60 protein-coding genes and 1 pseudogene (1 of these 61 running past the window's edge) are annotated in these 55,037 nt (G+C 69.4%); 29 read left to right on the plus strand and 32 right to left on the minus strand.

Going from position 1 to position 55,037, the window contains the following annotated elements:
- The 6 genes from AB0C16_RS30770 to AB0C16_RS30795 all read left to right on the plus strand — a co-directional run.
- A partial coding sequence (locus AB0C16_RS30770) for a hypothetical protein (protein ID WP_357687929.1) occupies positions 1 to 679 on the plus strand: 679 nt, incomplete at its 5' end.
- A gap of 243 nt (positions 680 to 922) precedes the next feature.
- Positions 923 to 1,291 carry a hypothetical protein gene (locus tag AB0C16_RS30775; RefSeq protein WP_357687932.1) on the plus strand — a complete coding sequence of 123 codons (369 nt, stop codon included), beginning with the start codon at positions 923 to 925 and terminating at the stop codon, positions 1,289 to 1,291.
- The gene (locus AB0C16_RS30780; protein WP_357687934.1) at positions 1,288 to 2,052 is read left to right on the plus strand and encodes a TnsA-like heteromeric transposase endonuclease subunit; all 765 of its coding nucleotides are present in this window, start codon (positions 1,288 to 1,290) and stop codon (positions 2,050 to 2,052) included. The genes AB0C16_RS30775 and AB0C16_RS30780 overlap by 4 nt, the downstream gene beginning before the upstream one ends.
- A complete protein-coding gene (locus tag AB0C16_RS30785; protein ID WP_357687936.1) occupies positions 2,049 to 4,139 on the plus strand; it encodes a Mu transposase C-terminal domain-containing protein in 2,091 nt (696 codons plus the stop codon). Before AB0C16_RS30780 ends, AB0C16_RS30785 begins: the two co-directional genes overlap by 4 nt.
- Complete coding sequence (locus tag AB0C16_RS30790; RefSeq protein ID WP_357687938.1) at positions 4,133 to 5,164, plus strand: TniB family NTP-binding protein; 1,032 nt, start codon at positions 4,133 to 4,135, stop codon at positions 5,162 to 5,164. The genes AB0C16_RS30785 and AB0C16_RS30790 overlap by 7 nt, the downstream gene beginning before the upstream one ends.
- A gap of 9 nt (positions 5,165 to 5,173) precedes the next feature.
- Positions 5,174 to 6,349: a TniQ family protein gene (locus AB0C16_RS30795; protein WP_357687940.1), complete on the plus strand. Its 1,176-nt coding sequence runs from the start codon at positions 5,174 to 5,176 to the stop codon at positions 6,347 to 6,349.
- Between the two features lie 64 nt (positions 6,350 to 6,413).
- On the opposite strand, the gene AB0C16_RS30800 is transcribed toward AB0C16_RS30795, so the two are convergent.
- The 9 genes from AB0C16_RS30800 to AB0C16_RS30840 form a co-directional block, all read right to left on the minus strand.
- Entirely contained in the window at positions 6,414 to 6,719 is a 306-nt protein-coding gene (locus AB0C16_RS30800; protein ID WP_357687942.1) for a recombinase family protein, read from the minus strand.
- A 90-nt stretch (positions 6,720 to 6,809) separates the two neighbouring features.
- Positions 6,810 to 7,679, minus strand: a complete 870-nt coding sequence (locus AB0C16_RS30805; RefSeq protein ID WP_357687945.1) for an ABC transporter ATP-binding protein — start codon at positions 7,677 to 7,679, stop codon at positions 6,810 to 6,812.
- Between the two features lies 1 nt (position 7,680).
- A complete protein-coding gene (locus AB0C16_RS30810; RefSeq protein WP_357687947.1) occupies positions 7,681 to 8,463 on the minus strand; it encodes a hypothetical protein in 783 nt (260 codons plus the stop codon).
- Positions 8,460 to 9,149, minus strand: a complete 690-nt coding sequence (locus AB0C16_RS30815; RefSeq protein ID WP_357687950.1) for a hypothetical protein — start codon at positions 9,147 to 9,149, stop codon at positions 8,460 to 8,462. The genes AB0C16_RS30810 and AB0C16_RS30815 overlap by 4 nt, the downstream gene beginning before the upstream one ends.
- A 2-nt stretch (positions 9,150 to 9,151) precedes the next feature.
- Complete coding sequence (locus AB0C16_RS30820) at positions 9,152 to 9,895, minus strand: hypothetical protein (RefSeq protein ID WP_357687953.1); 744 nt, start codon at positions 9,893 to 9,895, stop codon at positions 9,152 to 9,154.
- Positions 9,885 to 10,412 carry a sigma-70 family RNA polymerase sigma factor gene (locus AB0C16_RS30825; RefSeq protein WP_357687956.1) on the minus strand — a complete coding sequence of 176 codons (528 nt, stop codon included), beginning with the start codon at positions 10,410 to 10,412 and terminating at the stop codon, positions 9,885 to 9,887. The genes AB0C16_RS30820 and AB0C16_RS30825 overlap by 11 nt, the downstream gene beginning before the upstream one ends.
- A 140-nt stretch (positions 10,413 to 10,552) precedes the next feature.
- Complete coding sequence (locus tag AB0C16_RS30830) at positions 10,553 to 10,861, minus strand: site-specific integrase (RefSeq protein WP_357688092.1); 309 nt, start codon at positions 10,859 to 10,861, stop codon at positions 10,553 to 10,555.
- A 19-nt stretch (positions 10,862 to 10,880) separates the two neighbouring features.
- Positions 10,881 to 11,090 (minus strand): helix-turn-helix domain-containing protein, encoded by a 210-nt coding sequence (locus tag AB0C16_RS30835; RefSeq protein WP_357687958.1) that lies wholly within the window; start codon positions 11,088 to 11,090, stop codon positions 10,881 to 10,883.
- Positions 11,087 to 11,596 carry a recombinase family protein gene (locus tag AB0C16_RS30840; RefSeq protein ID WP_357687960.1) on the minus strand — a complete coding sequence of 170 codons (510 nt, stop codon included), beginning with the start codon at positions 11,594 to 11,596 and terminating at the stop codon, positions 11,087 to 11,089. The genes AB0C16_RS30835 and AB0C16_RS30840 overlap by 4 nt, the downstream gene beginning before the upstream one ends.
- Positions 11,597 to 11,797: 201 nt before the next feature.
- On the opposite strand from AB0C16_RS30840, the gene AB0C16_RS30845 reads away from it, so the two are divergent.
- Positions 11,798 to 12,373, plus strand: a complete 576-nt coding sequence (locus AB0C16_RS30845; RefSeq protein WP_132519675.1) for a GNAT family N-acetyltransferase — start codon at positions 11,798 to 11,800, stop codon at positions 12,371 to 12,373.
- A gap of 276 nt (positions 12,374 to 12,649) precedes the next feature.
- On the opposite strand, the gene AB0C16_RS30850 is transcribed toward AB0C16_RS30845, so the two are convergent.
- Positions 12,650 to 13,210, minus strand: a complete 561-nt coding sequence (locus tag AB0C16_RS30850) for a recombinase family protein (RefSeq protein WP_357687963.1) — start codon at positions 13,208 to 13,210, stop codon at positions 12,650 to 12,652.
- Between the two features lie 85 nt (positions 13,211 to 13,295).
- On the minus strand, positions 13,296 to 13,718 hold the full coding sequence (locus AB0C16_RS30855; RefSeq protein WP_357687966.1) for a hypothetical protein: 423 nt from the start codon (positions 13,716 to 13,718) through the stop codon (positions 13,296 to 13,298).
- A 50-nt stretch (positions 13,719 to 13,768) separates the two neighbouring features.
- On the opposite strand from AB0C16_RS30855, the gene AB0C16_RS30860 reads away from it, so the two are divergent.
- Positions 13,769 to 14,296, plus strand: coding sequence for a hypothetical protein (locus AB0C16_RS30860; RefSeq protein ID WP_357687968.1), 528 nt, complete (start codon positions 13,769 to 13,771; stop codon positions 14,294 to 14,296).
- Between the two features lie 91 nt (positions 14,297 to 14,387).
- Here the strand turns inward: AB0C16_RS30860 and AB0C16_RS30865 are convergent, their stop codons facing one another.
- Positions 14,388 to 15,416, minus strand: a complete 1,029-nt coding sequence (locus AB0C16_RS30865) for a site-specific integrase (RefSeq protein ID WP_357687970.1) — start codon at positions 15,414 to 15,416, stop codon at positions 14,388 to 14,390.
- A 525-nt stretch (positions 15,417 to 15,941) separates the two neighbouring features.
- Between AB0C16_RS30865 and AB0C16_RS30870 the strand changes: the two genes are divergently transcribed.
- Positions 15,942 to 17,018, plus strand: coding sequence for an RNA polymerase subunit sigma-70 (locus tag AB0C16_RS30870; protein ID WP_357687973.1), 1,077 nt, complete (start codon positions 15,942 to 15,944; stop codon positions 17,016 to 17,018).
- 258 nt (positions 17,019 to 17,276) lie between these two features.
- Here AB0C16_RS30870 and AB0C16_RS30875 read toward each other — a convergent pair whose 3' ends face one another.
- Together AB0C16_RS30875 and AB0C16_RS30880 are read right to left on the minus strand one after the other, a co-directional pair.
- Entirely contained in the window at positions 17,277 to 17,840 is a 564-nt protein-coding gene (locus tag AB0C16_RS30875; RefSeq protein WP_357687975.1) for a dihydrofolate reductase family protein, read from the minus strand.
- A 974-nt stretch (positions 17,841 to 18,814) separates the two neighbouring features.
- Entirely contained in the window at positions 18,815 to 19,813 is a 999-nt protein-coding gene (locus tag AB0C16_RS30880) for an NADP-dependent oxidoreductase (RefSeq protein ID WP_357687977.1), read from the minus strand.
- 87 nt (positions 19,814 to 19,900) lie between these two features.
- On the opposite strand from AB0C16_RS30880, the gene AB0C16_RS30885 reads away from it, so the two are divergent.
- The 3 genes from AB0C16_RS30885 to AB0C16_RS30895 all read left to right on the plus strand — a co-directional run bounded on the left by AB0C16_RS30885 (position 19,901) and on the right by AB0C16_RS30895 (position 22,636).
- Entirely contained in the window at positions 19,901 to 20,323 is a 423-nt protein-coding gene (locus AB0C16_RS30885; protein WP_357687980.1) for a MarR family transcriptional regulator, read from the plus strand.
- Between the two features lie 520 nt (positions 20,324 to 20,843).
- A complete protein-coding gene (locus tag AB0C16_RS30890) occupies positions 20,844 to 21,428 on the plus strand; it encodes a recombinase family protein (protein ID WP_357688094.1) in 585 nt (194 codons plus the stop codon).
- A gap of 128 nt (positions 21,429 to 21,556) precedes the next feature.
- On the plus strand, positions 21,557 to 22,636 hold the full coding sequence (locus AB0C16_RS30895) for a DDE-type integrase/transposase/recombinase (RefSeq protein WP_357688096.1): 1,080 nt from the start codon (positions 21,557 to 21,559) through the stop codon (positions 22,634 to 22,636).
- A gap of 149 nt (positions 22,637 to 22,785) precedes the next feature.
- On the opposite strand, the gene AB0C16_RS30900 is transcribed toward AB0C16_RS30895, so the two are convergent.
- Both AB0C16_RS30900 and AB0C16_RS30905 read right to left on the minus strand, forming a co-directional pair.
- Positions 22,786 to 23,046 (minus strand): hypothetical protein, encoded by a 261-nt coding sequence (locus AB0C16_RS30900; RefSeq protein ID WP_357687981.1) that lies wholly within the window; start codon positions 23,044 to 23,046, stop codon positions 22,786 to 22,788.
- Between the two features lie 39 nt (positions 23,047 to 23,085).
- A complete protein-coding gene (locus AB0C16_RS30905) occupies positions 23,086 to 23,784 on the minus strand; it encodes an alpha/beta hydrolase (RefSeq protein WP_357687982.1) in 699 nt (232 codons plus the stop codon).
- Between the two features lie 19 nt (positions 23,785 to 23,803).
- Here AB0C16_RS30905 and AB0C16_RS30910 point away from each other — a divergent pair, with 19 nt between their 5' ends.
- On the plus strand, positions 23,804 to 24,118 hold the full coding sequence (locus AB0C16_RS30910; RefSeq protein WP_357687983.1) for a hypothetical protein: 315 nt from the start codon (positions 23,804 to 23,806) through the stop codon (positions 24,116 to 24,118).
- 33 nt (positions 24,119 to 24,151) lie between these two features.
- The gene (locus AB0C16_RS30915; RefSeq protein ID WP_357687985.1) at positions 24,152 to 25,072 is read left to right on the plus strand and encodes a site-specific integrase; all 921 of its coding nucleotides are present in this window, start codon (positions 24,152 to 24,154) and stop codon (positions 25,070 to 25,072) included.
- A 111-nt stretch (positions 25,073 to 25,183) separates the two neighbouring features.
- On the opposite strand, the gene AB0C16_RS30920 is transcribed toward AB0C16_RS30915, so the two are convergent.
- From AB0C16_RS30920 to AB0C16_RS30930, 3 genes are read right to left on the minus strand one after another with little or no spacing between them, the layout of a single operon-like run.
- On the minus strand, positions 25,184 to 26,455 hold the full coding sequence (locus AB0C16_RS30920; protein ID WP_357687986.1) for an MFS transporter: 1,272 nt from the start codon (positions 26,453 to 26,455) through the stop codon (positions 25,184 to 25,186).
- Positions 26,452 to 26,799 (minus strand): rhodanese-like domain-containing protein, encoded by a 348-nt coding sequence (locus AB0C16_RS30925; RefSeq protein ID WP_357687988.1) that lies wholly within the window; start codon positions 26,797 to 26,799, stop codon positions 26,452 to 26,454. Before AB0C16_RS30925 ends, AB0C16_RS30920 begins: the two co-directional genes overlap by 4 nt.
- Positions 26,796 to 27,347 carry a hypothetical protein gene (locus tag AB0C16_RS30930; RefSeq protein ID WP_357687989.1) on the minus strand — a complete coding sequence of 184 codons (552 nt, stop codon included), beginning with the start codon at positions 27,345 to 27,347 and terminating at the stop codon, positions 26,796 to 26,798. The genes AB0C16_RS30925 and AB0C16_RS30930 overlap by 4 nt, the downstream gene beginning before the upstream one ends.
- Positions 27,348 to 27,434: 87 nt before the next feature.
- Between AB0C16_RS30930 and AB0C16_RS30935 the strand changes: the two genes are divergently transcribed.
- From AB0C16_RS30935 to AB0C16_RS30955, 5 genes are all read left to right on the plus strand, one after another.
- On the plus strand, positions 27,435 to 28,112 hold the full coding sequence (locus AB0C16_RS30935; RefSeq protein ID WP_357687990.1) for a metalloregulator ArsR/SmtB family transcription factor: 678 nt from the start codon (positions 27,435 to 27,437) through the stop codon (positions 28,110 to 28,112).
- Entirely contained in the window at positions 28,109 to 29,353 is a 1,245-nt protein-coding gene (locus AB0C16_RS30940) for an aminotransferase class V-fold PLP-dependent enzyme (protein ID WP_357687991.1), read from the plus strand. Before AB0C16_RS30935 ends, AB0C16_RS30940 begins: the two co-directional genes overlap by 4 nt.
- 132 nt (positions 29,354 to 29,485) lie before the next feature.
- Positions 29,486 to 30,751, plus strand: coding sequence for an MFS transporter (locus tag AB0C16_RS30945; protein WP_357687993.1), 1,266 nt, complete (start codon positions 29,486 to 29,488; stop codon positions 30,749 to 30,751).
- Complete coding sequence (locus AB0C16_RS30950; RefSeq protein WP_357687995.1) at positions 30,748 to 30,948, plus strand: hypothetical protein; 201 nt, start codon at positions 30,748 to 30,750, stop codon at positions 30,946 to 30,948. The genes AB0C16_RS30945 and AB0C16_RS30950 overlap by 4 nt, the downstream gene beginning before the upstream one ends.
- A gap of 250 nt (positions 30,949 to 31,198) precedes the next feature.
- Positions 31,199 to 31,768: a dihydrofolate reductase family protein gene (locus AB0C16_RS30955; RefSeq protein WP_357687997.1), complete on the plus strand. Its 570-nt coding sequence runs from the start codon at positions 31,199 to 31,201 to the stop codon at positions 31,766 to 31,768.
- Positions 31,769 to 31,871: 103 nt separating this feature from the next.
- Here AB0C16_RS30955 and AB0C16_RS30960 read toward each other — a convergent pair whose 3' ends face one another.
- Entirely contained in the window at positions 31,872 to 32,309 is a 438-nt protein-coding gene (locus tag AB0C16_RS30960; RefSeq protein ID WP_357687999.1) for a MerR family transcriptional regulator, read from the minus strand.
- Between the two features lie 86 nt (positions 32,310 to 32,395).
- Between AB0C16_RS30960 and AB0C16_RS30965 the strand changes: the two genes are divergently transcribed.
- Both AB0C16_RS30965 and AB0C16_RS30970 read left to right on the plus strand, forming a co-directional pair.
- Entirely contained in the window at positions 32,396 to 33,016 is a 621-nt protein-coding gene (locus AB0C16_RS30965) for a class I SAM-dependent methyltransferase (protein WP_357688001.1), read from the plus strand.
- A 262-nt stretch (positions 33,017 to 33,278) separates the two neighbouring features.
- Positions 33,279 to 33,434 (plus strand): hypothetical protein, encoded by a 156-nt coding sequence (locus AB0C16_RS30970; protein WP_357688003.1) that lies wholly within the window; start codon positions 33,279 to 33,281, stop codon positions 33,432 to 33,434.
- Positions 33,435 to 33,608: 174 nt separating this feature from the next.
- Here the strand turns inward: AB0C16_RS30970 and AB0C16_RS30975 are convergent, their stop codons facing one another.
- Positions 33,609 to 35,078 (minus strand): alpha/beta fold hydrolase, encoded by a 1,470-nt coding sequence (locus AB0C16_RS30975; protein WP_357688006.1) that lies wholly within the window; start codon positions 35,076 to 35,078, stop codon positions 33,609 to 33,611.
- Between the two features lie 148 nt (positions 35,079 to 35,226).
- On the opposite strand from AB0C16_RS30975, the gene AB0C16_RS30980 reads away from it, so the two are divergent.
- Together AB0C16_RS30980 and AB0C16_RS30985 are read left to right on the plus strand one after the other, a co-directional pair.
- On the plus strand, positions 35,227 to 36,483 hold the full coding sequence (locus AB0C16_RS30980; protein WP_357688009.1) for a sensor domain-containing protein: 1,257 nt from the start codon (positions 35,227 to 35,229) through the stop codon (positions 36,481 to 36,483).
- A 12-nt stretch (positions 36,484 to 36,495) separates the two neighbouring features.
- Positions 36,496 to 37,140 carry a response regulator transcription factor gene (locus AB0C16_RS30985; protein ID WP_357688012.1) on the plus strand — a complete coding sequence of 215 codons (645 nt, stop codon included), beginning with the start codon at positions 36,496 to 36,498 and terminating at the stop codon, positions 37,138 to 37,140.
- 412 nt (positions 37,141 to 37,552) lie between these two features.
- Here the strand turns inward: AB0C16_RS30985 and AB0C16_RS30990 are convergent, their stop codons facing one another.
- Positions 37,553 to 37,978: a ClpX C4-type zinc finger protein gene (locus tag AB0C16_RS30990; RefSeq protein ID WP_357688098.1), complete on the minus strand. Its 426-nt coding sequence runs from the start codon at positions 37,976 to 37,978 to the stop codon at positions 37,553 to 37,555.
- A gap of 106 nt (positions 37,979 to 38,084) precedes the next feature.
- Here AB0C16_RS30990 and AB0C16_RS30995 point away from each other — a divergent pair, with 106 nt between their 5' ends.
- Positions 38,085 to 39,383 (plus strand): alpha/beta hydrolase domain-containing protein, encoded by a 1,299-nt coding sequence (locus AB0C16_RS30995; RefSeq protein ID WP_357688014.1) that lies wholly within the window; start codon positions 38,085 to 38,087, stop codon positions 39,381 to 39,383.
- A gap of 222 nt (positions 39,384 to 39,605) precedes the next feature.
- Here AB0C16_RS30995 and AB0C16_RS31000 read toward each other — a convergent pair.
- Positions 39,606 to 39,761 (minus strand): annotated as a pseudogene (locus AB0C16_RS31000) (alcohol dehydrogenase catalytic domain-containing protein); the annotation flags it as partial.
- Between the two features lie 139 nt (positions 39,762 to 39,900).
- Between AB0C16_RS31000 and AB0C16_RS31005 the strand changes: the two are divergent.
- Positions 39,901 to 40,803, plus strand: a complete 903-nt coding sequence (locus AB0C16_RS31005; RefSeq protein WP_357688016.1) for a helix-turn-helix transcriptional regulator — start codon at positions 39,901 to 39,903, stop codon at positions 40,801 to 40,803.
- A gap of 71 nt (positions 40,804 to 40,874) precedes the next feature.
- Here AB0C16_RS31005 and AB0C16_RS31010 read toward each other — a convergent pair whose 3' ends face one another.
- A complete protein-coding gene (locus AB0C16_RS31010; RefSeq protein WP_357688018.1) occupies positions 40,875 to 42,530 on the minus strand; it encodes a serine hydrolase in 1,656 nt (551 codons plus the stop codon).
- A gap of 219 nt (positions 42,531 to 42,749) precedes the next feature.
- On the opposite strand from AB0C16_RS31010, the gene AB0C16_RS31015 reads away from it, so the two are divergent.
- Positions 42,750 to 43,700, plus strand: coding sequence for a helix-turn-helix domain-containing protein (locus tag AB0C16_RS31015; protein WP_357688020.1), 951 nt, complete (start codon positions 42,750 to 42,752; stop codon positions 43,698 to 43,700).
- Between the two features lie 617 nt (positions 43,701 to 44,317).
- The gene (gene rph, locus AB0C16_RS31020; protein ID WP_357688022.1) at positions 44,318 to 46,915 is read left to right on the plus strand and encodes a rifamycin-inactivating phosphotransferase; all 2,598 of its coding nucleotides are present in this window, start codon (positions 44,318 to 44,320) and stop codon (positions 46,913 to 46,915) included.
- A gap of 401 nt (positions 46,916 to 47,316) precedes the next feature.
- Here the strand turns inward: rph and AB0C16_RS31025 are convergent, their stop codons facing one another.
- The 8 genes from AB0C16_RS31025 to trpB form a co-directional block, all read right to left on the minus strand.
- The gene (locus tag AB0C16_RS31025) at positions 47,317 to 48,054 is read right to left on the minus strand and encodes a VOC family protein (RefSeq protein WP_357688024.1); all 738 of its coding nucleotides are present in this window, start codon (positions 48,052 to 48,054) and stop codon (positions 47,317 to 47,319) included.
- A gap of 154 nt (positions 48,055 to 48,208) precedes the next feature.
- Positions 48,209 to 48,589 carry a hypothetical protein gene (locus AB0C16_RS31030; protein WP_357688026.1) on the minus strand — a complete coding sequence of 127 codons (381 nt, stop codon included), beginning with the start codon at positions 48,587 to 48,589 and terminating at the stop codon, positions 48,209 to 48,211.
- 27 nt (positions 48,590 to 48,616) lie between these two features.
- Positions 48,617 to 49,744 carry an FAD-dependent oxidoreductase gene (locus tag AB0C16_RS31035; RefSeq protein ID WP_357688028.1) on the minus strand — a complete coding sequence of 376 codons (1,128 nt, stop codon included), beginning with the start codon at positions 49,742 to 49,744 and terminating at the stop codon, positions 48,617 to 48,619.
- A 327-nt stretch (positions 49,745 to 50,071) separates the two neighbouring features.
- Entirely contained in the window at positions 50,072 to 50,635 is a 564-nt protein-coding gene (locus AB0C16_RS31040) for an amidohydrolase family protein (protein WP_357688030.1), read from the minus strand.
- A gap of 99 nt (positions 50,636 to 50,734) precedes the next feature.
- Positions 50,735 to 51,049 (minus strand): hypothetical protein, encoded by a 315-nt coding sequence (locus tag AB0C16_RS31045; protein WP_357688032.1) that lies wholly within the window; start codon positions 51,047 to 51,049, stop codon positions 50,735 to 50,737.
- Between the two features lie 107 nt (positions 51,050 to 51,156).
- Positions 51,157 to 51,912, minus strand: a complete 756-nt coding sequence (locus AB0C16_RS31050) for a GntR family transcriptional regulator (RefSeq protein ID WP_357688034.1) — start codon at positions 51,910 to 51,912, stop codon at positions 51,157 to 51,159.
- 9 nt (positions 51,913 to 51,921) lie between these two features.
- Positions 51,922 to 52,719, minus strand: a complete 798-nt coding sequence (gene trpA, locus AB0C16_RS31055; RefSeq protein WP_357688036.1) for a tryptophan synthase subunit alpha — start codon at positions 52,717 to 52,719, stop codon at positions 51,922 to 51,924.
- Positions 52,716 to 53,921: a tryptophan synthase subunit beta gene (gene trpB / locus AB0C16_RS31060; protein WP_357688038.1), complete on the minus strand. Its 1,206-nt coding sequence runs from the start codon at positions 53,919 to 53,921 to the stop codon at positions 52,716 to 52,718. The genes trpA and trpB overlap by 4 nt, the downstream gene beginning before the upstream one ends.
- 319 nt (positions 53,922 to 54,240) lie before the next feature.
- Between trpB and AB0C16_RS31065 the strand changes: the two genes are divergently transcribed.
- Complete coding sequence (locus AB0C16_RS31065) at positions 54,241 to 54,627, plus strand: protealysin inhibitor emfourin (RefSeq protein ID WP_357688040.1); 387 nt, start codon at positions 54,241 to 54,243, stop codon at positions 54,625 to 54,627.
- Between the two features lie 40 nt (positions 54,628 to 54,667).
- Positions 54,668 to 55,037 carry the 5' portion of a hypothetical protein gene (locus AB0C16_RS31070; protein WP_357688042.1) on the plus strand. The gene runs 50 nt beyond the window's last position, so 370 of the gene's 420 nt are visible here — the first part of the coding sequence; the start codon lies at positions 54,668 to 54,670; its stop codon lies beyond the right edge, outside the window.

Here is a 55,037-nt window from a genome sequence, read left to right on the forward strand (position 1 = left end):
CAGCGATCCGCGAGGTCACCGTCGCGAGTTCGGCATCCCAGGACACGACGAGATCGTAGGTGAGGCACAAGGTCACTTGCAGACCATCACCGATACACCCGCAGTCACGCTGGCGAACGACTTAAAGATCTACCGATGTAGTACTGGGACCCCCTTGAAGCCAACACCCGACCGCCCTGGAGAAGTTGTCATGACCATGCCTGAGCAGAGCACGACCTGGCACGACGCCCGCTACGACATGCCCGTCAGTCAGCAACTGGAGCGCTACAACGAGCTAGCCGCCAAGAACGCATCGGCTCGCGCCCGGATTGAGCTGGTGGCCCAAGGGGTCTATGACCCCACCCGGCATGGAGCCGATGACCGGCCCCCGCTCACCGTGGCGGAACACATCGAATTGCTGGCACTAGCGGAGAGCATCGCGCGCACTGTGCGCCACCCCTCCAACGTCCACCATGCGCTGCTGGCTGGGGTCACCTGGGCCGACATCGCCCGCATCACCGACTCCGACGAGCTCACCGTCCGGCGGGACTACCAGCAGTGGGCTGACGATCAGTACGACCTCAACCAGCGCTTCCCTGACCGCGGCATGACCGCCGACGAGCACGCCACCGCGACCGCCAGAGCTGCGGAGGGGGTTAGGGCACCTTCTCGCGACCGAGACATCCATAGATCTGCCTAATGATCAATGAGACACGACTTCATCGATTTATCTCATCCATTCTGAGGCACCGCAGCTCAAGAAGGTCTCATGCCTCAAGTTCAACGAGACAGGACACGTTGGGTGTTGTCCGTGGCCATGTAAAAGTCCCCACATGTCCTGTGACAGTTAATCTTCCTCTTTGCCAGTGAATCTTGCTCAAACTCGGGCTGCTGCCACTACGGTTTGCTCGATACATGATCACTCGAGCAGGGATGTGAGTTCGTGGCCGGTGGCGAGAGGCCAGTGGTGTGCCTGGACTCGATCGACGAGGTCCGGGCTGTGCACAAGATGCTGTTCAACCGGAAGTTCGACGGTCCTGAGGATGTGTACTTCGGGAGTCCGTTCATCGCGTCGGTCCAGCACAAGCTGGCGGACGCGCTGGCAGCAGCGGAACCGGCCCATGCCAGGGACTGGCAGGAATGGCGTGATGCGGCCGGGCACCCGGAGAAGGTGGAGAAGGTGCGGCGGCATCTGGCCCGGCTGGGCGATTGGTGGGCGAATGCATCCCCTGCCGAGCGGAATGCCTACGTCCGCGACCTTCTCGCACCACTTCTCGTTGGCGAGGAGCTGCTGGGCGAGTTGACCAGGTGACCGCTGCAAGCGCGTTGGCGGGCCAACCGGCCACCGGGCGGTTGGCGCTCGGCTTCCTCGATGCCAAGAGCCAGGAGCGGGTTGTTCCGTTGGAGCAGTGCTGGGACGTGGCGTTCGAGGAGACAGCGCCGGTGCGAGCGTTCCGCTGGTCGCGAGGGCTTGGGCATTTTCCGGGCTGGTGGTGGGCTGCGACGACCGGGCGCCACGTGGGTTATGAGTCTTGGCTGGAACGCGACCATGTCCAGGCGCTCGACTTCGACCGCGAGATCGTTGGCATCGCGTCACAGCCGTTCTGGCTGCACTGGGAGAGCGAACGGAGCCGACTGCGGCACACACCGGACTACTTCGCGCGGCGGGCGGACGGGACCGGCGTGGTCGTCGACGTGCGCGCCGACGACCGGATCGAGCCGAAGGACGCTGAGGCGTTCGCGGTGACCGCGCAGGCGTGTGCCCTGCTGGGTTGGGAGTTTCGGCGGGTGGGCGAGATCGACCCAACCTTACGCGGGAATGTCCGCTGGCTGGCGCGTTACCGGCATCCGCGATGCGCTGGCCGGGCCGATATCGCGCATCGGCTGCGGGAGGTGTTCGCGGCTTCGGCGCCGCTGATGGCGGGGGCCGAGGAGGTCGGAGATCGGCTGGCGGTGCTGCCTGCGTTGTTTCATCTGATGTGGCGACAGGAGCTGCTGGCCGATCTGGCGCGGGCGCGTCTAGGCCTGGCCACGTCGGTGCGAACCGCTGACGCGAAGGGCGGTTCCCGGTGAGCGCGAGGCGTCCGCCGCAGCGGCCTGCCGGGGTGTCGATCGGTGATCGAGTACGGCTGGCAGGGACGCTGCACACGGTGATCGCGGTGTCAGGCACGGTGGTACGCCTGGCCGACACCGGCGGCCTGGTCACCGACATCGGCCTGACCGAGTTGCCGGAGAATTTCGAGGTGGTCGGCGCGTCGTCACGGCCGCCGGTTCCGCCCTCGACGCCGCTGGACGGTCTGCCAGAGACGGCGGCGGCAGAGGCGTTGTGGTGGGAACGGCACATCGTTGAGGTGCTGCGCGGACTTCCGCCGCAGGCTCCGCCGGGGACCAGGCCGAAACCGGAGTACGACCCGGCGTCGGTGTCGCTGACCCGCCGTGAGCAGGCCAAGGCCGCGGAGCTGACCGCGGCCGGCAAGCCGGTGACGGCGAGCGCAATTGCCAAACGACGCCGCCGTTATGAGGCGCGCGGCGTGGTCGGGATGGTCGACCACCGGGTCGGCAAGCCCGTCACTCCACACGGGCGGGCAGATCCGCTGGTGGTGGAGGCGATGCGGCAGGCGATCGCCGAGGCGGAGCAGGAGTCCTCACGGACGGCCACCTACCTGTTCTGGCGGACCGGCCAGATCCTGGAAGCCGCTCACGGCCCGGGCGTGGTGGAGCTGCCGTCGCAGCGCAGCCTCTACCGGCTGCTGGAGAAGCTGTCGGCGGGCAAGCATACGACCGGCTCGGCTCGAACCCGCCGTTCACTGGCCGGCCGCCCGGACGGGCCGTTCGGCGAGGCGGACGCGTGGGCGCCGGGCGAGGTCATGCAGATCGACTCCACCCCGCTGGACGTGCTGGTGCGCTTGGACGACGGCGTGGTCGGCCGGGTCGATCTGACCGGCATGATCGATGTCGCGACCAGGACCGTGACCGCGGCGGTTCTGCGGCCCACGACCAAGTCGGTGGACGCCAGCGTGCTGCTGGCCCGCACCGTCACTCCCGAGCCGATGCGGCCGGGCTGGGCTCAGGCGCTGACGATGTCGCGTTCGGCGCTGCCGTTCCAGCGGCTGCTGAACATCGACGCGCGCCTGGAACACGCTGCCGCCCGCCCGATCATCATTCCCGAGACCATCGTGGTCGACCAGGGCAAGGTGTTCATCTCCCGCAACTTCCGGGCCTCCTGCAACTTCCTGGGCATCAACTTCCAGCCCGTCCACGACGGATCAGGCTGGGAGAAGGGCCACATCGAACGGATGCTGGGCTCGGTGGGTTCGCTGTTCGCCCAGTTCGCCGCCGGTTACACCGGCTTCAACGCCGAACGCCGCGGCCGCCACGTCGAGCAGCGGCCGCTCTGGTCCCTGCTGGAGCTGCAGGAGCTCTTAGACGAGTGGATCGTGGCGGCCTGGCAGAACCGCCCTCACGACGGGCTTCGGGATCCGGCTCACCCGGGACGGATGTTCACCCCGAACGAGAAGTACGCCGCTTTGGTCGAGACGGCCGGCTATGTCCCGGTCGCGTTGTCGGCCAACGACTACGTCGAGCTGCTTCCCGGGACCTGGCGGGCGATCAACGCCTACGGCGTGAAGATCAAGCACCGGACCTACGACGACAAGGCCCTCAACCCGTTGCGGCACCAGCGCTCAGGGGTCAAGGACCGCAAGGATCTGTGGGAGATCCACTACGACCCCTACGACGTGTCCCGCATCTGGGTCCGTGACCGCTGGCGGGGCGGCTGGATCACCCTGTTCTGGAAACACCTGCACCGCGTCGCCGCCCCGTTCGGCGAACTGGCCTGGGACCACACTCGCCGTGCTCTGCCCGGGGCGAGCGAGGAAGAACTCGCTGATGCCGTCGCTGATCTGTTGAAACGGGCCCACCGCGGGCCCGCCGACGACAGCAGCAGGGACGGCCCGGCCAAACTCAGCCGCAGAGACCGCCGCGTCGCCGCCCGCACCAAGGCCGGCTCGCCTGCCGCCCGCATCGCTCCTGAGCCTCCATCGGCCGGCGGCAGCATCGACGGCGGACCGGACCAGGCCGACGGCCCCGAGGAGAGCATCGCCACGGTGATACCGATGCCGATCTTCGATCCGTTCACCGAAGCGGACAAGCGATGGTGAACCGCCTCGTTCGCCCTGGACAAGGCGAAGATCCCGCTGGTGAGTACGGGCACCTGCAGCTGACCACACTGGCAGGCTGGCGCGGCCTCGTCACCGAGATTCCGGCAGTGCCGGACCTGCTGCCCGATGCGATCTGGTCGGGTCTGGAAGCCGACAAACGCGCCTGCTACGACGACGACCGCATCGATCACCACTCCCGGCTGCTGGTGGTCCAGACCCCCACGATCCGCCAGGTCATCACCTCCGGCCGCCGCCTGATCCAGTTGAACAAGAACGCCCATTACGGCCGGTGCGGCCTGATGGTGTCCGGTCCCGCCCGGACCGGGAAGACCACCGCCCTCACCCAGCTCGGCAAGACCATCGAGGTGATCCACCGGCGCCGCCACCCACGCTCGACCAGCGACATCCCGGTCGCCTACATCACCGTCCCGCCTGCGGCCACCCCGAAAATGATCGCGATGGAGTTCGCTCGGTTCTTCGACCTGCCGATCTCACGCCGGGGCAACATCACCGACATCGCCGATGCGGTCTGCGGCGTGACTCTGGACGCCCACGTCACCCTGGTCGCGGTCGACGAACTCCACAACCTCAACACCGCCACCCGCGCCGGCGCCGAAGCCTCCGACACCCTGAAATATTTCTCCGAACGCATCCCCGCCACCTTCGTCTATGCCGGGATCAGCCTGGAACGCACCGGGCTGCTGTCCGGCACCCGCGGGGAGCAGATCGCCGGTCGGTTCGGCATGGTCCGCACCGGCCCGTTCGGCCAGGACGGGCAGTGGACCGCGCTGATCGCCGCTCTGGAGGACAGCCTCCGGCTGCACCGGCACCGGCCGGGCACCCTCACCAAACTCGACCGCTACCTGCACCAGCGCACCCACGGAATGATCGGAAGCCTGCTCTGGCTGATCCGCAGCGCCGCCATCAACGCCGTCCTGGACGGAACCGAGAAGATCACCAAGAAGGCCCTGGACGCCGTCGACGCTGACATCACCTCCCAATCCCCGCTCCCGCCGACTACGTGATCAATGCCCATGCTGCCCCAGGATCGAGCCGAGAAGATCCTCACCCTGGGCCAGGCAGGGTGGTCGGTGCGCGCCATCGCCGACCAGCTCGGCCACAGCCCGCAGACCATCCGCGACTACCTGAACGGACGCACGACACCCGGCCTCCGCGCCCCGCGGCCGAGCCTGCTCACCGACCCGCTCGCCGACTACTGCCGCCAGCGGCTCGCCGAGGACCCGCACCTGCGGCCCAGCACCTTGTTCAACGAGGTGACCGAGCTCGGCTTCCAGGGAAGTCGCGCGACCTTCTACCGTGAGCTGTCCCGTCGCCTGCCGTCACTGTCCAGCCACGGGCCATCTCGCCCGCAAGAGGACCTCCCGCAAGACCTGCCGGGGATGTCCCATCCGTCCGTCCACACGCACCAGCACGCGCCGGTGCTGCCACGACCGGTGGCTCCGATCACCGGGGAGGCACTCACCTCCTATCTGACCCGGCTTGCCCACGCCAACCACCTCACCCTCACCGAGGTACTCGCAGTCCTGCCCTCGTGGTTCTCCACGAAGATCAACAATCGGGATGACCGCGCCCAGCACCACATGCTCATCCCTGCAACCGCCAAGGCCCTGCACGCGCTCGCCCACCTCGCCACGACTACTTCCGCCAGCCTCGCCCGCGCACTGCCCGCCTTCGGCGCCGTTGACACACATAGCCCTGTCCGGGCTACCACCGCCTGCCACCGATGCACCGCCCGCCGCGGCGTTCACCAACCCGTCCCCGTCCACCTGCCCGCCCACCAGAAGATCTGCACCCGTCACGGCATCTGGCTCAGCGACGCCGATCAGCCCCACCTCGACCTGGCCGCCTGCCCAGAGATCATCACAGCTCAGCGCCGGGCCAACCGGCTGCTACGCCACTGCACACCCCAGCAGCTGATGTCGGCCCATCTGGTCGTGGCCAAGATGATCCCGCCCTGGCCGTCCTCACCAGCAGGCGTCCCGTTTCACTGGAGGCATCGGCTCCTCATCCTGCAGACCGCCAACCACCGACTCGGCATCGCCACCGATCACGACGCCTACATCGATGCAGCGAAATACCCCGACGCCATCGCGCTCGCCGCAACGATGCTCACCCCGAGCCACCCGCACGGGATCGAGCAAGATTCATTGGCGAAACCCTCCCGGTCTCCCCGCCAGCGGCAGCTCTGACGCGAGGCTGGCTTGCCACTCAAGATTCCTCAGCCCAGCTCAGGCCTCATCTTCAAGGACAACTTCATGGCACAGGACATTCGTCATTCTGGTCCAGAGCCCGCAGTCCAGCGTCGGCGGCTTGGATGCGCTCAGCGACGTCCTTGAGCATCTTCACTGAGCGGCCTAGCCGATCCAGCTTGGTGACGACCAAGACGTCGCCGGCGCGCAGCGCGTCGAGGGCCTTGTCGAACTCGGGGCGGCTGGCGAGCGTGCCGCTGATCTTGTCGAGGTAGATGCGTTCGTATCCTGCGGCTTGGAGCCGGTCGCGCTGGCTGGCCGGGCGCCTCCTGACGCCCTCTGGCAGCGAAACGAGCGCGCGTCCCCGCACGGGGCTCGCGGCGTGTCCTGCCGAAACCCGCAGTCCTCCTGGGGCGGTGGGTCCCGCCTCAGGAGGACTGCGTCCGGCCCAGCGGCTCGCTCAAGGAACTCGGCCGTCCATGAGCACCAGGTAGCCGTCCTCCAGCGTGGGCTCGGCCGGCCGGGCCCACGGGCCCGGCGGCGCAGCCGACACCACCCGGTACCGCATCCCGGCCCCGTCCGGCAGCGCCGACACCACCCGTCCCGTCGCCGGCGCCGCGCCGGGTGTCGTCACCGTCCACACCCGGTGGTGCGCCTGCGACACCAGCTCGCCCACCGTTCCCTGGAACGCCAGCCGCCCGTGGGCCAGCACGGCCAGTGACCGGCACGTCTGCGCCACGTCATCCACGATGTGCGTGCTCAGCAGCACCGTACGGTCCCCGGCCAGCTGCGACAGCAGGGTACGGAACCGGATGCGCTCCTCCGGGTCCAGCCCCGTCGTCGGCTCGTCCACGATCAGGAGCCGCGGATCGGCGAGCAGCGCCTGCGCGATCCCGACCCGCCGCAGCATGCCGCCGGAGAAGCCTTTCAGCTTGCGATCGGCCACGTCCGACAGCGCCACCACCTCCAGCAACTCCCCGATCCTGCGCCGCCGCGCCGATCGGGAGTGCAGCCCTTTGAGCAGCGCGATGTAGTCCAGGAACCGGCGGGCGCTCAGATCCGGATACACCCCCAGGTCCTGCGGTAGGTAGCCGAGAGTTCGCTGCACCGCCAGCCGGCCTTCCGCCGCGGCCAGGTCGTGGCCGCCGATCATGACGCGGCCGGAGGTTGGCCGCAGCAGCCCGGCCAGGATCCGCATGAAGGTGGTCTTGCCCGCACCGTTGGCGCCGAGCAGCCCGTACATGCCGGTCGGCACCACCAGGCTCAGGCCGTCCAGGGCGCGGGCACCACCCTTGTAGGTCTTGGTCAGGCCGGAGACGTCGATACGCATGTCAGGACTCGCTTCGGGAGGCGTGGAGACGGACCAGGGACAGCACGACCACGGCGAGCGCGATCATCACGCCGATCCACAGCCACGCGGTGGCGGGGGTGTGGTCGGGGCGCAGGAAATCGAGTACGGCCGAATCGCGCCCGTACTCGGGCGAGATCGGGGTCAGCAAGCCGTACCTGACGTACTCGCCGGTCGCTGAGAAGACCGTGTGGGACAAGGTCGGCATCAGGTTCGCCGGAATGAGGTTCCCCCAGAACCAGTACGCCACGAACAGCACGCGGAATACCATTGGCGGCAGCAGCAGCGGCCCCGCGAACGCCAGCGCGCCGACGAACACCAGTCCCGGCAGGATCGAGGCCAGGAAGGTCACCGCCGCCCAGCCGAGTGCTGACGGCTGCCCCTCGACGAGCACGTACAGCAGCGCCCGCCCGAAGTACGTGATTGCCAAGGGCACGGCCGTGGCCGCGCACACGCCCGCGTATTTCCCGATGAGCCGGGCGGTGCGGCCCGACGGGGTGGTGTCCAGGATCCCGTCCACGCGCAGCACCCGGTCGCGCGACGGCCGGTCGGCCAGCATGCAGCCGTACACGATGGGCAGCAAGGTGACGATGATCTGCGCCGCGACGCCCATCGCCTCCTTGGGCACCGACACCTCGTACACATCCAGGTCCAGCGACCAGTAATCCAGCACGGCGACCATCACGGCCAGGACCAGGCCGTAGACGATCCACAGCGACGGGCGGCGGACCTGCATCGCGAACTCGTAACGCAGGCTGGCGATCATTCGGGCTCTCCTCGCAGCACGCGCTCGGTGTTTCCGAGCAGCAGCCAGCCCCCGATGGCCAGGAGGACGGCGGTGGCCAGCAGGAACAGGCGGTTGATCGGCCAGCCGTCGCTCCCCCATGACGTGGTCGCGAATAGGTGCAGGAGCCGGTAGGCCGGGTTGTCCGCCAACGCGCCGCCGAAGAGTTGCTCCCCGGTCCACACGAACGCCACCAGCGACGTGGCCGCCGCGGTGCTGCGCAGCGCCGCCGCCGCGAAGAACCCAAGCGCCGCCAGCCACAGCGCGGGCGCCAGCCACACCAATTGCCCGGCCGCACCGCCGTACGCGAACGTCCACCAGCCGCTCGCCATTAGCGCGGCGGACACCGCCACCGCGCACGCGGCCGTGCAGCCTAGCGTCACGGCCAGGCGGCGCAGCAGCGCGGGGCGATAGCCGTGCGGGATGGCCAGACGCAGCTCGGCCACCGGATCGCGGCTGGGCAGCGTGGCCGCGACCACTCCTGCCAGCAGCGGCACGCCCATCTCCAGCGCGCCCATCAGCATCCAGCGGGTGTTCTCCTCGCGCGAGCCGAGCCGGGCGCCGAAAGTGGCGAGGAGCAGCATGAGAACGGCCAGCACGGGAGGCCCCAGCAGGGCGGGCAACCCCGCCCGCCGGGCCTCGTGCCGCCAGAGATCGACAGGTTTCACGATCAGTGAGTAGCGGCGGCCCGCCGCAGGGGTTCAACCCGGCCCGCGAGCGCTACGGCCGTCCCCGCCAGCGCCACAGCTAGCGCGATCGTCCACGGCCCGCTCTGCCAGAGCACCCGATAGCCTTCGGGAACCGGCACGTCGGTCATCTCCGCTAGCGCTGGCACGCACCACGCCGCCAGCGCCACCCCGATCGCCCCGCCCGGACGCCAGCACACCGACAGCAGCAAGGCCACCGCCGCCAGCAGCGCCATCGGCCCCAGCCAGGCCGTGACCAGCCTGGTCACGCCCCCGGGAGACCCTCCGGCCACCGCCAGCACCCCGGAGACCAGCAGCGCCAGCGCCAGGTCGTACCCGAACACCAGCGTCACCCGCGCGAGCAGCACCACCCGCGGCGACGTCGGCGTGACGGCCACCACCTCGAACGCCCGATCCCGTTCCGGCCCGTAGAGCCCCGCCACGCCCGTCCCGGCCACCAGCGGCACGCTCAGCCCGAGCACCACCTCCGGCACCGCCACCCGGATCGCGGCGAACCCCGCGCACACGGCCATGACGAGGAATGACGCCGCCCACACCCCGGGGTGCAACAGCCGCGCCTCCATCACCAGTAGCTGCCACGCCCGCCGCGGCGCCGACACGGCGTGCGCCCGCACGTCACCGAGCCCGCCCTCCAGCGCCGATGCGGCCAGCACCGCTGGAATTATCCGCTCCGCTGGCGGCGCGCCCCGCTCTGCCTCACTGTCCATTCAGGCTCTCCCTGAGTTTCGTCCGGGCCAGGTGCAGTCGGCTCTTCACCGTGCCGACAGGGATCCGTAGCACCTCGGCGATGTCCTGATGCGCCAGATCCACCACGAAATGGAGCACGGCCACCTCCCGCTGCGTCGGCGGCAACCCAGCCAGCACCGCGTCCAGCCAGTCGCCGCCGACCGCCAGTTCCTCCGGCCCCGGCAGCGCGTCGGCCTGCTCGTACAGCTCCGCGGCCGCCGGGGGCGCCGCCAGCCGCAACCGGTTGTGCGCCTGCCTGCGCGCTACCCCGAACAGCCACGTGCTCGCGCTCGACCGGCGCTGGAACGTCCCCGCCGACCGCCACACGGCCAGCATCGTGTCCTGCAGGATCTCCTCGGCCGTCCCTCTGTCCCCGGCCAGCCGGAACAGGAAGGCGAACAGCGGCTCGGCGTATCGCTCGTACAGCTCGGCCAGCGCGGCCGTGTCGCCGTCGGCCACCCTGGCCAGGACGCACGCGTCCGCATCGGTCCTCTTCATCGGCAGGTGAGTAGCATCGCCAGCCCTTTCAGGTTCACTCCGGGCGGCACCCACCGGCGCACTCCAGCAAGAAGTATGCCGAGGCGGCGACCCTGTGTTGGTCGGGGCATCGGACACTCTGCCTTCGAGGTAGTCGCCGGTCAGTGGCGACGGCGGCCGGGGTCGTGCTCAGCCAGCGCAGCGGCGACGGCTTCGGTACTGGGCTGGATATAGACGCCGAGAGTGCGCAGGTTCCGGTGGCCGGACAGGGCCATGAGCATGGACGCTGACCAGCCGTCCTCGCCCAGGTGGGTAAGGCGGGAGTGGCGCAGCTGGTGGAGGGTGAAGCCGGCACCGGTCGGGTCGATGCTTTTGGTGGCCTGCTTGAACAGGTACTCGGCGCGTTCGGGCTGAGGAACCCAGGAACAGTAGTTATCGCTGAGATTGATCTTGTGTTGGGCAGGGTGAATGTTGGGCTTGAGTCGCGGGTCAAGTGGCGGGGTGGCGGGTGGAGGGTGCTTGGAGTTCGGCTCGGACGGTGGGGACGTCGATGGTCTGGTGGTCGCCGCCGGTCTTGAGTTCGGGTAGGTACTTGTAGATCGTGGAGCGGCTGACGCCCAGCAGTCGCGCGATTGAGGCGATGGTGGCGTCGGGCTGGGTGAGCAGGGCGCGGGCGTGCCGGACCTGTTCGGGTGTCATCGCTGGGGGGCGGCCGAGGCGTTGGCAGCGGCCAGGCCCTCGTTGGTGCCCTCGATGATGAGTTCGCGGATGAACTCGGCCAGGGCGGCGAACACGTGGAAGACGAGGCGTCCGCCGGGCGTGGTGGTGTCGAGGGTTTCCTTCAGGGACCGGAACCCGATGCCGCGCTTGCGGAGGCCGGCGACGATCGCGATCAGGTCTTGGAGGGAGCGGCCGAGCCGGTCGAGGCTCGGGACGACGAGGGTGTCGCCGGTCCGCATGTAGTTCAGGGCCTTCCACAGCTCCTCGTGTTCGACGTCCTTGCCGGACTTCTTGTCAGCGAAGATCCGGCTACAGCCCGCTGCTTCGAGCGCGAGGATCTGCCGGTCCAGAAGCTGATCTTTGGTCGACACCCGCTCGTACCCGACGAGGGCCCCGGTCAGGTCTGCCGGTTCGGCGGACAGGAGGTCTTCGGCGACCTGGCGAAGGTCGGGTGCGCCGAGCGGATCTTCCGGGAGGTTGCTCACCCCCGAGAAGTGTAAGTAAAAGGGCTGGGTTGGAGTTGTTGGACACTCCGACTTCTCAACACGTTTTTCCGACAGGTTTTCGGGGTCGGCAGATGCGTGCAGTGTCGGTTCCTGTAGGGCGATCGCCGCGTCGTTGTCGGAGACGTCGTCCGCAGGAATCCGTTTGTGTATCACCACAGCCCGCTGTCAGTATGAGGGCCCATGCGTCACCCTCTTGACACGCTGGACTGGCCGATTTCCACCGAGCGGCTGCTGTTGCGCCGGGCTGCCCCCGACGACCTGGACGCGACCTGGGCCTTCCGGCAGCTGCCGGAGACTCACGAATGGGTCGCGGCCGCCACAGAGACCTACGACGACTACCGTGAGCGTTTCCTCCGCGAGGAGCGGCTCGTAGACCTGCTCATCGTCGAACTGGACGGCCGGGTGATCGGCGACCTGACACTGAAGGTCCAGGACGGTTGGGCCCAGGAAGAGGTCGCTGACCAGGCGGAAAGCGTCCAAGGAGAGCTCGGGTGGACGCTCGATCCCTCCTACGGCGGCAAGGGCTACGCCACCGAAGCGGTACGCGCCCTCATCGACATCTCCTTCAAGAGTCTTGGCCTGCGCCGCCTGCACGCGGACTGCTTCTACGACAACGAATCCTCGTGGCGGCTGATGGAGCGGGTCGGGATGCGCCGCGAACAGCACACGGTGAGAGACTCACTCCACCGCACCAAGGGATGGCTCGACGGTCTCTCATACGCGCTCCTGGCCGAGGAATGGCCCGCTCACGAGTGATTACGGCGGAGACGCTTGGGAGCCCTCGCCGGGACGAAGATCACGCTGTCACTCATACACGTGGCCGCTCTCCTGCCGGCGCTGCGGCTGGAACCTAAGGACGCCACCGCGCCGGCACGGCTCAGTGCCTGGGGTGAAGCGCGGTGAAGGACATCCGGCCCGCCCGTCGTCGTTGGCGTCCGGGGGGTGAGCCAACGCTATGCGCGGGCACTGACAATCTGCGGGCGCCGGCGGGCCGTCTCAGAAACGCTCGATTCCGCGACCGGCCGCGGCTTGTCAATCGCTGAGGTAGCGGTGCAGGGAGGTCTTGGGGATGCCGGTCTTGGCGGCGATGACGCCGAGGGAGTCGCCTTGGGCCTTGAGGAGCCGGGCGTACTCGATCTTGTCTTCGGGGTGGGCGACAGGGCGGCCGATCTGGCGGCCGGAGGCTTCGGCGACGGTGCGGGCGTGGGCGGCGCGTTCGGCGGTGAAGGTGCGCTCCATCTCGGCGAACAGGGCCAGCAGCAGGAAGGCGATGCGGCCCATGCCCTCGTCGGTGGTGTTGATCGGGAGTGGGTCGGCCAGCGACCGGACGCCGATGTTCTTCTCGGCCAGGTCGTGGACGAGGTTGAGGACCTCGCGCAGGTTGCGGCCGAGTCGGTCGAGGGTGTGCACGACGATGGTGTCGCCGGGCCGGGCGTAGGCCAGCAGGGCCTTCAGGCCGTCGCGGTCGACGGTGGTGCCGGTCTTCTTGTCGACGTAGATCCGTTCGTCGCCGATCCCGGCGGCGGCCAGGGCGTCGAGCTGGTGTTCGAGGGACTGCCTGGTGGTGGAGACGCGGGCGTAGCCGAGTTCCATGCCGCCCTCCCGAAGGGGCCAGGTCGGCTGAAATCCCATTCGTGGGCCTCCGGGAGGAACTCTGCCGGTATGCCGCACGTGGTGATCAGGGCCTCGCTTCGCGTTCGAAGGCCGCGGTGCTCCGGAGCCGCCAGGTGAGGCACTGCAGGATCCAGCGCGCGGTGGTCTGGTCGGTCTTCGCGGCTTCGAAGACGTCCTTGAGCGCTGCGTCAAAGTCGGCTGGGGAGTGCCGTGGTGCTGGTGGAGGTCGTGGAACGGTCGGCCGGGCGGGGGCTCCGGAGCCGACGGGCTGGTACGGCATGGAGGTCAGCAGCGGGCCGAGCGTGCCCCGTGCGGTGATCGCTCCTGTCTCGGTTTGCCGCATGGCGACCGCGGCGGCCTGGAGCATCGCCTCCTGCCGGTCCCTGTCGAGGGCCTCGAAGGGGCGCCAGACGTTGAGGCCGGCCCTGGCCGGAGTCCCGACGGCCTCCCAGATCGTGTGGAGGACCGCTTGTGAATGCTTGCGCACCTTGGACGGCCGACCCGGCGGTGGTGGCACCCGCCCTGGCGCAGGCCTCGGTGAGCTCCCGCCTGCTGGCCGGTCTGAGGGCCGGGCCGGCCGGGCCGGTGCTTCGGCCTGCCGTGCTGGCGGCGTGGAACGGTGATGCGACCGCCCTGGCGCTGACGGAATATCTCAGTGATTGGTTCCCGCCGCTCGCGCCGATCCCCGATGTCGAGCCGGAATGGCTATCGCCGCTGCGAGAGATCGCCCTCGGGAGCCCGGGGGATCGTGTCGAACACGGTCTGTTTCCGAGCACGCCGACGAAGCTCGCCCGGCTGGCGCTTGCGAAGGCGGGCGACTACCCCGCCGAGGCGGTCATGACGGAGGCCGAGGCGGCGTACAAGAAAGGCCCTCACTATTACGCCCATGATGCGGTCGCCTGCGCGCTCGTGCACCCGGGACTCGACGCGGCGGACATCGCCACCAAGGTGATGGAGACGCTGCCCGATCGCGGGTGGCGCTCTCGACGTAAGACCTACCGTCTGCTCCGCTGGGCACGCGACATCGGGAGGTGGGACGGCGCGCGCCTAGACTCCGGCCATTGACGGTGATGAGGCGGTAGTCCTGTCAGCCGGCGTTGAAGACTTGGTCTTCGCCGAAAATCGGGCGGATATGGCTGACCAGCAAAGATCGGGTTCAGGTGCTGTCGCGGTTGCTGGTCATGCGGGCGGTGAGTTCGTCGGCGTTGGGTGTCCAGGTCCCTCGCTGGGCGTCGAGCCCGTCGAGGCGACGGTGGGTGCCTTCTTTGCTGGGCTTGAGGTAGCGCTGGAGGGTGCGGCGGTCTTCGTGGCCGGAGAGGTTCATCAGGTCGGCTTCGGTGGCGCCGTCCTCGCCGGCGTGGGTGAGTCGGGAATGGCGCAGGTCGTGCAGATTCCAGCCGTCGGTGGCGGCGCCGAGGTGGCGTTCGGCGGTGCGGTAGGTCATGCGTCGGCGGCGGCTGGCCGGGTCGACGTCACGTACGGGCGCGGTGCCGTCGTCAGGGGCGATGCGCGCGGACAGGAAGATCGGCCCGCGGGTGCGGCGGCCGAGGAGCTGGCCGAGCATCCGGGCGGTGCGGATGTCGTAGAGCAGCTCGTCGGCTTTGCCGCCTTTGCGGATGGTGCGTGCGCGGCGGTTGGCGCGGTCGAGGTCTTCGACGTTCAGGCGCAGGACTTCCTCGGCGCGGGCGGCGGTGGAGTAGAGCATCGCCCACAGCGTCCGATCTTCCAGCGGGCGGCGTTTGTCGGCGATGAGCCGGTCGATCCGCTCGCGACTGCGGACGCGGGTGTCGTCCGGCCTGGGCTGGTGCTCTCGGTCCAGGCCGTGCAGTACCGCGGCCGGGTCGCCGATCCAGCCTTGGTCGTGGAAGTAGGCCAGGGCGGAGGCGACGGCAGCCCGCTTGGCGTTGAACGTCGACGGCGCCGCGCCGCCCCACGCGCCGCGGATGTTGGTGTGCAGCCGGTCTCGGCCGACGCTGGCGAGCTCGCCGAGGTGCACGATCCCGGTGAACGCGGTCGGCAGGGCCGAGGTGTAGGCGCGCACGGTCTCCGGCGAGGTGATTCGGCCGGACCGGCCGCGTCGGGCAGCGAGGTGGCGCAGGAACGAGGCGAGCGCCTCGGCGGTCGGCACCCCTCCCGGCGTCTCCGCGTTGTCACGGTCGGGCACGGCGGTGAGGTGCCGGGGCACGGACCTGCGGCTCCGTCGCCATCGCGATCGGCATGCTCACCGGCGCAGTTGTCGTCGGCGTCAACGGACAGCTGTGGCTGGCAGCGCTCCTCACCGGCCCCAGCCTCATCGCGCTGGCGAAGAGCTTTGTTCTCCGCCGGTCGGATGCCACCGACATGAAGCAACTCCAAGCTCAGCGCGACGCTGTGACCGGCCACCGCCGGTCTGAACCGTCGGTTAGGCGTCCTGTCCGACCTCGGCGAGGCCGCGCGGGTGACTGACCTCGCCGAGGCGGCGTCTGGTTTGGCATCGCGGTCGGAGGCGCGCCGATGCGGCCCCTAAGTAGCAGGCACCGAGAAACAACGCTTAGCCGTGCTGGCCCCACCTCGGCATCGAGGGTGTGCCCGACCCGGAGCACGTTCCCTGGATCGACCCCGACCCATCCGGCCTGGCGAACGGCCCGGTGTCAGCGGCTTCACCGATCAGAAATCCTCCGCCACGTCGTCAGTTCTGTTAGCCCTCGCACCGGTGGAAGGATTGATGACCATGACCGACACCAGACCGCTGGGCGCCGACGAGGCCACGTTCCTCGCGGCGGTCCGCTCAGGCGACACGGCGCGGTTCGCACTCATCACGGAGCGCCACCGGCGTGAGCTGCAGGTGCACTGCTACCGGATGCTCGCGAACTACGAGGACGCCCAGGACCTGACGCAGGAGACGTTCCTGCGAGCGTGGAACAAGCGGGAGTCGTTCAAGGGCCACGCGACCCTGCGGACCTGGCTGTACCGGATCGCGACGAATGCCTGCCTCGACTTCCTGGAGAAGCGCAACGACCGCACACCCGTACCGTCCGAGCTGCCGGACCCCGGCTCCGAGGTGCTGTACCTGCAGCCCTACCCCGACCGGATGCTCCCCGAGGACCCGCAGGAATCGGTGGTGGCGCGGGAAACGATCGAGCTGGCGTTCATCGTCGCCGTCCAGCACCTGCCGCCGCGGCAGCGGGCGGCATTCATCCTGCGCGACGTCCTCGGCTGGCCGGCGTCGAAAGCCGCCGACGCCCTCGAACTGACCGTCGCATCGGTGACCAGCGCACTGCAGCGGGCCCGTGTGACGATGCGCGAGCAGCTGCCCGACCGCCGCCTCGACTGGCGGAGCCCCGCCACCCACGAGCTGTCGAATGACGAGCGCGGCGTGGTGAAGTCGTATATCGACGCCCATGAGCGCAACGACCTCGACGGGCTGATGTCCCTGCTGCGCGACGACCTGCGCTTCGCGATGCTGCCCGAACCGGGAACCTCGGTCATCACGGCCAAGGACGCGGTGGACGGCTGGGTCTCCGGTGGGCTCTTCCAGCGCGGCTACGACGACTGGCGCTGTATCACCACGACGGTCAACCGCATGCCTGCCGCCGTGCTGTACCTCCGCACCCCCGACGACCCGGAGTACCGGCTATTTACCATCGCGGTCCTGCACATCGTCGACGGGAAGATCGCCGAGCTCACCGGGTTCGACGCCACCGACAAGCCATGGCTGGGCCTGCCCCCGACACTGTCATCAGACAAAGGCCCCATCGTCGACGAGTCCAGCGCACGGGCCGCCGTCACCGAAGTCACCGCGGAATGAGCACCCCGACCAGCTGAACACCCACGCGGCAACGCGAACCCCACCGCCCCGCCGGCGTTGCCGGCGGGGCATCTTCATGCCCGAAGAACATCGTCACGATCAACGACGCTGTCGTCCCTCATCTCCAGCAAGTCGGTCAACAGCTCACTCGGAACGCAAGGAAGGGCCCGGGGAAGGTTCCCTCATAGCCGAGGGTCACGGTGAGCACGCCAGGAAGGATTTGGACCTGGTCTCACGAGCCGAGAATCTGGCCCGTGCTCATCGCCTCGTCTCGTATCGGGTCAGCACCACGCCGCCGGGAAACGTCCGCGTCTCCACCAGGTTCAGGTTCACCCAGCTGTCCAGGGCCGTGAAGAACGGCGTGCCGCCGCCCAGCAAGGCCGGTGCGGTGACCAGCACGTACTCGTCGATCAGCCCGGCCCGCATGGCCGCTGCGGCAAGTGTGGCGCCGCAGATGTCCATGGGGCCGCCGTCTTCGGCCTTGAGCCGGGTGATCTCGGTGACCGCATCGCCGGTGACCAGGCGGGTGTTCCAGTCGACCGTGCTGGTCGTCGAGGAGAACACCACCTTCGGCATGTCCCGCCAGCGGCGGGCGAACTCGATCTCCGCCGGCGTGGCGCCAGGCTGCTGGTCAGCGGTCGGCCAGTGGGAGCTCATCGTCTCCCACAGTTTGCGCCCGTACAGCGCCAGGCCGGTCGCCCCCACCCGGTCGGACCACCACTGGAACAGCTCGTCGCTCGGTACGCTCCAGCCGAGGTCGTCGCCGGGCGCGGCGATGTAGCCGTCCAGGCTCAGGTTCATACCGAAGATCAGTTTCCGCATCGTGCCATCCTCCTGTGAGTCGATCTCACACGTACAGACGGGCACGGCGCGGAAACCTAATCGGTGCGCGATCTGCGTCCGCAGGTAGTCCCCGCGTTCCGGACTCGGCACGGCGTACTCGGCTGGGCTCGAACACTACCCACCGGGTCTCGACTTCACCCTCGTACGGGCAGCGGCGCACCCATGGCCAGCTCTCCCTGACCGCTGCTGCCGTCTGCCCGGACGGGAAGGCCTTCCACGGCCGCACGTGCCCGGCAAGATCCGCGAGTACCTACCTTTCCCAGCGCCGACGCAGCTAAGCGCTGTTTTTTCGGCACCTACTACTGAAGGGCCCCCTGAGGGCACGTGTGTGTACGTCGAGAGCCCCTCGGACGCGAAGTACCGGCTCAAAGCCCTTGCGGTGACTGACTTTCCGCGCGTGGGGAACCGCTGTCTGTAAGTTCCGGCGGTTAGTGGCCGAGAAGGTCCGGCGCTATCTGGCCGCGCCGACGGTTGCCCATGAGCGGGGATGCCGCGGAAACGTATCCGGGTGGCAACTGCTTCCGTGGCTCGGGCCACGCAGACGCCATGGCCGTGATGATCGTCCGTCGGCCAACTCGGTACTTCTTAATCGATCGCACGGCCCAACATCCCCGCACGGGCATCCCTGCGGATCGCCGCGTACAGATCGATCTTCGAAGGAGGCATGGGGACGCTCGCTCATTACGAAGCGCATCCAGCACGTCGCCATAAGACACTTCGCGCGGTCACACTCGTGAACAAACGACTCCACGGAACAGGGGCCGCGGTCACACTAGGCGTGGACCGTCCGCGACGAACCACCGCTGATCAACCGCTCATCGATTAGCGGGATTCTCGGCCGGCTATGCCTGGCGCCCCGAACTGAAACGCCGGACCCTCGACCGCTACCAGCGCGCGTCAGGAAGTCTGAGCGGCCCGTTGACAGCCGGAGCCTCGGGCCGCTTGTTGCTTCCCTATCCGACCCTGAGCGCCAGCTTCCCGAGATAGTGATCGTTTAGAGCGCGATGCGCATCGTCGACTCGCTCCATCGGAAAGGTTCGGGCGACGTGGACCTCGAAGGAGCTCGCCTCGATGATCGCGTTCAGCCGATCGGTGCCGATGCGGCTTCGATCCCCGTCGTAGTAGGACACCGTCGCGCCCGGCGACGTTACAGGCACCGGCAGGACACCGTTCGGCCAGGCGATCCGTCCCGAGTTCTTGATCGCGCGAAGAGACCGTTCGGCAATCTCGCCTCCCACGGTGACCAGAGCCGCATCGAGCCCGCCTGGCGCGAACTCCAATGCCCCAGCCAACACATCAACTTTGCGACCGTCGATAGCATCGTCGGCGCCCAGCCGCCGGGCCAGGGCGACACCGTCGTCACCAGAGGCCACGGCCAACACTCTGATGCCGCTATGCCGCGCCAGCTGCACGGCCAGGTGCCCGACACCCCCGCTGGCCCCGAAGACCATGAGCGTCTCGTCCGGCCGCAGGCCGAGCAGATCGAGACCGCTCAGTGCAGTCAGGGCATCCCAAGCCATCGCGCCGGCCTGTTCGGTCGGCACCCGGTCGGGCACGCGCGCCACGAACTCCGCCTCAACGACGCCGTACTCGGCGTAGAAGCCGCCACGCGGCACCGGCATCGTCGCAGCGTAGACACGCTCGCCCACGTCGAACCGGGTGACGTTGCGTCCGACTGCGGCCACCGTGCCCGCCGCGTCCCAGCCGAGGACATAGGGGAAGGTCGTCGCGACGCCGAAAGCGCCGTCGTAGTCCCCCTCCCGCTCGATCGCGTCCCAGGACCCGACCCCTGCGAACTCCACCCGGATGAGGACGTCGTCGTCGCCGACCTCCGGGAGCGGTATCCGGCGCAACGAGAGTTCGTCGACTCCGCCGAACCGGTCAAGGACGACCGCGTTCATCTGCGGCGCCACGATCGCGCCGGGCGCTGTGCGCTCCACTCTGCTGTCCATCGGCTCTCCTTGTTTGCTTGAGTGAATCAAGGATCATTGGACCACAGCTATTTGAGCGAATCAAGTAACTGCTCTAAGCTGGGAGCCATGGCGCTGCCGAACGGACCCGTAGCCACCTCGTCCGAGGCCGAAGCTGTCTTGTTCGACCTGGTCGACATATACGACCGCGCCTACGAGGCGGCTGCGGCCGAGCTGTCGCTCAGCTCGGCGCAGGCATGTGTGCTGGGGCGACTCGATGAGCGACGCGGCATGGGCGCCTTGGCCGAGGAGCTTGGCTGCGATGCCTCCAACATCACCCAGATCGTCGCGCGCCTCGAAGCGCTCGGCCTCGTGACCCGCGAACCGAATCCCCGGGACCGCCGCGCACGACTCGTCGCGCGAACCCCCCGAGGAGACGAGATCAACCACCGGTTCGCAACAGCTTTCACCTTCGCCCGCACGGCGGTCGGACGACTCTCACCCGACGAACAGGACCAGTTGACGGCGCTGCTGCGAAAAGCACTGGGCTGACACGCACCCGCAGCCCCACCCAACCAAGGTGGATCCAACGGCTTCATGGGTGTGGGCTGCAGCAGTCTCTGGTTGTTCGCGGTCACTGCAGGGCTCGACGGTGGCATGTTCTGCGACGATGAGCATGGGCGGCGTTTCTGTCCTAGGTCGTGGAGCAGCATGCGGCGGAGGCCGCGCGGCTTCGCGAGGACCTGGCCGCGGAGCGGGCCGCCCGTCATGCAGGCGGAGGCCGCCGAGACGCGGGCCGGGGAGCCAGGGGGCCCATAGCGGGGAGCCTGATATCGAGACACTGGACTGCCACACACAGTTGTCTTGCCCCTGGTGACGCGGAGCCGAGTGGGTCATTCTCACTCACCTGTGCGCTCCCTCGCTCGTGGCCTGTCCGGCAGGGGTCTACCCCAACACCACACCCGGGAGAACAGGCGAACGACGTCAAGATAGGGTCGATTCCCGAGTTTCTTGACGCCCGTCTGCTCGGCTCTTAGATTTCAACCTGACATTCCGAGGCGTGGAAGGGGTCATGGCGGTGCGCGTCGGCTACATCAGGGTCTCCAGCGTTGATCAGAACACCGTCCGGCAACTGGACGGGATCGAGATCGAGCGGGCTTTCACCGACAAGGCGTCGGGCAAGGACACCGCCCGGCCGAAGCTGGAGGAACTGCTGGCGTTCGTCCGTGCCGGTGACACGGTGATCGTGCACTCGATGGACCGGCTCGCGCGCAACCTGGACGATCTGCGGCGCATCGTGCGGACCCTCACCGGCGAGGGCGTCCGGATCGAGTTTGTCAAGGAATGCCTCGTCTTCACCGGTGAGGATTCGCCGATGGCGACGCTCCTGTTGTCGGTCATGGGCGCGTTCGCCGAGTTCGAACGCGCGCTCATCCTGGAACGCCAGCGCGAGGGCATTGCTGCTGCCAAGCAGCGCGGCGCCTACACCGGCCGCAGGCCCGCCCTCACCTCCGAGCAGGCCCGCCAGCTGTGCGAGCGTGCCGCCGCCGGCGAACCCAAATCCGCGCTGGCCAGGCAGTTCGGGATCAGCCGGGAGACCGTGTACAGCTACCTGCGTGCCCAGCCGGTCGCTGCCCCTGCCGGCGACCGCGCATGACTCTGCTAACTGTCGGCGAGTTTCGTGAGCGGAGCGGGAACACTCCGGACGGGCCAGCGCAGTGAGGTCATGGCGGTCAGGGAGGGACGGTTGATGGAAGCAGCCGCACAGGACGGGGACCCGCCCCGCTGACGGGCTTCAGCGAGGCTCAACGCTTGGAGGCGATCCAGCGCTGGCGGCTGCTGCGGCCCCACCTCGAAGAGGATGTCCCGCTGGCCCAGGTCGCCGCGTCCTGCGGGGTCCCCGAGCGGACGCTGCGCCGGTGGCGTGCCGCCTACCAGGCCGGTGGCCTGGCCGGGCTGGTGCGCCGGCCGCGCTCGGACCGCGGCCGGGCGAAGATGCCCGAGCCGTTGCGGCTGCTGATCGAGGGCCTGGCGCTGCGGCCGCCCCGCAGAAGTATCGCGGTGATCCACCGGCAGGCCGCCAGCGTCGCCACCGCACAGGGGTGGCCGGTTCCCGGCTACTCCACCGTGCACGAAATCGTCCGCAACCTCGACCCGGCGCTCGTCGCGCTGGGGCTGGAGGGCACTAAACGCTACCGGGAGGTGTATGAGCTGGTGCATCGCAGGGAGGCACCCAAGCCGAACCAGATCTGGCAGGCCGACCACACCGAGCTGGACCTGTGGGTCGTGGACCCCAAGGGCCAACCGGCCCGGCCGTGGCTGACCGCCATCGAAGACGACCACTCCCGCGCAATCGCCGGGTACGCGGTCAACCTGGAAGCGCCCTCGGCGCTGTCCACAGCGCTGGCCTTCCGGCACGCGATCTGGCGCAAGACCGAGCCGGCCTGGCACGTGTGCGGCATCCCCGAGGTGTTCCACCTCGACCACGGCCCGGACTTCACCTCCTCTCACCTGGAACAGGTGATGGCCGACCTGCGCGTGCGGCCCATGTTCAGCAAGAAGGGCCAGCCGCACGGCCACGGCAAGATCGAACGATTCATGGAGACCATGAACCAGATGTGCCTGGCCCACCTGCCCGGCTACGCCCCCAAGGGCAGCAAGGACCGCGCCGCCCAGGCCACCCTGACCCTCGCCGAGCTCGACGCCGCGATCGGCCGGTTCATCCGCGAGGTCTACAACCTGCGACCGCACTCTGAGACCAAGACGCCACCCCAGCAGCGGTGGGAGGCCGGCGCGTTCGGGGCTGCGGGCCTGCTTGCCGCCGGCGACGACATCCGCCGGAGTCAGGGTGAAGAACCTCGCTAGCTCGTCCCTGCCAATCTCCGGGAACCCCCGCAGGCGCTCCAGCTCCTCGTCCGCGAACACTTGCGTCGCCAAGAAAGACCTCCCGCCAGGCCCACAGATTCCCAGCACAGAAGCCTGCCCAGCCATATCCGCCCGATTTTCGGCGAGTACTACGGGGACCCCAGGCCGTGTACGGCTGCCTGGACCTGGTCCGGTTGCGTCGTGAGGGTTTCGCGGAGAGTGAGCGGGCCCACTGCGGCCAGTGCGGAGTTGAATCCGTCAGGTTCGCCGCTCGCCTCCAGCAGGGCCGGGGCCAGGTGCTGACGGATCTCGCCGTCCGGCAGCGGACTCCGTAGTGACGCGTCCAGCAGCCAGTCCAGCTGTTGTTCTGCGGGGGTGGAGGAGGTGCTCGCGGCGGTTTCGTCGATCACTGCTGTGCCTTTCCTGCAAGGGGTGTCGAGTCGGGGTGGTCAGCGTTTGAAGCTGGAGAGGAGCCGGGCGATCGCCGGTTGGCGCGGTGCCAGCCAGTCGGCGATGTCGGTGACCACGGCTGCGTCGACGTGCTGGGGCTTGTCGTAGTCCGCGGGCGTGGACGGGCCTGAGCCGGGGAAGAACAGGTGGTCGTCGGCGTCGTAGACGCGGATGGTGACGTCCGTACGGTGGGCGAGGCCTGCCTGCCAGCCCGCGAGGTCGTCGGCGACGGTCACCTGGTAGTCGCGGCCGCCCTGCAGGATGAGCATCGGCTTGTCCAGCGCGGCTGCGGTCGCGACCGGGTCGTAGCCGCGCAGGTCGAGCCAGTACGCCCCGGAGTAGCCGAACGGCAGCTCCGCGGCGGGTGTCTCGGCCGACAGGTGTGGGCTGTCGACAAGTGCGGCCTGCCGCGTGATCGTCTCGACCGCGGCCTGCGCGCCAGGATCGAGCGAGGCGAGGTAGCGGACGACGCGGACGGCGGCCTGGTGCATGGGCTGGGTGTCACCAGCCAACAGCACCAGCCCGGCCACAGACGGCTCGGCGGCGGCGACTCTCGGGGCCACCTTGCCGCCCATGCTGTGGCCTGCGACATGCACCCGCGCGGCATCGACGGCAGGGTGGCGCTGGAGCAGGTGGATGGCCGCGACGGCGTGCGGGACGTACTCGTCGCTCATGGTGAAGTCCGGGATTGCCGCCACCTGGCCGGCGTGGGTGTGAGTGACGCCCGACGACCACCGGCGCGCCTTCGCCACCTCGATGGCCGTCCTGGTCACTGAATTCAACGCCTACCTCGACCGCGAGGATGTCGACCCGGTGGCGGACCTCATCGGCTACCGGCAGCACGCCGTCTGGCTCACCCGCGGCGAGTTGGAAGAGATGATCAGCGAGTTCCGTCGCGTGATCCTGCCCCTGTTGACCAACCAGCCAAGGCCGGACCGCACACAGCACCTGCTCAGCCCGATCTTTTTCCCGGTCGAACAGCCACCCACCGACTCCGAATCGGGCCCAGATCGTCCTGGCCCATGTACGTGATAACAGTTTTAATTATCACGTACATGAGCGATCATGGCGGCCCGGCGAACAGGAGAACCCCTCGCCGCGGCCGCCGACGCCTTCCTGGCCACCCCGCGCACGGCCAACCCCAACACCCACCGCGCCTACGCCTCGGCCATCGACCGCGTCATCGCGCTGCTCGGCCGTGGCCGGCCGCTCGCCGAGGTCGCCGATGCTGAGATCGGCACCGCGCTCGCCGACCTGTGGGGAGCGAGCGCGCCGGCGACCTGGAACCGCAACCGCGCCGCCGTCGCCTCCTGGCTCGCCTGGTGCCAGGCCAAGAAGCACTGGGCCGCTCCGTCGGTCCCGGCCGACGCCGAACGCCGCAGGGAAACCACCGACGAAACCCGCGCCGTGGCCAAGACCACGATCCACCGGCTGCTGTCGCGCCGCGACATCCCGCTGCGGGAGAAAACGCTGTGGCGGATGCTCTACGAGACCGCCGCCCGGGCCGCCGAGATCCTGGCGCTGAACGTGGAGGACCTCGACCTGGAGCACCGGCGCGCCCCCGTCCGGTCCAAGGGCGGCGCCACCGAGTGGGTGTACTGGGACACCGGCACCGCCCATCTCCTGCCCCGCCTACTCCGGCTCCCGGACGGCACGTCTCGCACCCGTGGCCCGCTGTTCCTGTCCGAACGGCGCCCGGTCCCGGCCCGTCGCCCGGCCGCCGGCGACATCTGCCCGCACACCGGCCGCGCCCGCTTGGGCTACGACCGCGCCCGTGTCCTCCTCGAAAAGTACGCCGGGCTCGACCTCCACCAGCTACGCCACAGCGCCGCCACCCACCTCGGCGACGCCGAAGTCCCGCTGCAGCTCATCATGGGCAAGACCCGCCACAAGAACCCCCGAACCGCCATGCGCTACGTCAAACCCGGTGCTGAAGCCATCGCCAAGGTCACCGAGGTTCTGGCACCCCGCCGCCGTACCCACTGATCAACCCCAGTGGCGGCTCGCCGCAGCTATAGGAGCTCCGGGCCGTTTCGGCCGCAAAGCAAGAGGACTGACTTGCGCTAACGCAATCGCGTGTACCTGGTGGCAGCAGCCTCACCGACAGCCCGTGATCCAGCGGGCGGCGAGGAGTCCAGAGGCGGCGGTGAGGACGGCGGCGGCGATGACGGTGGCGTTGAGGCCGAGGGCGTCGGCGAGGATGCCGGCGACGAGGGCGCCGGCGGCGTAGCCGATGTCGCGCCAGAACCGGTACGTCCCCAGGGCGTTGGCCCGCCACGCGGGGTGGGCGTGGTCGGAGATGGACGCGATGAGGGCCGGGTAGACCATGGCGGTGCCCAGGCCGAGGAAGACCGCGGACAGGATGCCGGCGAGCAGGGGCCGCTCCAGTAGGGCGAGGGCGAGGAGGAAGCCGACGGCCTGGACGAGCATGCCGTAGACGATGAGGGGTTTGCGGCCGATGCGGTCGGCAAGGTGGCCGGTGGGGATCTGCCCGAGGCCCCACAGGATGGGATAGAGGCCCTTGATGAGGCCGACGGCGGCAAGGCCCAAGCCGTGGTCGGTGAAGAGCAGGGGGAAGACGCCCCAGGTGAGGCCGTCGTTGAGGTTGTTGATCAGCCCGGCCTGGCTGGCGCCGCGCAAGGAGCGGTTGTGCCAGGAGGTGCGGGTGAAGGTGGCCTTCAGGCCGGTGTCCTCGTCGGTGGGCAGGGGCTTGGTGTGGTTGGCCAGTTCGAGGGCGACGTGGGCGGCGGTGTCGCGGACGACCAGGGCCAGGGCGAGGCCCGCGACGACGAAGACGACGCCGATGAGCTCGGGGACGGGGCGCAGGCCGTAAGCGGTGGCGAGGTAGCCGGTGAGCAGGGCGGTGACGCCGACGGCGGTGTAGCCGGCGGCCTCGTTCAGGCCCGTGGCAAGTCCCCGTCGGGAGGGGCCGACGAGGTCGATCTTCATGTTGACGGTCATCGACCAGGTCAGGCCCTGGTTGAGGCCGAGCAGGACATTGGCGGCGACGATCCAGCCCCAGGACGGCGCGTAGGCGAGGGCGAAGGGGACGGGGATGCCGAGCAGCCAGCCGGCCACCAGGAGCTGCTTGCGGCGGAAGCGGGCGGTGAGCGCGCCGGCGGCGAGGTTGGTGAACGCCTTGGTGAGGCCGAAGGCGATGATGAAGGAGAAGACGGCCAGGTCGCTGGTCAGGCCGAAGGTTTCGGAGCCGATGAGCGGCACGGTGGTGCGTTCCAGGCCGACCAAGCCGCCGACGCAGATGTTGACGATGACCAGCAGGGTGAACTGCAGCCAGTTCTCCCGCAGGCCGAGCCGTACGGGCCGCCCGGCGGCGTCGGTCGGAGTGGTGGCGGTGGGCGTGGTGTTCACGGGCGGGTGTCCTCCGTGCCCTCGACGAGTCGCTGGCCGTGGGCGGCGGTGTAGTCGGCGGGTCCGCCGGCGAGGACGGCGATGTCGGTGTGGCCGGCGCGTTCCAGGAGGCTGGCGGCAGTCATGGCGCGCTCGCCGTGCCCGCAGGCGACGACCGGGCCGTTCGGGGCGTCGGCGGCGGACTCGTTCATGGCGCCGAGCTCGATGTTCACCGCGCCGGGGACGTGACCGGCGGCGAACTCGGCTTCCTGCCGGACATCGACGTAGGGGCGGCCGGCGGCGCGGTCGGCGGCGAGGAAGGCGGTGGTGGCCTGGGGGTTGCCGTCGGCGAGCCACGCGTTCATGCCGCCTGCGAGGCGGCCGGCGAGACGCTCGTAGCCGATCTTGTACGCCTGCGAGACGATCTCGCCGCCGTCGGCCATTCGGTGCGCTCGGGGCCGAGGAGGTCGGTGCGGGCGGCGGAGTTCACGATCAGCGACCCGCCGGTGAACACCCCGAGCTCCCTGGCGCCGTCCAGCAGCAGGAAGGACAGGTGCTCGTCCGTGTGGCCGGGGGTGGCAAGCGCCCGCAGCGTCAGCCCGCCCAGGTCAACCTCGTCGCCGTCCACCAGGCCGTGGTGGTCGAAGGTGCGCCGTCCGGCGGCGGACGCCAGGATCGTGGACCCGGAGTCGTGGCCGAGCTGGACGGCGCCGGAGAGGAAGTCGGCGTGCAGATGCGTGTCCGCGGCGAACGCGACGCGCGGCCCGCGTCGCTCGGCAGCCTCCCGCAGCGCGCGCAGGTCACGACTGGCGTCCATGGCCAGGGCGCGGCCGTCGCCGAGGTCGAGCAGGTAGGCGCTGTTGCCCAGCCCTTCGTCGATCAGCGGGATGAGGTGATCGTCCGCGAAGCCCACGGCGTCCTCCAAGATCTCGGGAACAGGAGCGTGTGGTCACACCCACCAGGCTCAACTACAATAATCCATGGATTTATGGAGGATGCCATGTCGGAGAACACGAAGAGCGCGACGAAGGCCCGGCTGTATGACGCGTTCGCGGCCAGCGGCAAGGCGCTGGCCAGCGGAAAGCGCCTAGAGCTGCTGGATCTGCTGGCCCAGGGCGAGCGCACCGTCGACGCGCTGGCGAAGGCGGCCGGGCTGAACCTGACCACCGCGTCCGCGCATCTGCAGACCCTCAAGCAGGCCGGTTTCGTCGCGACCCGCCGCGAAGGCGTGCACATCCACTACCGGCTGGCCGGTGACGACGTGGCCCAGCTGTTCGCGCTGCTGCGCAAGGTCGCCGAAGCCCATCAGGCCGCCGTGCCCCCGGCTCGGGACGCCTACCTAGGCGAGGACACCGCCGCCGAGGTCAGCCGTGAGGAACTGCGGGTCCGGATCCCCTCCGGGGACGTCGTCGTGCTCGACGTGCGGCCGGTCGAGGAGTACCAGGCCGGACACATCCCCGGCGCCCTCTCCATCCCGGTCGACGAGCTCGCCGACCGGATCAACGAGCTGCCCGAGGACATGGAGATCGTCGTCTACTGCCGCGGCGAGTACTGCGTCCTGGCCTACGACGCCGTCCGGCTGCTGACCGACCGCGGCCGCCGCGCGATCCGCCTCAACGACGGCATGCTGGAGTGGCGCCTGTCGGAGCTGCCCGTCGACGCCTCGGACCTGACGTGACGGGCCCGGGCGGCGACCTCCCGCCGCATCCGGGACTGGCCGGCGGGCCGGTCTACCTGGACTACAACGCCACCACTCCGGTCGACCCGCGCGTCACCGAGGCGATGCTGCCGTACCTGACGGACTTCTTCGGCAACCCCTCCAGCAGCCACCCCTTCTCCCAGGAGCCGCGGCGGGCGCTCGCCGCGGCCCGCGCCCAGGTCGCCGGTCTGATCGCCGCCCGACCCAGCGAGATCGTGTTCACCGGTTCCGGCTCCGAGGCCGATCTGCTCGCCCTGCGGGGCGCGGTCCTGACCTCCGGCCGCCCGCACCCGCATGTGATCACCCAGGCCACCGAGCATCCGGCCGTCCTGGAGAGCTGCCGGGCCCTTGAGCGGCTGCACGGCGCGCGGGTGACCGTGCTGCCGGTCGGCAGTGACGGACTCGTCGAGCCCGCCGCCCTGGCCGCTGCCTTCACCAAGGACACGGTGCTGGTGTCGGTGATGGCGGCGAACAACGAGACCGGCGCCCTGCAGCCGGTCGCTGAACTTGCTGCCCTCGCTCACGACCGCGGGGCGCTGTTCCACTGCGACGCCGCCCAGGCCGTAGGCAAGATTCCCCTCGATGTCGGCGAGCTGGGCGTGGACTTGCTGACGGTCGTGGGGCACAAGATGTACGCGCCCAAGGGCGCGGCCGCCCTCTTCGTACGCGACGGGGTACGGCTGGAGCCGGTCGCCTACGGCGGCGGGCAGGAGCGCGGCTTGCGCGCGGGCACGGAGAACGTCGCCCTGGCCGTCGCGCTCGGCACCGCCGCACAGATCGCGGACGTCGAGCTCGCCGACGGCGCCCCGGCCCGCACCGCGGCCCTGCGCGACGACCTCCACCAACGACTGACGGCCGCCCTGCCCAGCCGCGTGTACCTCAACGGCCCGAGGAAGAACCGCCTGCCGAACACCCTGAACGTCAGCATCGACGGTGTCCTCGGGCACGAGCTCCTCGCCGCCGTTAGCCAGATCGCGGCCTCGACCGGCTCGGCCTGCCACAGCGGCACACACGCCCCCTCCCCCGTGCTGACCGCCATGGGCCTCGACCGGGACCGCGCGCTCGGCGCGCTGCGGCTGTCCTTGGGCCGCTGGACCACGGCCGAGGACATCGAGACGGCGATAGCGGCCCTCACCAAGGCGGCTGCCCGCCTGTCCGTCGGCCTCGAAGACGCCGACGACCTGATCGCCGACCTCGCCCAAGCACTCGACACCGACTGACACCCCCGTCCACCGGCCCGCAGCGCTGTCCATGCAGCGCCTGGCCGGTGCAACGGCCGCACCCTCCTGCCAAGACCGGCCAGTCCCTCCCCGCCGATCCCGCACCGCTCACCGCCGCTCCGGAAAAGAGACATGCCCAGCACCGCCCCCACCAGCACGACGGCCTCCATACCCGACCCCGCCCAGGCCCAGGCCCAGATCCTGCGCGTCCTGGTCGCCTCCCAAATCCTCAGCGGCGCAGGGCTCGCCGCCGGCGTCACCGTTGGTGCCCTCCTCGCCCAGGACATGCTCGGCACCACCAGCCTCGCCGGACTGCCCAGCGCCCTGTTCACCGCCGGCTCCGCCCTCGCCGCCGTCGCCGTCGGCCGCATCTCCCAAGCCCGCGGCCGACGCCCCGGCCTCGCCACCGGCTACCTCACCGGCGCCATCGGCTCGGCCGGCGTCATCATCGCCGCCGTCCTGGACAACCCAGTCCTGCTGTTCCTCGCCCTGTTCGTCTACGGCGCCGGCACCGCCACCAACCTCCAGGCTCGCTACGCCGGAGCCGACCTCGCCGCCCCCGGCCACCGTGCCCGCGCGGTCTCCACCGTCCTGGTCGCCACCACCCTCGGCGGCGTCGCCGGCCCCAACCTCGCCGCCCCCACCGGCACCTTCGCCGAACACCTCGGCATCCCCAACCTCGCCGGACCCTTCATCCTCTCCGGCGCCGCCTACGCCCTGGCCGCACTCGTCCTCGCCCTCTGGCTGCGACCCGACCCGCTGCTCCTGGCCCGCACCGTCGCCCAGGCCAAGGAAGCCGACGCCGCGACCAACCCGGACGCCGCCGATGCCATCGACACGAGCGAGGGCCGCGGAGGCGTGGTCCTCGGCGCCCTGGTCATGGTCCTCACCCAGCTCGTCATGGTCGCGATCATGACCATGACGCCGGTCCACATGCACGACCACGGCCACGGCACCGCCGCCTCCGGCCTCGTCATCGCCATCCACATCGGCGCCATGTACCTGCCCTCACCCCTGACCGGCTGGCTCGTCGACCGCTACGGCCGCATGAAGATCGCCGCCGCCTCCGGCATCACCCTGCTGGCCTCCGGCATCCTCGCGGCCGCCGCGCCCGGCGACTCCGTCGCGCTCCTCGCGCTCGCCCTGGCCCTGCTGGGACTGGGCTGGAACTTCGGCCTCGTCTCGGGCACCGCGATCATCACCGACACCGTGCCGCTGGCCACCCGCGCCAAGACGCAGGGCCTGGTCGACGTCGCCATCGCCATCGCCGGCGCCACCGGCGGCATGGCCTCCGGCATCATGGTCGCGGCCACCAGCTACCCCGCCCTCGCCCTCACCGGCGGCGCTCTCTCCCTCGCCCTGCTGCCTGCCGTCGCCGCCACCGCCTACCGCCGATGAACCCCACGAACCACGAAACCCCCGCGCCCGGCATCACCGTCGACGGCACCGGCCTGCTCTGCGTCACCCTCCTGCTGCGCCTGCGCAAGGAGATCGACGGCGCGGAGCCGGGCACCGCTGTGCTCACTCGTCCTCGTCCTGCTCGGCCGCAGCCGGGTCGCGCAGCGGGCGCAGCCCGCCACCGGAGGGGACAGTAGTGCGGAAGCTGTAGCGGCCCAGACAGTTGAGGTTGGCGTGCTTGAGCGGGGAGAGCCGGGCGACGTCCTGGTCCAGGACCTCGTGCTCCCGCTCCTCGGCAGGCAGGGCACGGGAACAGACAAAAGTGCCCAGCCCGGGCGAACCTTGCCACGTCCGGACTTACCTTGCGGAGTCCGCTCCCACTCTGGGCCGATGAGTTGTGGGAGGCCGGGTGGTCTAACTCCTCAGGACAACGTTCAGGAGGTCTCAATGGGTGCTGTGGTGCTGTACAAGAGCATGTCGCTGGACGGCTTCGTCGCCGGTCCGGACATCGGTGCGGAGCATCCCATGGGTAAGGGCGGCATGCGACTGCACGAGTGGATGTTCACCGACCAGCCCGACCCGCGCGACAAGGAGGTCCTCGCTACGATGTCCGCTTCAGTCGGCGCGGTCGTGGTCGGCAGGCGCACGTTCGACGTCGGCCTGCCACACTGGCAGGACACCCCTTATCCTGCACCGACCTTCGTGCTCACCCACCAGACCCGCGACGAACTCGTCATGAAGAGCGCGACGTTCACCTTCATCACCGACGGCATCGAGGCTGCCCTGAAGGCCGCCCAGGACGCGGCCGGCGACAAGGACGTGATCGTGATGGGTGCCCAGACAGGACGGCAGTTCCTGCGCGGCGGGCTGCTGGATGAGCTGCTGATCAACCTGGTGCCGGTCGTGCTGGGCTCTGGAAGCCGGCTGTTGGAAGACCTGGGCCACATCGAGTTGATGCGCACGCAGGTGATCGCCTCCGACGCGGTCACGCACCTGCGGTTCCGGGTGGTGAAGTAACGGCCTACGGCACGGAATGTGCGGGGAGCGGACACTCGGCCGACGGCCCGTCCCCCGTAGACGATCCGCGCCGGCAGTGAGGCCGCCTATCCCTACGGCAAGGTCAGTGCGAATGAACCTGCGAATGAGCCTCTTCGAGAGAAGATCCTGCCAGGAACGCCGCGGCCCCGCTGGCGAAGTTGGAGCACTCGAAGATGTCCTTGTGCGGGCAGGCCAGGCCGTGGGCGATGGCGGTGCGTGCCACCTGCGCCTGGGCAATCCGTTGATCCAGCTCGGCGAGCTTGCGCTGGCACATCTCCCGCCAACCGTCGCCGGCCGGCGAACGAGACGCGATGAACGCCTTGACCTCCCGCAACGTGAAACCGACATCTCGCAGCAACAAGACCACACCGACCAGCCCAACCGCCGATGGCGGATAACGCCGCTGGCCTGAGACCCGGGCCGGCGCCGGTAGCAGGCCGAGCTCCTCCCAGTAGCGCAGAGCGGAGGTGGCGACACCGGTGCGGCTCGCCAGCTCGCCGATCGTCAACTGCTCACTCATTTGACTTCAAGCATACTTGAAGCCGTTGACTGGCGATCATGCAGACATCAGGTACGCCTCTCAAGCAACGCGCGCTCAGATACTTGGTGAGCCAGGCGCACCACCCCCGGGGCATCGTCGGGTGGGCGAACGGCTGGATGTTCGCTCATCGCCTCTCCAACCGGAAGCGCAACATCTGGGCGGTGTCGTTGCTGGACGTGCAGCCAACCGACCGGGTGCTCGAGATCGGCTTCGGTCCCGGTATCGCCATCGCCGAGTTCGCCGGCCGCGCCACCCGGGGCCACGTCTTCGGCATCGACCACTCGCAGGCCATGGTCCGGCAGGCCGCCCGTCGCAACGCCGCCGCCGTCCGCGCCCACCGCGTGCACCTCACGCACGCCTCCGTGGAGCAGTTGCCGAGCTTCGGCGATCCGCTCGATGCCATCCTCGCCGTCAACTCCGTGGGGTTCTGGCCCGACCCGGTGGAGCGGCTTGGCGAGCTGCGCCGCCTGCTCCGCCCCGCAGGACGCATCGCGCTCGTCAGCCAGCCCCGCTGCCCCGGTGCCACCCGGGAGACCACGGCCCGAGCCGCCCAAGAGCTTCAGGACCTGCTCACCCAGGCCGGCTTCACCCATCTCCGGGTCGAGACCCTCGAACTCGACCCGCCCGTTGCCTGTGTGCTTGCCAACAATTCGACCGGCATGCAGTCTGAACCGCCCCGGCTTTGATGGAGACCTCAGCGGTTGATTGCAAGGGCTTCGTTGGGCTGGTGCTGAGCGTAGTAGCAGGTCGGTCGGGGTCGATGAGGGCGGGCGGCGGGGTGCCGGGCCGCCACGGCTGGCCGGGCCTGCGGTCGGCGGGGGTCTGGACGCGTAACCGCTTGGCCAGCCGGGGGACCTTGGTGAAGCGGCCCGTGTGGTACGTGCTGGCGACGGCGCCGGATCGTGACCGGCAGGGCGATCCGGGCGCGACGTCGCATCGTGGACAGAGGTGGCGTTCGGCTTCATCGGCGTCACGGGTGACGTCGTCGGCGCGATCGGAATCGGCGGCGGATACGGCGCTTTCGCGGGGGCGGGGGGCGTCGACTATGCCCCGAATCCTCTCATAAACATTTCTCAGAACCATCTCGTTCGAGAGCTTGAGTGAGAACGGGTTGTGAGAAGGATTAGACGGCTGCGGTTGCCCCGTGAGGCATGTTTATGATCTTCTCTCGAAATCGCCCGTTTGTGAGAGCTGTTTGCGTCACCCGATCAACCCGCGCGCCTCCTCATGATCTCGCGGGGGTGCTGATCGGGCAGCCGATTCCAATCGATATGGCTGTCATTCGGCAGGGCAGGTGGTACCCGGCTTGGGCAGCCTCAGGTCGGTCAGGTACGTGGTGGCGTGCTGGATAGGGCACTTCTTGCCCGACAGGTACATGACGTGGCCGGGCCCGTCGTAGCCGACGGTCACTGATCCCGGGATCATCCTGGTGAAGCTCGCGGTCCATGCGTAGTCGCCCCACGTGCTGCCGACTCCCAGGAACGGCGGCAGAGCGCGAGTTTGCAGCGGGCGGGCCGGGTTGGCGACCTGCAGCGGCCAACCCGTGCATCCGAGCGCGTCGAATGACGCTCCCCCGAAGTTCGGCGAGATTTTCTCCGCCTGACGGCGGAACCTCTGCAGCTGCGCGTAGCTGCTGTAGCCACGGTCATCTGCGCACGTCATCGCCAGCGCTCCGGGCGCGGCCCAGATCTGCGCGTTGCCGAGAGCGAAATCGGCGAAACCGGACCCGTCCCCGCCCCGGGCCTTGTCGACCGCCTCGGCGAAGCCCAGCCACCGCGAGTTGTTCGGTCCGGGGTCGCTGATGAAGCCGAAGCTCCTCAGATGCCATCCGGTCAGCTTGCCCTTGCCGAATTTGGACGACGTGACCGGGATCGGCCTGCGATCGGCGTCTCGAATGAGCTTGCGCCAGACCGCCCCGGCGTCCTGTCCGTGCAACGCGCAGGCGGGGGTGTCCGCACACCAGGTGGTGAATCTGGTGAATACCCGTTCCAGGACGGGCAGAGTCCGCAGCGTCTGGTCGGGCCAGCCGTCGACCTGGTTGATCGTCCCGTCGAGGTACATGGCTCGGATGTGCTGCGGGAAGAGCCGGGCATAGGCGGCGGCGGGCACCCCTCCGTAGGAGTTGGCCATGAAGCTCAGCCGTTCCTCGCCCAGGGCCTCGCGAACCGCGTCCATGTCTCTGGCCACCGACAGGGAGTCCATGTGGGCGAACAGGCCGGTCTTGTCCGCGTTCTGGCAGGCTTTGAGGGCCTTGGTCATCGCCGCGGCCAATGCCTTGTGCTGCTTCTGGCCCTGTGGCTCGAACAGTGACGTTCCAGGCTGCATGCAGGATGGGGGCATCTGATCACGCCACACGCTGTTGCGCGGTTTGTAGGCGACGAGGTCGAACCCGCGCCGCAGGTCGGTGAGGTCGCTCGCGGCTCGCTTGAGGTCGTCGATCCCGTTGGCCCCGGGACCGCCGGGGATGCCCAGTACGCTGCCGATCCGGCGCGCAGGCTCGGTGGCGGGCAGCCGGGCCAGGTCCAGTTTGATCTTCGGCCCGTCCGGCTTGGCCCAGTCCACGGGTACCTCGATCGCAGCGCACTGCATGCCCGCCGGTATGCCCTGGCCGGCGCAGTCCCGCCAGGTCGGCTGCGCATCCCGAGCGGCGGCGGCCCCCGGGGTCATTCCTGCCAGCGCCGCCACCGTCACACCGATGACCAGCCCTCTGGTCCTGCCGCGCCTGCGCCGCTGCTTGGTTGTCGTCATGGTGATCACTCTGGTGGCACCGACCGGATGGCCACCACCGGGACGTCCTCCGTGTTGGTTTCGGGATGTCCCCCACGGGCTGTCCGGCTGTTCTCGCGCGAGCGTGTCCGTCAGGCTGGACGGCGTGCGGCGTCTGGCGAGGAGGAGCGTGGACAGGCAAGCAGAGAGGTGGCGTGTGCTGATCACTACTCCGGTGCGGGAGCGGTCGCAGCGTGAGCTCGCTTACGCGCTGATGTTGCCGTTCATGGTGGGAGCCGGCCTGGTCCATCTCGTTCTCGTGCTGTTGAGCGTCATCCTGACGGCGAATCTCGTCGGAGTGCCGATGCTGGCCCTGAGCGTGATGGCGGCCAGAGGGCTCGGCACGGCCAATCGACGGCTGGCACGAGCGTGGGCCGGGGTGCGGGTGCCCGATCCCGGCCCGTTCTGCGCCGGGCCGGGCCTGCTGAACCGGCTCGGCGCGGCGCTCGGTGACGTGACGGGATGGCGCGCCGTCATCCATAGCCTGCTCCGGCTGCCAGCGGCCGCGGTCGCCTGCGCGGCCGCCGCCCTGTTGTGGGGAGGCGGCCTGCTCCTGCTCGGCTGCCCCCTGTGGGGACAGTCCTCCGCCCTGGCGCACCTGTCTCCCGACGGAAGGCCGGTTGCGGCCCTGGTGAGCGCCGCCGGACTGGCGCTGCTACTCCTCGCCCCGTGGGGCGTCCACCTCGCCCTGGCCCCCGAGCGCATGCTCGCCCGAACGCTGCTCGGGCCCGCGCCGGGCGACACCCGGATCCGCCAGCTGGAGCAGGCACGGGCGCTGGCCGCAGAGGACGCAGTCGCCAGGCTCCGCCGGATCGAGCGAGACCTGCACGACGGGACGGCGGCACGGCTGGTGACGCTGGCCATGAGCCTGGGCATGGCCCAGGACGAGCTCGAGCAGGCCGACCAGCCCGAACGGCTCCAGCGCGCCCGCGTCCTCGTCGACAGCGCGCACCGCAGCGCCAAGGAGACCGTGGCCGAGCTGCGTGACCTGATCCGCGGCATCCACCCGCCGGCGCTCGACCAAGGGCTGGAGGTCGCCCTGGCCACGCTCACCGCACGGAGCCCGATCCCCGCCCGGTTCGAAGCCGACCTGCCCGAGCGACCGGCTCCGGCCATCGAGGCCATCGCCTACTTCTGCACGACGGAACTGCTCGCCAACGTGGTCAAGCACAGCGGCGCCAGGCACGCCGCCATCGAGGTACGGGTGCGTGATGGCCTGCTGAGCCTGCGGGTACGCGACGACGGCACCGGCGGCGCGGCGATCGGCGCCGGATCCGGATTACGCGGACTGGCCGCCCGGGTCCAGACGTTGGACGGCATGATCGACATTCACAGCCCGGCCGGAGGACCTACGGTGATCACAGTCGAACTTCCCCTGCACATTTGAACGGAGCAGTGCATGCGCATCGTGATCGCCGAGGACGCCGTGATGCTCCGGGAGGGCCTGTGCATGCTGCTCACCTCCCGCGACCACGAAGTGGTGGCCGCCGTGGGAGATGGCGACGCGCTCCTGGCGGCCGTGGCGGAACACGGTCCCGACATCGCCGTGGTCGACGTACGCATGCCGCCCTCCCACACCGACGAGGGCCTGCGAGCCGCGATCCAGATTCGCCGTGATCACCCAGAGGTGGGCGTGCTGGTGTTCTCCCAGTACATCGAGACCCGATACGCGACCCAGTTGCTCGCCGGCGGCGCCCATGGCGTGGGATACCTGCTGAAAGAGCGCGTCGCAGATGTCAAGGAGTTCCTGGCCGCGCTCGACCAGATCGCGGTCGGGCAGACCGTCCTCGATCCCGAGGTCGTCACCCAGATCATGGGCGCCAGCCGCCGCGCGGAGACCCTGGGCACGCTCACCCCGAGGGAACGCGAGGTGCTGGCCATGATGGCGGAGGGGCGTTCCAACAACGCCATCGCCGCCGCGCTGTTCCTGTCGTACGGCTCGGTGGAGAAGCACGTGACGCAGATCTTCACCAAGCTCGGCCTGTCTCCGTCGGACAACGACCACCGCCGGGTACTTGCCGTCCTGCACTACCTGCAGGCCTGACCATCCCCATCCGCGCGGGAGCGCGGATGGGGATTTCAGCGTCAAAAGGCGTCCTACGGCGCCGAGGTAGGCCAGGTAGAAGGTGCCTGAGTAGTTAGCGTCGGAGCGCTCGATCGCCAGTGCGGCCGACTGGCCCTGCCAGGACCAAAAGTGGTTGATCAGGTGGATGGGCTGACCGTTCTCTTTGCGCGTGATGATGGATGGCGAGCGTCTGCTCGGGGTAATGCACCGCGCAGCAGGAGCAGACGGACATGACGAGGTCGTCTTCGGCCGCAGCTTGCACCTGCCGCCCGGCCTGACCGCAGACGACGACTTTCTCAGGAGCCGGGCACGGCCGGTGACGCGGCGGCCAACCCGGCCCTGCCCGTAGCCACGATGATCGAAATCGCCGACGAGGCGAGCTGAGCGGTGGTCAGCGGTCCTCGACGTCGGCGGCGAAGCGGTCCCAGGCGGCCTGGCGGGAGATGCCCAGGGCCTGACCGATCCTGGCCCAGGTCACCCCGCGGTCGCGCAGGATGCGGACCCAGGCCCGCAGGTCACGCTCGGCCTGCTCGATGGTGAGCGCGTGACGCGGCAGTGAGGCGAGCAGGTCATCGTCCGACATGCCCGGAAGCCACTCGGCCTCCGGATCGGGCCCGCGGTGCGCCCGCTGGGGCTCGCTCCCCTGCGGCGGGTCGGAGAGCAGCCGGTGGGCCAGCTCGATGCAGGCGTCGCAGATGTAGACACCCGGTCCCGCCACGACCCTCTTGGCCTCCGCGTGGGACATGCCGCAGAACGAACATCTGGTGGCGACCTCCTCCACCGGCGTCACCCGGCGACGGCCCTTGCTTCGCGTCATCACCGCGTCAGCCTGCCCTTGACACCGCGCCGCGTCAAGGACAGGCTGACGGATCTGGAGACGTCAAGGACGGGCTGACAAGCCCGAGACGAGAGGAGACACACCCATGAATCTCGAACGATGCCCGGACGGACAGGCCATCGAGGTCGCCCGCGGCCTGGCCACGGGCTACACCGAGGAGGAGTACCTGCTGCGCGGTACGGCCGCCTCGTACGCCGACGAATTGGCCTCGTACGTGACCCGGATCCTGGTACGCAGGCCCGAACACTTCAGCGGCACCGTGGTGGTGGAGTGGTTCAACGTCTCGTCGTTCATGGATGCCGGCGTGGAATGGCAGTACATCCACAGCGAGCTGTTACGGAGTGGCATGGTCTGGGTCGGGGTGTCGGCCCAGTGCCTGGGGGTCACCGGCAGCGTGCATCCCGTGGACGGGCCGGCCCCGGGCGGGCTCAAGGCGTCGAACCCCGAACGGTACGGGATGCTCGACCACCCCGGCGACGACTTCTCGTACGACATCTTCTCCCAGGCCGGGATGGCCATCCGCGAGCTGTTCCCCGGCGCGCGGCTCATCGCGGCCGGGATGTCGCTGGGTGCCTACATGCTGACCACCTACATCAACGAGGTCGACCCGATCGCCCAGGTGTATGACGGGTTCCTGCCGCACTGCCGCATCGGCATCGCCCCGGCCCTCGTGCCGTCGCGGCGGCCGGCGACGTCAGGTCTCGATGGGACGCCGGTGCCCTTCCGCGCCGACCCGCGGGTGCCGGTGCTCGCCCTGGTGACGGAGACCGATGTGATCACGGCCGGGTACGCGGGGGCCAGGCGGCCCGACGGGTCGAACCTGCGCGTGTGGGAGCTCGCCGGGGCCTCGCACGCCGACACCTACCTCAACACCACCGGCCGCCTCGATCTCACCCACGCCACCCCCGCGGAGCTGGCCGCCGCGCTAGCCCCGACCACCCGCGTGATCGGCATGGACCTGCAGCACCTGGCCAACTCCGGCCCCCAGCACCACTACGTCGCCAAGGCCGCGATCCGACGGCTCGACCAGTGGGTGCGCGAGGACGTTCCGCCGCCGCAGGCTCCCCCGCTGGCCACCGTGCCCGGCCCCGCGCTGGAGCGGGACGACCACGGCAACGCGCTCGGCGGGGTCCGCACGCCCTGGATGGAGGTGCCCGCCGCCGTACTGACCGGGGTCAGCCCGGACGACGGCGTCTTGGGCAGGCTCTTCGGCCTGACCGTCCCGTTCTCCCCCGCCATCCTGGACAGCCTGTACGGCGACGGCTACCTGCCCGCCTTCGAGGCCGCCACCGACGACGCCGTCGCCAAGGGGTTCCTCCTCGCGGACGACGCGCCCGAGATCAAGGCCCTGGCCGCCGCGTCCATGCAGGCCAGGGTGCCCTGAGTCCGGCTCAGCCGAAGAACGCGCGGCGGCAGCAGCACAGCGCCTCACGTACGGCCTGGCTGAGCAGGCCCTTCCAGACCAGTGCGAGCAGGGCGGGCGCCTCGACGTCGTCGATCACCAGGGCGGTGAGATCGTCCTCCTGCAGGAATGGGGGCCTTCTGCCTTCGGGATGGCGGCCGGGTCAGTGGTGTCGGCGGCCGGGGTCGTGCTCGGCGAGCGCGGCCCGTCGGCCAGCGGGATGCGGGCGTACTGCGCCTGGGTGCCGAAGGCGCCGATCGGCTCGGCGTGCACGCAACGGGACTGGTAGCCGGCCCGGCAGATCTCGCAGGTGTTGTCGGAGGCGAAGAACGACCCGACGACGAACTGTCCCGGCCTGATCGTGGCAGCGCCGGAAGCAGACGTGGGCGTTGGTTCATCCCCATCAGTCAACGCCGCCCGGCGCGGGCGCGGGAGTCTCTGCTGATGGGTGTACCGGCAGGGCACCCCAGACCCGCCAGACCCCATCTACGCTGGGCTTATGGACAATCGCCGCGAAGTCCGCGAGTTTCTCACCTCGCGCCGGGCCAAGGTCACGCCCAAGCAGGCGGGCATCCCCGCCGGCCTCAACCGGCGCGTGCCCGGCCTGCGGCGGACCGAAGTCGCCATCCTGGCGGGGGTGAGCGTGGAGTACTACGCCAAGCTCGAACGCGGCGCGATCGCCGGCGCCTCCGCCTCGGTCCTGGAGGCGGTCGCACGAGCGCTACAGCTCGACGACACCGAGCGCGCCCACCTGTTCGACCTGGCCCGCGCCGCCGACGGCATCCCCGCCTCCGGCCGGACGCGCCGCCGCGCCACCCGGCACAGCGCCTCCCGGCCGAGCCTGCACTGGGCGCTGGAGGCCATCACCGACGCCGTCGCCTTCGTCCGCAACCCGCGCCAGGACCTGCTGGCCGCCAACACGCTCGGCCGCCGGTTCTACTCACCCGTGATCGGCGGCGGCGGTCGCACCGCGAACCTGGCCCGCTTCCAGTTCCTCGACCCCGCCTCGCGTGACTTCTATCCTGACTGGGAACTGTTCGCCAACATGTGCGTCGCGATCATGCGCGCGGAAGCCGGCCGCGACCCGCACGATCGCGCCCTGCAGGACCTGGTCGGCGAGCTCTCTACCCGGAGCGAAACCTTCCGCACGCTCTGGGCGGCGCATGACGTGCGCACCCACGGGACAGGGACGAAGCGGTTCATCCACCCCGAGGTGGGCGAACTCGTCCTAGCCTACGAAGAGCTCGCCATCACCGCCGAACCCGGCCTGGTCCTCATCATCTACACCGCCGAGCCAGGGTCGCCCTCCGCCGAGCGCCTGCGTCTGCTGGCCTCCCTGGCCGTCGAGCAGACGACGGAGGCCGACGACGAGGCGGCCGCCGGCTCCGCGCGATCCCGCTAGCCCTGCCAGCGGCACCTGGCCCAAGGTCCGCCCGCCGTCGCGGCTTGGGCGGACGGCAGCGCAAGGAGCGGCTACTTCGCGGGGAGGCCGACCGCGTTGGCCGCGTCGGCCTCGAAGTATTCCGTCGTGGCAAAGGCGCCGACGTGATCCTCGAAGAAGCTCCTGACGCCGTCGATCGAGTCATGAATGATGACGTTCACCGCCTTGGTCCCGTCGGTGCTCGCCACCGCCAGCGTCCACTTGGCACCCTTGGGAAGCTGGCCGTACGCCCTCTTCAGGGAATCCCAGAAACCGTCGTTGTCGGAAATCGCGGAAACAGCCATGACGTGCATCGTGGCACCCTCCTCATTGACTCTCGGATTTACTCGGCAATTGGTGTGAAGATACTGTGCGGCGCCATTCTTGAAGTCGTAGATTGCGACGGTCTGAGGGTCCTCGAGCGGATCGTCCGATGGCATCAAGAAGTGGGTCTCGCTGATCGGGAGCAGTTCGTAGTCGAGCTGTTCTGGTTTATTGAGGAGTTGCGCCTCCATGGGGTTCAGGGTGAATTTGAGGTGGAGCTTCCCGTGTTCGGCCGCCACTTCGTAGCGGGTGCCGGGGCGCCCGTAGGAGCCTTCGTACCTGGACAGGTCGAGGGCCAGGGTCGGGTCGGGCTCCGGTAGGTCGGGGATCGTGACCGCGCCGAGGTCGGCCAGGATTTCGTTGAACACTTTCCGGTAGAAGCTGTCGCGCGGCCCGGCGTTTGCCAGCATCGAGACGGCGATGTTCGATTCCGGCAGGATCCGCAGGCGGGCGCTCTGGCTGACTGCGCTGCCGTCGTGGGCGTAGATGGTTTGGCCGTGCCAATCGCACACGATGAGGCCGAGTGCCCATTCCGGCCCGAACATGTACGGGTCAGGTATGGGGACCCGCGACTCCGTCATCTCGCGGATGATGCCGGGTGAGACGATTCTGGTCCCGTTCGGCGCCTTTCCTTCGTTGAGGAAGACGTACGCCATCGTGAGCAATTCCCGGGCTGTCGTGTTGACGTTGCCTCCGGGGCCGAAGGAGCGCGGCAGGTGACCCAGCGGTGAGAGGATGGGCCCCTCTTCGAGGGATCGGATCAGGTATCCGGTCGCGGCCCGATCCTGGTCCACGTGCTCACGCCGACTGCTCGTCGAGGTCAGCCCCAAGGGGTCGAACAGGCGATCCTTCATGATGTCGTCCCACCGCTTGCCGTCGATCACCTCCATGATGCGGGCGAGGATCGCGTAGCCCAGGGCCGCGCTGTAGCCGTGAGTGTGGCCCAAGGGGTGGACTTGCCGTGCGCCGGCGATGTTCTCCACCATGCGCTCGTACACGTCGTCGTCCTCGCCCGGATCTCCGTAGTCCTCCTCGATGCCGTTGGTGTGGTTGAGGAGATGGCGGGGTGCGACCTTGGCTCTGACGTCGGGGTCGGCGACCCGGAAACCAGGGAGGTAGGTCCGCACCGGCTCGTCCAGGGCGACTTTCCCCTCGTCGACGAGCTGCATGAAGGCGAGGGCGGTCCATGTCTTGGATACGGAGCCGCACTGGTAGATGGTGTCGGTCCTCGCGGGCTCCCGCGTGGAGATGTTCTTGACGCCGACGGCGAAGTCGGTGATCTCTCCGTCGCGGAGGACGCCGATCGCGGCGCTCGGGATCCGGTATTCCGCGAGCACCTCGGAGACGCGAGCTCGAATCCGGTTCACATCCAACGCTCTTGTCATAAGGGGTTCCTCATCTCGCTCAAGCCTTTCCAAGCGGGAAAAGGCTACGTTGCGTTTCAAGTCTCGTCAACGACAAATCTCAATGAGTGCTTGATTTCCTGGTCTTTCGCGTCAATCGTTGCAACAGCATTGTTGATAAATGCAATCCATATCGACCAGCCGTTGCAATGTACTGTTGGTGAACGCACCCGTGGACCGAACCGACAGGAGGGCGAGCCGATGCCCGGAGGCAGGCTGACCCACGAGGATCGCCAGCAGATCGCGAGCTGGCTGGTCGAAGGGCTGGGATACGCCGAGATCGCCCGGCGGCTGGGCAGGCCCACGTCCACGATCAGCCGCGAAGTGGCCCGCAACAGCGCGCCCGGCGGCTACCTGGCCGACCGCGCCCAGCAGGCCGCCGGGCAGCGCGCCCGCCGCCGCAGACCGTTTCAGGCCACGGAGCCACCGGCCGACGGGCGGCCGGCCGAGTCCGTGCGCGGTTTCGTGGAGCAGTTCGCGACGCTGCTGGCCGGGACCGGCCTTCCCCGGATGCCCGCTCGCGTGTTCGTCTGTCTGCTCACCTCCGACTCCGGGAGCCTGACGTCCGCCGAGCTCGTACGCCAGCTACAGGTCAGCCCGGCGTCGGTGTCCAAGGCCATCGGCTACCTCAAGGCGATCGAGCTGGTCAGGCGCACACAGGATTCCGGCCGCCGCGAGCGGTACGTCATCGACGACGACGTCTGGCTCCGGGCGTTCAAAGCCGACACCGGGGCACACGCCGAGGTCGCGGCGGCCGCGCGGCACGGGATCGAGATCTTCGGCTCCGGCACGCCCGCCGGCACCCGGCTGGGCCAGATGGCTCAGTTCTTCGCCTGGATCAGCGAGCAGATGAACGACAGCGGCCTCACCGACGCCGTCGTGGGCGACGCGCTGACGGTAGTGGCCGCGCTGGTGTACGCCCCTCGGTCACTCACCGTGGACGACCTCGCTACGGCGCTGGACTGGCCCGTCCAGCGGGCGGTCGACGCCCTGGACGCGATCAGCCGTCGTCCGATCCTCTCCGACCCGCTCGCCGTGGAGCGGCTCGGGCGCGGCGAGTACGCCATCACCCCGAGGCCGGACCGCCTGAGCTCCGCACAACGCGACGCACTGATCGCCAGTCCGCGCTCGACTCGAGGGACTCGGAAATGACGAAGCCGGGTGGACGTCGCAACCGCGATCCCTCCAGCCACATCCGCGCGCCTGCCGGGCAGCGTCGCAGTTCCGAGATTGACGCGATCCCGGAACCACACTCCCAGGTGTGACTTCCGAGATTGCGCACCGCGCGGGTTCACAAGGTCTCGGATCCGCTTCCGAGATCACGAAGGGCCGTCCGGATGCCCCGACCCGGCTCCCGCCCGCCTACGACGCTGTCCTGGGCGAGCACGCCGCCGCGCTGGAGCGCGCGCCGCTTCTTCTTAACGTACAGCGCACCGAGGGGCTTGCGGCAAGACCCGGATCTTGCAGCAGAATCGTCGGCCGAGGCCAGTACCTGCCGAATGAGGGTTCGACGTGCGTGTGTCGTTGTCGATGTATGGGGGACGCGGTGGCGTCGAACCGCGGGTGGGACTGGTGGTGTGGTCGGGGGCGCTCGAGGCGCGGGTGCGGTGCGCGGGGCCGCCCGGGGCGGAGCGGCCGGCCGACTCGTCAAAGGGAAGGCAACGAGGGATGGGGACGCGCCCAACAAGAGGTTCGACAGAGCGTGAGGCGCCGGTGATTCGATCGGCCGGTGCAGTGCGATGGAGGACGGCAGCCTCGGAGGTGTCGCAATGATCGAGCCGCATGTGTTGGATCTTCAAGAGGTTGACGAGATGCAGGTCGCGGTCGTTGGCGGCAAGGGCGCGCACCTGGGGGAGTTGTCGCGGATCGAAGGCATCCGGGTGCCGGCTGGCTTTTGCGTGACGACGTACGCCTTCCGGCGGATCATGGCGGAAGCGCCGTCGATCGACGATCGGCTCGATCAGCTGTCGCGCCTGAACCCGGATGACCGGGAGGTGATCCGCAGGCTCAGCGCGGAGATCCGCCAAACCATCGAAGGGATCGCCATCCCTGACGATCTCGCGGCGGCGATCACCCGCGCGCTCGCGCAGCTCGGCGAGCACGCCGCCTATGCCGTGCGATCCAGCGCTACGGCAGAGGACCTGCCGACGGCATCCTTCGCCGGCCAGCAGGACACCTACCTGAACGTCGTGGGTCCGGCGGCGATCCTCCAGCACGTCGGCCGGTGCTGGGCGTCGCTGTTCACCGAGCGGGCCGTGACCTACCGCCTGCGGAACGGCTTCGACCACCGGAAGGTCCGCATGGCCGTGGTCGTGCAGCAGATGCTCTTCCCGCATGCGGCCGGCATCGTGTTCACGGCCGACCCCGTCACGGGCAACCGGAAGGTCGCCACCGTGGACGCCGGCTTCGGCCTCGGCGAGGCCCTGGTCTCCGGCCTGGTGAACCCGGACGTCTACAAGGTGCGAGACGGCGAGGTCGTCACCAAGGCGGTCGCCGCCAAGAAGCGTGCCATCCACGCTTCGCCGGCTGGCGGGACGCAGATACTGCCGATCGACCCGCAGCGGCAGGAGCTGCCGGCGCTGACGGATGCGCAGGTCGTGCGGCTCGTGCAGCTCGGCCGGCGGATCGAAGCGCACTTCGGCCGCCCGCAGGACATCGAATGGTGCCTGCTGGATGATGGCTTCCAGTTCGTTCAGAGCCGGCCGATCACCACGCTGTTCCCCATCCCCGAGACCGGCGGCCAGGAGAATCACGTCTACCTCTCGGTCGGTCACGGGCAGATGATGACCGACCCCATGAAGCCGCTGGGCGTTTCTGTGTGGCAGCTGACGGCCGTGGCGCCGATGCACGAGGCCGGCGGGCGGCTGTTCGTCGACGTCACCCGGCGCCTGGCCTCGCCCGCGAGCCGCGCCGGCCTCCTGGAGATGGCGGGGAGGTCCGATCCGCTGATCAGGGACGCGCTGGAGACGGTCCTCGACCGCGGCGACTTCGTCCCGTCGCTCCCGGACGGGGGTCCCGGCGGGCCGCCGGTCGGCGGCGCGTCCGCCCCGATCGAGACCGATCCGGCTATCGTCACCGGGCTGATCGAGCGCAGCCAGGCGTCCATCGCCGCCCTGCGGCGCGACATCCGGACGAAGACCGGGCCGGCGCTGTTCGACTTCCTGCTGGAGGCCTTCCAGGAGCACAAGCGGGTCCTCAGTGATCCGCTGAGCATGCAGGCGATCATGGCGGGGATGGAGGCCACGTGGTGGCTCAACGACAAGCTGCGGGAGTGGCTGGGCGAGAAGAACGCGGCCGACACGCTCACGCTGTCCGCCCCCGACAACGTCACGTCGGAGATGGGGCTGGCGCTGCTCGATGTCGCGGACGTGATCCGTCCGCATCCGCAGGTGGTGGCGTTTCTGCAGGACGTCGAGGACGAGGGCTTCCTGGACGAGCTGCCGAAGCTCGCGGGCGGGACCGAAGCGCGCGACGCCATCGAGGCCTACCTCGACCGGTATGGCATGCGCTGCGTCGGCGAGATCGACATCACGAGGCCGCGTTGGCGCGAGCGGCCCACCACGCTCGTGCCCGTGATCCTCGACAACATCAAGCTCTTCGAGCCGGGTGCCGCAAAGCGGCGCTTCGAGCAAGGGCGGCAGGAGGCGCAGAGGAAGGAACAGGACGTGCTGTCACGCTTGCGGGCCCTGCCGGACGGGGAGCAGAAGGCCGATGAGACCAAGCGGATGATCGACCGGGTCCGGACCTTCATCGGGTACCGGGAGTACCCGAAGTACGGCATCGTCAGCCGCTACTTCGTCTACAAGCAGGCCTTGCTGGACGAGGCCGAGCGCCTCGTGCAGGCCAACGTGCTTCCTGAGAAAAAGGACATCTTCTACCTTACGTTCCAGGAGCTCCACGACGTCGTGCGCACCAACCAGGTGGATGACCAGCTCATCCAGCAGCGCAAGGACGCGTTCCGGTCGTACCGGGCGCTCACGCCACCGCGGGTGCTCACGTCGGATGGCGAGGCCATCGCCGGGGCGTACCGGCGCGACGACGTGCCGGCTGGTGCCCTGATCGGCTTGCCGGTCTCCGCCGGGACCATCGAGGGGAGGGCCCGCGTCATCCTTGACATGGCGGAGGCAGATCTTGAGGCGGGCGACATCCTGGTCACGGCTTACACAGACCCCAGCTGGTCGCCCCTGTTCGTCGCGATCACGGGCCTGGTGACGGAGGTGGGCGGCCTGATGACCCACGGCGCAGTGATCGCCCGGGAATACGGCTTGCCGGCCGTCGTGGGCGTGCAGCAGGCCACCCGGCTGATCCGGGACGGGCAGCGGATCCGCGTGCACGGAACCGACGGATACGTCGAGATCCTGCCTTGACCGACCACACCGAGAAGGCCCAACCGAAGCTTCCGGCCAAATATCCGGGTGGAGTCCAACGGGGTCCACAGCATGGGATTCGGCCCTTATTCGGGGTGCCGAAGTACGGCAGCGTTGCTGCGGTCACGCTGCCTCAGGCGCCCATCGGGCTCGATGCCGTGAGCCGCCGAAGGAGGTTAGCGGCGGCGATCACCCCCAGCCCGTACGGAGGCCAGCCGCCACCAGCGATCTGGGGTCCGGTAGGAGCGGACCGGTGAGCACGGATTGGTGTCACATCCGTTGACGACATCCGAGCCAGGCCCAGGTTCGTGGCCAGCGCGATCAGCGTCGGTGCGGTACGCGTGGAAGGTGTGGCCGGAGGCGTTGGCGTTCGTCCGGCCAGCAGGCGGGGAGGCTGCGCGTCAGGCCGGGGCGAGGACGCAGAACTCGTTGCCTTCCGGGTCAGCGAGGACGATCCACGGGACGTCGCCCTGGCCCACATCGGCGGGCGTCGCGCCGAGGGCCTCCAGCCGGGCCACCTCCGCCGCTTGATCGTCACCGGGGTACGGCAGCAGGTCGAGATGGACGCGGTTCCACGCGTCCTTCCTGTCGGGCGTGCGGAGGAACTCCAGATACGGCCCGACACCCTTGGCGGAGCGCAGCAGCGCATGATCGTCGGTCACCTCGTGGAGGGTCCAGTCGATCGCCTCGCCCCAGAACCGGGCCATGGCCCGCGGGTCGGCGCAGTCGACGATCACCGCGGCGATCGGTCCGGTGTCCCGGTAGATCTCCCGAGGCTCCAGCACGCAGAACACGTTGCCCTCCGGGTCGGCCAGAACCGTCCACGGCACGTCGCCCTGGCCCACATTGGCAGGCGTCGCACCGAGCTCCTTCAGGCGCGCGACCAACTCCGCCTGATGGGCCGCAGAGGTAGTGGCGAGATCGATGTGCACGCGGTACTTCACCGATTCGGGGTCCGGGACGGTGACGACATCGACGCAGACGGCGGCGGGGTCCGGCCAGGCGAAGCCCACGGGTTCAACGTTGGTCACACCGGGTCCCTCGCTGGAAACGCCCCAGTTGAGCGCCTCCGCCCAGAACCGGCCGAGCGCCGAGTCATCCCGGGCCTTGAAATTCACCTGAACAAGTTGCAGCGCCATGCCGCCAACCCTATGCCCAACGGATCAACCAGGATGAAGCAGGCACCTCCGGCTCAACTGTCGGTAATGGGCAGGTCGGGGACTTCGCCGAGCTGCCGAAGGTTTGGGCGGGGTGCTGGAGGCGGTGACCTCCAGCACGCACACCACGTAAGCGTCACGACCCACCGCGCCCTGCGGAAGATCCGGGTTGGCGAACACCGCCCGCTTCCACGCCGGCGTCACCAGCGAGCCGTCGATCGCCTTCGGCAGCAACGGCTTGCGCGACACCTGGCGGCGCGCCAGACGACTTCCGCCGCGCCGGGCTGATCAGCCGTGTGGCCATCAGCAGCGCGAACAGGTCGAGCGCGTCGTCGATCGCCTCCGCCTCCAACGACCGGGTCACCGCCACCAGCGTCGCCGTCCGCCGCGGCTCCCGCAGTTTGGCCGGCAGCAGGGCCTTGCTGCCCGATCCGTACCGCGCGAGGGTCTTCATCCGCCGGATCGGCACCTTGGAGACCTCGACCCGCCCCAGATCGAACCGGGCGATGTCATCCACTCGCTTCAACGGCGGCCGTCTCGCCCATCATGAGGCCAGGCGCGGGATGTAGGGGCCGGGCCACCGAAACAGCAGGCGCGCGCCGTTCAAAACGGTGTCCTTGTAACGGACGGCCGGCTTGCCGGTGAGCACCAGTCGGCGCGGGGTCTCGTCCGCGTGGAGAAACTGCACCACCGCGTCCCGTCGTCCCAGGCTGACGCACTCATGGAGGTAGCGGAAGCGGAACGGCCGCGGCTCCCGCCCGGCCAGCCCGTCAACGATCGCGTCCGCGGCGTATGGCCCTGTGAAGCCACCTGAGCGACAGCCGTACGCCAGCGTCTCGCCCCACGGCCCAGAGACGGCCACCGCGTCACCAACCGCGTAGACCTCAGGATGCGAGATGGACCTGAGGCTCTCGTCGACCACGATTCTGCCGCGCGTGTTGACCGCCAGCCCAGCCGCGCGGGCCAGCGGCGCCACGGTGAAGCCACCCGCCCAGATCACCGCGTCGTACGACAGGCGCGCGCCGCTCGCCAGCGCGAGCGAATCCTCGGCCACCTCCACGATCTCGGCTCCGGCGACGACCTTGACGCCCAGCCGGTCGAACGCGTGCCGCAAGTGCCTTCGCGCGGCGGACGAGAGCCAGGACCCCGGCTCGCTCCTCGAGATCAGCGTGATCCGCAACCGGGGGTGCGACTCCGCCGCCTCGGCGGCCATCTCGATCCCGCACAGCCCTCCCCCACACACGGCGACCGCCGCGCCAGCGGGCAGCGTGTCGAGCACGGCCGCAAGCCGGGCAGCGGTGGCCTCGTCGGCGAGGGTGTGGGCGTGCTCGGCGGCTCCGGGCACGGATTCCGTCTCAACAGTGCTCCCCAGGGCGTAGAGGAGAAGGTCATAGCTCAAGACCCGCTCTTGGAGATGTACGCGGCGTTCGGCAAGGTCCAGTCCGGTCACACGATCTACCACCAGGCTTTTGGGGTCGAACACGTCGGCGAGCGGCAATGCGCGCAGGCGCTGACCGGTGGCATGCTGATGCAAGCGCGGCCTTTCGAGAAAGTCTGCGGCGGCGTTCACCAGGATGATCTCGGCACCTGTCCGGCGCGTCCGCTTGGCGAGCCGCGTCGCGGCGGTCAGGCCCGCGTAGCCGGCTCCGAGCACCACAATTCTCGACGTCATCGGCGTCTCCTTGATCCCTCTTCTGCTTCTCACACATACGACGGAAGTAACCGCGCCGGGCGTGACATGGTCCGTCGGAGGCAAGGCGACATTCCAGTAACAGCGCCGGGGTCGGCAGTACAGCTAGAGGGCCTGTACGGAGTTGAGATCAGAGTCAGCTCAACCACGAGCTGACCAGCGGACAGGGCGCCGCACGTCCGGGAGTCCTTGATCATCTCCAGGGCGATGCGGTCCTTCTTGCCTGAGATACTCAAGCTTGGCCAGCAGGCGACCCGCACCCCGCGAGCGACGCGTTCCAGTTCGATCAGGGGTGTGTTGCCGATGGCATCAAGAATGGACAAGCCGACCGTTTTGATAGACGCCGACGATCCGGTCGGCCAGCGTGTCGACGTCCAACGGGTCACCGTCCACGAGTACGAGGTCGGCGCGCTTGCCGGGCTCCAGCGAGCCGAGTTCGTTCTGCACGCCCAGCAGCTGCGCCGCCGACAGCGTCGCGGAGTGCAGGACCTGCGCGGGGGTCATGCCGCAGTCCAGCATGAGCGGCAGTTCCTCCAGGTTGCGGCCGTGCGCGGTGACACCCGAGTCGGTGCCGAACGCGATGCGCACGCCCGCCACCACGGCCCGCCGTACCCCGTGGAGTTGGGCGTCGACGACTTCGCGGGCCTTGGCGACCATGTGGTCGGGGTACTGCTCGGCGGCGTCGAGGGTGCCGCGGGCGGCCATCAGCGTGGGCACCAGCCAGGTGCCGCGTTCGAGCATCATCTCGATGGCCTCGTCGTCAATGAAGTAGCCGTGCTCGATCGAGCGGACGCCGTTGCGCACGGCCACCTTGATGCCTTCGGTGGCGGCGGCGTGAACACACCCGTCGGACAGCAGCCCGAGGCCTCCCAATGATCGCCCTGGCCGCCGGTCTGGCTGAGTTGGTTGATCGACAGATGGATCCGCGGGCCCGGAATCAAGCCGCGCTCCTGGGCCACCTTGATCCCGAGGTCAGCGCCGCAGGCGTCCCGGACCGTGGTGATGCCGACGCCGAGCGTGGTGCGCATGTTCCTGGCGGCCTGGTAGAACTAGCGAGAACGGCTCGTACAGCTGGCCGACCGCGTCGTAGGGGCCGACGATCAGGTGCACGTGAGCGTCGAACAGGCCGGGCAGCAGGGTGAGCCCCGTGCAGTCGACCACTTCCTCGCCGTCCAGCCCGGGGCCGACGTCCAGGATCCGCTCGCCCTCGATTACTACGTCGGCCGGTGCCGGCGGTGCTCCCGTGCCATCGAACACATGCCCACCGGAGAAGATCACGCGTGTCATGTTGACGCCTTTCTGGGGATTGCGACCGCAGAGGCCCCATCGTCAACTAATCGATCGTAGTTAGGACGATCAGCAGTGGCCACCCTCGCCGGCCTGCCTGATGAGCTCTAGCTGGTGGCGCGCCAGGTGAGGGAGAGGCCGGTCGCGGCGCGTTCGGTGCGGATCTCCATCATGGTGCCCAGGATGGTGGCATGGTCGGAAACGACGGGAACGGCGTCGGGCGTGTAGGTGATCCGGGTGCTGACGAGCACGGCACTGCCCTCAGGCTCGTGAAGGCGGCGCGCGGCGGCGGGGTCGAGCAGGCCGGGCCGGACCACCTCGGACGCCCGGGCGACCGCCACTCCCGCTTCGGCGAGCGCCGTGTAGAGGGAGACGGCGGTGAAGTCGCGGTCGCGGATCTGGTCGGCCACCGGCCGGCGGACCCAGGACACCTGGTGAACGGCGGGACGGCCCGCGAACTCGCGGACCCGCTCCAGCCGCAGGGCGGTGTCGCCGGGACGCAGCCGCAGCTCCGCGGCGATCCGGGCGGGGGCCCGGCGCAGCGCCCGCCCGGCCACCACGGTGCGCACGTCGTGGCCCTGTTCCCGCAGATCGTCGGCCAGACTGCGGAGCGAGCCGAGCTGGTACGCCAGGTGGGGCGGGGCCACGAACGTGCCCTTGCCGGGCCGCTGCACGATCAGCCGCTCGTCGCTGAGCTCCCGCAACGCCTGGCGCAGCGTCATGAGGGTCACCCCGTAGGAGGCGCTCAGCTCCCGTTGCGGGGGCAGGGCCTCGCCGGGGGCGTAGTGTCCCGACCGGATCTTCGCGGCGAGGTCGGCGGCGATGGCGCGGTATCTCGCCTCGTGCCCGGCGTCGGGGGTCATCGTGGTGCGTCACTCCTGGTCGAGGGCCCGGCGCAGGGTCGTGAGGAAGGCCCACAAGTCGTCCGGCCCCGCCCCGTCGAGCACCCGCCGCATGACCGCGGCGCCGACCACCACGCCGTCGGCGTACCGGCCGGCCTCCCGCGCCTGGTCAGGCGTGGAAATGCCAAATCCTAGCAAGACCGGCCGGTCGGTGCCGCGTCTGATCCGCGCGGTGAGCTCCGCCGCCGAGGCGGCGAGGGCGGCCCGCTCGCCGGTGGTGCCCATCAGCGACACCGCGTAGACGAATCCGCGGCTGCGGCGCGAGATCTCCTCCAGCCTCGGCCGCGGCGTCGCCGGCGACGCCAGCAGGACCAGTTCGACCCCGGCGGCGGCGGCCACGCCCGTCAGCTCGTCCGCCTCGTGCACCGGCAGGTCGGGCACGATCAGACCGCTGACGCCGGCCCGGCGCAGCGCGGCGCAGAACGCCTCGGGCCCGTCATGCAGCACCAGGTTGTAGTAGGTGCTGGCGACCAGCGGCACGCCCAGGTCCCGGACCTCGGCCAGGTCGGCGAGGATCCGCCGGGTGCTCGCCCCCCGGGCCAGGGCCGTGGCGCTCGCCTGCTGGATGGTGACGCCGTCGAGCGTGGGGTCGGAGAACGGCAGGCCGACCTCGATCGCGTCCGCGCCGGCTTCGGCGAACGCTTTCAGGTACCGCGTCCAGCCGGGCGTGATATCCCCGGTGACGTACGGCATGAGCAGACCGCGACCGGTGTCCCGGCGGGCACGCAGGTGGCGTTCGACCGCGCCCGGGGCCAGGATGTTCGTCACACCAGCTCCTTCAGGGTGGAGATGTCCTTGTCGCCCCGGCCGGACAGCGTCATCAGGACCGTCGATCCGGCGGGCAGTTCGCCGCCGCCCGCCTCGCGGATCACCCAGGCGAGGGCGTGCGCCGATTCGAGCGCCGGGACGATGCCCTCGGTGCGCGCCAGCCGTACCACCGCGCCGACCGCCTCCTCGTCGGTCACCGTGACGTACCGGGCCCGGCCCAGGTCGCGCAGATGGGCGTGCTCCGGGCCGACCCCCGGGTAGTCGAGCCCGGCGGCGATGGAGTGCGCCTCGACGATCTGCCCGTCGTCGTCCTGCAGGAACAGCGAGCGGCAGCCATGGAGGACGCCGAGCCTGCCGCGGGCCGCCCCGGCGCCGCCCTCCGCCTCGACACCGACGAAGCGCGCCGAGGTGTCGGCGAAGCCGGCGAACGTGCCGGCCGCGTTGGAGCCGCCGCCGACGCACGCGACCACGTGGTCCGGCACGCCGGTCCGCAGTTCGGCGGCGCACTGCCCGCGGGCCTCGTCGCCGATGACCCGCTGGAACTCCCTGACCATCCACGGGTACGGATCCGGCCCGATGACCGAGCCGACGCAGTAGTGGGAGTCGCCGGTGACGCCCACCCAGTGCCGCATGGCCTCGCTGGTCGCGTCCTTGAGCGTGCGGCTGCCCGTGGTGACCGGGATCACCTCGGCGCCCAGCATGCGCATCCGGAAGACGTTCAACGCCTGCCGCTCGATGTCGCGCTCGCCCATGAAGACCGTGGCCTCGAGCCCGAGCAGCGCGGCGGCGGTCGCGGCGGCCACCCCGTGCTGGCCCGCTCCCGTCTCGGCGATCAGCCTGCGCCGTCCCATCCGCGCGGCGAGCAGGGCCTGGCCCAGCACATTGTTGATCTTGTGTGACCCGGTGTGGGTGAGGTCCTCGCGCTTGAGGTACAGCCGCACGCCCAGCTCCTGCGACAGCCGCCGGGCCGGTGTGAGCGGGGTCGGCCGTCCGGCGTGCAAGGCGAGCAGTTCCGCCAGGGCGCCGCGGAAGCCCGGATCCGCCCGCGCCTCCCGGAACGCCTCGTCCACCTCGCGGCACGCCTCTACCAGGGACTCCGGCGCGTACCGCCCGCCGTACTCGCCGAACCGGCCCCGCCCCTGGGGCTCGCCCATCGTCCCGGTCACCGGGACGGGCTCACGCCATGGCGACACATCTCGCATCCCACACCCCCTCGTTCTATAACTCTGCACAGAGTTCTATAACAGTGAGTGTGGCATGGACGGCGTGGGACGCGCCACCCCGGCCGGTCGCCGGAGGCGTCGGCATCGCGCGGCATCCGGCTGGAGAGCTACGGGAACGTGTCCACCGTGGCCGCCCTGCTCGACGCGCTCGACCGGTGTATCGACTGATCCACGCCGATCCGCGGGCCTTCCCGGCAGACCCCGGCAGGGCAGATCAGTGGACAGCCCGCGTCCAGGAGCGCGGTGACGGTTCCGTCGATTCGAGCCTTCAAGCGTTCGTCAAGAAGGGGCGATCAGGATGGATCGCCGGGAATCGCCACAGGCGGGCGCCCGGCGAAGAACGGCCGAGCGACGAAGGGGAGACGATCGCGGGTACGACAGCACGTTACGGGTTCGGCTCCGTCTCTCCGGGGGCATGCCGCCGCTGGATCGGGACATCCCGGTGGACGCCTTCCACCTGCCCGCCGACCGGGCACGTGAGCTGGACACGCTGGTCAGGGCCCTGCCCGCTGAAGACGTTCGTGGTCTGCTTCCACCGCCGGTGCCCGACTCGACGTTCTATGAGCTGCACGTCGAGTGGTGCGGCACGCGGCGGGCCTACTGGTATCACGACGGCAGCCTGCCGCCCGAGGCGCGGGTGCTCGTCCAGTTCCTGCTCGATGTCGCGAACGGGGAAGTCCGGTGACGGCACCGGATCCTGCTCCCGTTGGAGGTAAGGAGGAAGCGTGACCGTGGGAGAGTGGGCGAGATACGCCGTCATCGTCATTGCGCTGGCGATTCCGATCGGCTCCTACCTGCACGCCCGGAAGAGGGCGAAGTTCCGGCCCCCGCGATGGACGGGTGAGGAGTTGCGCACCGCCTTCGCGGCCATCAGGTCCGGTAGCCCGGCCGCTGTGGGGCTGGCCCGTCCGTCCGGCTCGCACGTATATACGCTCGGTGTGGTCCTGGCGCTCTGGCCCGGCCCCAAAGGCAGGTACGATCTGCGTTTCCAGGTCAGGGTGCTCGACTCGACGGCGGTGACAGCGGTCCTCGCGCAGCGAATGTGGTGGCGCAATCCCAGGGTGAGCCCGGGTGATCTCGTCGTGGTCTTCCACC

The organism is Nonomuraea sp. NPDC048916, from assembly GCF_040649575.1.
Lineage (GTDB): Bacteria > Actinomycetota > Actinomycetes > Streptosporangiales > Streptosporangiaceae > Nonomuraea.

Excerpts from the sequence above, each read along its gene's own strand:
- AB0C16_RS30790 (WP_357687938.1), top strand. The coding sequence starts at position 4,133 with ATGGTGAACCGCCTCGTTCGCCCTGGACAAGGCGAAGATCCCGCTGGT.
- AB0C16_RS30795 (WP_357687940.1), top strand. The coding sequence starts at position 5,174 with ATGCTGCCCCAGGATCGAGCCGAGAAGATCCTCACCCTGGGCCAGGCA.
- AB0C16_RS30805 (WP_357687945.1), bottom strand. The coding sequence starts at position 7,679 with ATGCGTATCGACGTCTCCGGCCTGACCAAGACCTACAAGGGTGGTGCC.
- AB0C16_RS30810 (WP_357687947.1), bottom strand. The coding sequence starts at position 8,463 with ATGATCGCCAGCCTGCGTTACGAGTTCGCGATGCAGGTCCGCCGCCCG.
- AB0C16_RS30820 (WP_357687953.1), bottom strand. The coding sequence starts at position 9,895 with ATGGACAGTGAGGCAGAGCGGGGCGCGCCGCCAGCGGAGCGGATAATT.
- AB0C16_RS30825 (WP_357687956.1), bottom strand. The coding sequence starts at position 10,412 with ATGAAGAGGACCGATGCGGACGCGTGCGTCCTGGCCAGGGTGGCCGAC.
- AB0C16_RS30835 (WP_357687958.1), bottom strand. The coding sequence starts at position 11,090 with ATGACACCCGAACAGGTCCGGCACGCCCGCGCCCTGCTCACCCAGCCC.
- AB0C16_RS30845 (WP_132519675.1), top strand. The coding sequence starts at position 11,798 with ATGCGTCACCCTCTTGACACGCTGGACTGGCCGATTTCCACCGAGCGG.
- AB0C16_RS30850 (WP_357687963.1), bottom strand. The coding sequence starts at position 13,210 with ATGGAACTCGGCTACGCCCGCGTCTCCACCACCAGGCAGTCCCTCGAA.
- AB0C16_RS30870 (WP_357687973.1), top strand. The coding sequence starts at position 15,942 with ATGACCGACACCAGACCGCTGGGCGCCGACGAGGCCACGTTCCTCGCG.
- AB0C16_RS30875 (WP_357687975.1), bottom strand. The coding sequence starts at position 17,840 with ATGCGGAAACTGATCTTCGGTATGAACCTGAGCCTGGACGGCTACATC.
- AB0C16_RS30880 (WP_357687977.1), bottom strand. The coding sequence starts at position 19,813 with ATGGACAGCAGAGTGGAGCGCACAGCGCCCGGCGCGATCGTGGCGCCG.
- AB0C16_RS30885 (WP_357687980.1), top strand. The coding sequence starts at position 19,901 with ATGGCGCTGCCGAACGGACCCGTAGCCACCTCGTCCGAGGCCGAAGCT.
- AB0C16_RS30890 (WP_357688094.1), top strand. The coding sequence starts at position 20,844 with ATGGCGGTGCGCGTCGGCTACATCAGGGTCTCCAGCGTTGATCAGAAC.
- AB0C16_RS30915 (WP_357687985.1), top strand. The coding sequence starts at position 24,152 with ATGGCGGCCCGGCGAACAGGAGAACCCCTCGCCGCGGCCGCCGACGCC.
- AB0C16_RS30925 (WP_357687988.1), bottom strand. The coding sequence starts at position 26,799 with ATGAACGCGTGGCTCGCCGACGGCAACCCCCAGGCCACCACCGCCTTC.
- AB0C16_RS30935 (WP_357687990.1), top strand. The coding sequence starts at position 27,435 with ATGTCGGAGAACACGAAGAGCGCGACGAAGGCCCGGCTGTATGACGCG.
- AB0C16_RS30945 (WP_357687993.1), top strand. The coding sequence starts at position 29,486 with ATGCCCAGCACCGCCCCCACCAGCACGACGGCCTCCATACCCGACCCC.
- AB0C16_RS30950 (WP_357687995.1), top strand. The coding sequence starts at position 30,748 with ATGAACCCCACGAACCACGAAACCCCCGCGCCCGGCATCACCGTCGAC.
- AB0C16_RS30955 (WP_357687997.1), top strand. The coding sequence starts at position 31,199 with ATGGGTGCTGTGGTGCTGTACAAGAGCATGTCGCTGGACGGCTTCGTC.
- AB0C16_RS30960 (WP_357687999.1), bottom strand. The coding sequence starts at position 32,309 with ATGAGTGAGCAGTTGACGATCGGCGAGCTGGCGAGCCGCACCGGTGTC.
- AB0C16_RS30975 (WP_357688006.1), bottom strand. The coding sequence starts at position 35,078 with ATGACGACAACCAAGCAGCGGCGCAGGCGCGGCAGGACCAGAGGGCTG.
- AB0C16_RS30985 (WP_357688012.1), top strand. The coding sequence starts at position 36,496 with ATGCGCATCGTGATCGCCGAGGACGCCGTGATGCTCCGGGAGGGCCTG.
- AB0C16_RS30990 (WP_357688098.1), bottom strand. The coding sequence starts at position 37,978 with ATGACGCGAAGCAAGGGCCGTCGCCGGGTGACGCCGGTGGAGGAGGTC.
- AB0C16_RS30995 (WP_357688014.1), top strand. The coding sequence starts at position 38,085 with ATGAATCTCGAACGATGCCCGGACGGACAGGCCATCGAGGTCGCCCGC.
- AB0C16_RS31005 (WP_357688016.1), top strand. The coding sequence starts at position 39,901 with ATGGACAATCGCCGCGAAGTCCGCGAGTTTCTCACCTCGCGCCGGGCC.
- AB0C16_RS31010 (WP_357688018.1), bottom strand. The coding sequence starts at position 42,530 with ATGACAAGAGCGTTGGATGTGAACCGGATTCGAGCTCGCGTCTCCGAG.
- AB0C16_RS31015 (WP_357688020.1), top strand. The coding sequence starts at position 42,750 with ATGCCCGGAGGCAGGCTGACCCACGAGGATCGCCAGCAGATCGCGAGC.
- rph (WP_357688022.1), top strand. The coding sequence starts at position 44,318 with ATGATCGAGCCGCATGTGTTGGATCTTCAAGAGGTTGACGAGATGCAG.
- AB0C16_RS31025 (WP_357688024.1), bottom strand. The coding sequence starts at position 48,054 with ATGGCGCTGCAACTTGTTCAGGTGAATTTCAAGGCCCGGGATGACTCG.
- AB0C16_RS31035 (WP_357688028.1), bottom strand. The coding sequence starts at position 49,744 with ATGACGTCGAGAATTGTGGTGCTCGGAGCCGGCTACGCGGGCCTGACC.
- AB0C16_RS31045 (WP_357688032.1), bottom strand. The coding sequence starts at position 51,049 with ATGACACGCGTGATCTTCTCCGGTGGGCATGTGTTCGATGGCACGGGA.
- AB0C16_RS31050 (WP_357688034.1), bottom strand. The coding sequence starts at position 51,912 with ATGACCCCCGACGCCGGGCACGAGGCGAGATACCGCGCCATCGCCGCC.
- trpB (WP_357688038.1), bottom strand. The coding sequence starts at position 53,921 with ATGCGAGATGTGTCGCCATGGCGTGAGCCCGTCCCGGTGACCGGGACG.
- AB0C16_RS31065 (WP_357688040.1), top strand. The coding sequence starts at position 54,241 with ATGGATCGCCGGGAATCGCCACAGGCGGGCGCCCGGCGAAGAACGGCC.